The 56868-nt window shown below is 70.9% G+C and carries 51 protein-coding genes and 3 pseudogenes (1 of these 54 cut by a window edge); 16 read left to right on the plus strand and 38 right to left on the minus strand.

What is annotated here, in order from left to right; translation table 11 throughout:
• Both ACFWP7_RS21385 and ACFWP7_RS21390 read right to left on the minus strand, forming a co-directional pair.
• Positions 1-893 carry the 5' portion of an acyl-CoA dehydrogenase family protein gene (locus tag ACFWP7_RS21385; protein WP_384383129.1) on the minus strand. Its footprint begins 298 nt before the window's first position, so the window shows 893 of its 1191 coding nt (coding positions 1-893); it begins with the start codon at positions 891-893; the stop codon falls past the left edge of the window.
• 255 nt (positions 894-1148) lie between these two features.
• Positions 1149-2741 (minus strand): MFS transporter, encoded by a 1593-nt coding sequence (locus ACFWP7_RS21390; RefSeq protein ID WP_384383130.1) that lies wholly within the window; start codon positions 2739-2741, stop codon positions 1149-1151.
• A gap of 518 nt (positions 2742-3259) precedes the next feature.
• On the opposite strand from ACFWP7_RS21390, the gene ACFWP7_RS21395 reads away from it, so the two are divergent.
• Entirely contained in the window at positions 3260-4297 is a 1038-nt protein-coding gene (locus ACFWP7_RS21395) for a phosphatase PAP2 family protein (protein ID WP_384383131.1), read from the plus strand.
• Between the two features lie 107 nt (positions 4298-4404).
• Here the strand turns inward: ACFWP7_RS21395 and ACFWP7_RS21400 are convergent, their stop codons facing one another.
• Both ACFWP7_RS21400 and ACFWP7_RS21405 read right to left on the minus strand, forming a co-directional pair.
• Positions 4405-4620 (minus strand): I78 family peptidase inhibitor, encoded by a 216-nt coding sequence (locus tag ACFWP7_RS21400; RefSeq protein WP_384383132.1) that lies wholly within the window; start codon positions 4618-4620, stop codon positions 4405-4407.
• Between the two features lie 365 nt (positions 4621-4985).
• Positions 4986-5111, minus strand: coding sequence for a hypothetical protein (locus ACFWP7_RS21405; protein ID WP_384383201.1), 126 nt, complete (start codon positions 5109-5111; stop codon positions 4986-4988).
• Here ACFWP7_RS21405 and ACFWP7_RS21410 point away from each other — a divergent pair.
• A pseudogene (locus tag ACFWP7_RS21410) lies at positions 5073-5335 on the plus strand (cytochrome ubiquinol oxidase subunit I); the annotation flags it as partial. The gene ACFWP7_RS21405 and the pseudogene ACFWP7_RS21410 overlap by 39 nt on opposite strands.
• Here the strand turns inward: ACFWP7_RS21410 and ACFWP7_RS21415 are convergent.
• The 3 genes from ACFWP7_RS21415 to ACFWP7_RS21425 all read right to left on the minus strand — a co-directional run bounded on the left by ACFWP7_RS21415 (position 5268) and on the right by ACFWP7_RS21425 (position 8317).
• Entirely contained in the window at positions 5268-6320 is a 1053-nt protein-coding gene (locus tag ACFWP7_RS21415) for a helix-turn-helix transcriptional regulator (protein WP_384383133.1), read from the minus strand. The pseudogene ACFWP7_RS21410 and the gene ACFWP7_RS21415 sit on opposite strands and share 68 nt — an antisense overlap.
• A 199-nt stretch (positions 6321-6519) precedes the next feature.
• The gene (locus ACFWP7_RS21420; RefSeq protein ID WP_384383134.1) at positions 6520-7806 is read right to left on the minus strand and encodes an ABC transporter substrate-binding protein; all 1287 of its coding nucleotides are present in this window, start codon (positions 7804-7806) and stop codon (positions 6520-6522) included.
• A complete protein-coding gene (locus ACFWP7_RS21425; protein WP_384383135.1) occupies positions 7781-8317 on the minus strand; it encodes a hypothetical protein in 537 nt (178 codons plus the stop codon). Before ACFWP7_RS21425 ends, ACFWP7_RS21420 begins: the two co-directional genes overlap by 26 nt.
• A 136-nt stretch (positions 8318-8453) precedes the next feature.
• Between ACFWP7_RS21425 and ACFWP7_RS21430 the strand changes: the two genes are divergently transcribed.
• The 3 genes from ACFWP7_RS21430 to ACFWP7_RS21440 are packed head-to-tail and all read left to right on the plus strand — an operon-like array spanning position 8454 to position 12915.
• Positions 8454-8936, plus strand: coding sequence for a hypothetical protein (locus tag ACFWP7_RS21430; protein ID WP_384383136.1), 483 nt, complete (start codon positions 8454-8456; stop codon positions 8934-8936).
• A complete protein-coding gene (locus ACFWP7_RS21435; RefSeq protein ID WP_384383137.1) occupies positions 8936-12172 on the plus strand; it encodes an ATP-binding cassette domain-containing protein in 3237 nt (1078 codons plus the stop codon). Before ACFWP7_RS21430 ends, ACFWP7_RS21435 begins: the two co-directional genes overlap by 1 nt.
• Positions 12169-12915 carry an ATP-binding cassette domain-containing protein gene (locus ACFWP7_RS21440; protein WP_384383138.1) on the plus strand — a complete coding sequence of 249 codons (747 nt, stop codon included), beginning with the start codon at positions 12169-12171 and terminating at the stop codon, positions 12913-12915. Before ACFWP7_RS21435 ends, ACFWP7_RS21440 begins: the two co-directional genes overlap by 4 nt.
• 52 nt (positions 12916-12967) lie before the next feature.
• Here the strand turns inward: ACFWP7_RS21440 and ACFWP7_RS21445 are convergent.
• Positions 12968-13474, minus strand: a pseudogene (locus tag ACFWP7_RS21445) (transglycosylase family protein); the annotation flags it as partial.
• 152 nt (positions 13475-13626) lie between these two features.
• A complete protein-coding gene (locus tag ACFWP7_RS21450) occupies positions 13627-14304 on the minus strand; it encodes a transglycosylase family protein (protein WP_384383139.1) in 678 nt (225 codons plus the stop codon).
• Positions 14305-14838: 534 nt separating this feature from the next.
• Here ACFWP7_RS21450 and ACFWP7_RS21455 point away from each other — a divergent pair.
• Both ACFWP7_RS21455 and ACFWP7_RS21460 read left to right on the plus strand, forming a co-directional pair.
• Positions 14839-15612, plus strand: a complete 774-nt coding sequence (locus ACFWP7_RS21455; protein ID WP_384383140.1) for a hypothetical protein — start codon at positions 14839-14841, stop codon at positions 15610-15612.
• Positions 15613-15913: 301 nt separating this feature from the next.
• Positions 15914-16282, plus strand: a complete 369-nt coding sequence (locus ACFWP7_RS21460) for a hypothetical protein (RefSeq protein WP_384383141.1) — start codon at positions 15914-15916, stop codon at positions 16280-16282.
• Positions 16283-16351: 69 nt separating this feature from the next.
• Here the strand turns inward: ACFWP7_RS21460 and der are convergent, their stop codons facing one another.
• The 6 genes from der to ACFWP7_RS21490 all read right to left on the minus strand — a co-directional run bounded on the left by der (position 16352) and on the right by ACFWP7_RS21490 (position 21435).
• Positions 16352-17836 (minus strand): ribosome biogenesis GTPase Der, encoded by a 1485-nt coding sequence (der, locus tag ACFWP7_RS21465; RefSeq protein ID WP_384383142.1) that lies wholly within the window; start codon positions 17834-17836, stop codon positions 16352-16354.
• Between the two features lie 76 nt (positions 17837-17912).
• Positions 17913-18590, minus strand: coding sequence for a lysophospholipid acyltransferase family protein (locus ACFWP7_RS21470; protein WP_384383143.1), 678 nt, complete (start codon positions 18588-18590; stop codon positions 17913-17915).
• On the minus strand, positions 18587-19282 hold the full coding sequence (cmk, locus tag ACFWP7_RS21475) for a (d)CMP kinase (protein ID WP_384383144.1): 696 nt from the start codon (positions 19280-19282) through the stop codon (positions 18587-18589). Before cmk ends, ACFWP7_RS21470 begins: the two co-directional genes overlap by 4 nt.
• A gap of 149 nt (positions 19283-19431) precedes the next feature.
• Positions 19432-20517 (minus strand): prephenate dehydrogenase, encoded by a 1086-nt coding sequence (locus ACFWP7_RS21480; protein ID WP_384383145.1) that lies wholly within the window; start codon positions 20515-20517, stop codon positions 19432-19434.
• Positions 20514-20876 (minus strand): chorismate mutase, encoded by a 363-nt coding sequence (gene aroH / locus ACFWP7_RS21485; RefSeq protein ID WP_384383146.1) that lies wholly within the window; start codon positions 20874-20876, stop codon positions 20514-20516. The genes ACFWP7_RS21480 and aroH overlap by 4 nt, the downstream gene beginning before the upstream one ends.
• A 118-nt stretch (positions 20877-20994) precedes the next feature.
• On the minus strand, positions 20995-21435 hold the full coding sequence (locus tag ACFWP7_RS21490; RefSeq protein ID WP_384383147.1) for a YidB family protein: 441 nt from the start codon (positions 21433-21435) through the stop codon (positions 20995-20997).
• Positions 21436-21621: 186 nt separating this feature from the next.
• On the opposite strand from ACFWP7_RS21490, the gene ACFWP7_RS21495 reads away from it, so the two are divergent.
• The 4 genes from ACFWP7_RS21495 to ACFWP7_RS21510 are packed head-to-tail and all read left to right on the plus strand — an operon-like array spanning position 21622 to position 24118.
• Positions 21622-22296 carry a hypothetical protein gene (locus ACFWP7_RS21495; RefSeq protein ID WP_384383193.1) on the plus strand — a complete coding sequence of 225 codons (675 nt, stop codon included), beginning with the start codon at positions 21622-21624 and terminating at the stop codon, positions 22294-22296.
• Between the two features lie 49 nt (positions 22297-22345).
• Positions 22346-22930 carry a DUF6529 family protein gene (locus ACFWP7_RS21500; protein ID WP_384383148.1) on the plus strand — a complete coding sequence of 195 codons (585 nt, stop codon included), beginning with the start codon at positions 22346-22348 and terminating at the stop codon, positions 22928-22930.
• Positions 22927-23331: a Rieske (2Fe-2S) protein gene (locus tag ACFWP7_RS21505; protein ID WP_384383149.1), complete on the plus strand. Its 405-nt coding sequence runs from the start codon at positions 22927-22929 to the stop codon at positions 23329-23331. The genes ACFWP7_RS21500 and ACFWP7_RS21505 overlap by 4 nt, the downstream gene beginning before the upstream one ends.
• 22 nt (positions 23332-23353) lie before the next feature.
• A complete protein-coding gene (locus ACFWP7_RS21510) occupies positions 23354-24118 on the plus strand; it encodes a DNA polymerase beta superfamily protein (RefSeq protein WP_384383150.1) in 765 nt (254 codons plus the stop codon).
• Here the strand turns inward: ACFWP7_RS21510 and ACFWP7_RS21515 are convergent.
• The 13 genes and pseudogenes from ACFWP7_RS21515 to ACFWP7_RS21575 form a co-directional block, all read right to left on the minus strand.
• Positions 24023-24817, minus strand: a pseudogene (locus ACFWP7_RS21515) (DNA polymerase beta superfamily protein). The gene ACFWP7_RS21510 and the pseudogene ACFWP7_RS21515 sit on opposite strands and share 96 nt — an antisense overlap.
• Positions 24818-24820: 3 nt before the next feature.
• Positions 24821-25843, minus strand: coding sequence for an ADP-ribosylglycohydrolase family protein (locus ACFWP7_RS21520; protein ID WP_384383151.1), 1023 nt, complete (start codon positions 25841-25843; stop codon positions 24821-24823).
• Positions 25840-26598: an NUDIX domain-containing protein gene (locus tag ACFWP7_RS21525; RefSeq protein WP_384383152.1), complete on the minus strand. Its 759-nt coding sequence runs from the start codon at positions 26596-26598 to the stop codon at positions 25840-25842. The genes ACFWP7_RS21520 and ACFWP7_RS21525 overlap by 4 nt, the downstream gene beginning before the upstream one ends.
• A 182-nt stretch (positions 26599-26780) precedes the next feature.
• Complete coding sequence (locus tag ACFWP7_RS21530) at positions 26781-27389, minus strand: TIGR03086 family metal-binding protein (RefSeq protein WP_384383153.1); 609 nt, start codon at positions 27387-27389, stop codon at positions 26781-26783.
• Between the two features lie 325 nt (positions 27390-27714).
• A complete protein-coding gene (locus ACFWP7_RS21535; protein WP_384383154.1) occupies positions 27715-28992 on the minus strand; it encodes a pseudouridine synthase in 1278 nt (425 codons plus the stop codon).
• Positions 28992-29648, minus strand: a complete 657-nt coding sequence (scpB, locus tag ACFWP7_RS21540; RefSeq protein WP_384383155.1) for an SMC-Scp complex subunit ScpB — start codon at positions 29646-29648, stop codon at positions 28992-28994. The genes ACFWP7_RS21535 and scpB overlap by 1 nt, the downstream gene beginning before the upstream one ends.
• Positions 29645-30757, minus strand: a complete 1113-nt coding sequence (locus ACFWP7_RS21545; protein WP_384383156.1) for a segregation/condensation protein A — start codon at positions 30755-30757, stop codon at positions 29645-29647. The genes scpB and ACFWP7_RS21545 overlap by 4 nt, the downstream gene beginning before the upstream one ends.
• A gap of 19 nt (positions 30758-30776) precedes the next feature.
• Complete coding sequence (locus tag ACFWP7_RS21550; RefSeq protein WP_384383157.1) at positions 30777-31337, minus strand: hypothetical protein; 561 nt, start codon at positions 31335-31337, stop codon at positions 30777-30779.
• Positions 31322-32449, minus strand: a complete 1128-nt coding sequence (locus tag ACFWP7_RS21555) for a ParA family protein (protein ID WP_384383158.1) — start codon at positions 32447-32449, stop codon at positions 31322-31324. The genes ACFWP7_RS21550 and ACFWP7_RS21555 overlap by 16 nt, the downstream gene beginning before the upstream one ends.
• A 389-nt stretch (positions 32450-32838) precedes the next feature.
• On the minus strand, positions 32839-33954 hold the full coding sequence (gene ald, locus ACFWP7_RS21560; RefSeq protein WP_384383195.1) for an alanine dehydrogenase: 1116 nt from the start codon (positions 33952-33954) through the stop codon (positions 32839-32841).
• A gap of 172 nt (positions 33955-34126) precedes the next feature.
• Complete coding sequence (locus tag ACFWP7_RS21565; protein ID WP_384383160.1) at positions 34127-36178, minus strand: tetratricopeptide repeat protein; 2052 nt, start codon at positions 36176-36178, stop codon at positions 34127-34129.
• Between the two features lie 390 nt (positions 36179-36568).
• The gene (locus ACFWP7_RS21570; protein WP_384383162.1) at positions 36569-37195 is read right to left on the minus strand and encodes an NUDIX domain-containing protein; all 627 of its coding nucleotides are present in this window, start codon (positions 37193-37195) and stop codon (positions 36569-36571) included.
• Between the two features lie 126 nt (positions 37196-37321).
• Positions 37322-38998 carry a CTP synthase gene (locus ACFWP7_RS21575; protein ID WP_384383197.1) on the minus strand — a complete coding sequence of 559 codons (1677 nt, stop codon included), beginning with the start codon at positions 38996-38998 and terminating at the stop codon, positions 37322-37324.
• Between the two features lie 464 nt (positions 38999-39462).
• Here ACFWP7_RS21575 and ACFWP7_RS21580 point away from each other — a divergent pair, with 464 nt between their 5' ends.
• The 3 genes from ACFWP7_RS21580 (at position 39463) to ACFWP7_RS21590 (ending at position 44497) form a co-directional block, all read left to right on the plus strand.
• Positions 39463-41265: a glycoside hydrolase family 15 protein gene (locus ACFWP7_RS21580; protein WP_384383164.1), complete on the plus strand. Its 1803-nt coding sequence runs from the start codon at positions 39463-39465 to the stop codon at positions 41263-41265.
• A gap of 140 nt (positions 41266-41405) precedes the next feature.
• A complete protein-coding gene (locus ACFWP7_RS21585) occupies positions 41406-42794 on the plus strand; it encodes an FAD-binding oxidoreductase (protein ID WP_384383166.1) in 1389 nt (462 codons plus the stop codon).
• A gap of 74 nt (positions 42795-42868) precedes the next feature.
• Entirely contained in the window at positions 42869-44497 is a 1629-nt protein-coding gene (locus ACFWP7_RS21590; RefSeq protein WP_384383168.1) for a PucR family transcriptional regulator, read from the plus strand.
• A gap of 13 nt (positions 44498-44510) precedes the next feature.
• On the opposite strand, the gene ACFWP7_RS21595 is transcribed toward ACFWP7_RS21590, so the two are convergent.
• The 5 genes from ACFWP7_RS21595 to ACFWP7_RS21615 form a co-directional block, all read right to left on the minus strand.
• A complete protein-coding gene (locus tag ACFWP7_RS21595; protein WP_384383170.1) occupies positions 44511-45647 on the minus strand; it encodes a glycosyltransferase family 4 protein in 1137 nt (378 codons plus the stop codon).
• 359 nt (positions 45648-46006) lie between these two features.
• Positions 46007-47737, minus strand: a complete 1731-nt coding sequence (gene recN, locus ACFWP7_RS21600; RefSeq protein ID WP_384383172.1) for a DNA repair protein RecN — start codon at positions 47735-47737, stop codon at positions 46007-46009.
• Positions 47738-47902: 165 nt separating this feature from the next.
• Positions 47903-48808 (minus strand): NAD kinase, encoded by a 906-nt coding sequence (locus tag ACFWP7_RS21605; protein ID WP_384383174.1) that lies wholly within the window; start codon positions 48806-48808, stop codon positions 47903-47905.
• On the minus strand, positions 48805-49620 hold the full coding sequence (locus ACFWP7_RS21610; RefSeq protein ID WP_384383175.1) for a TlyA family RNA methyltransferase: 816 nt from the start codon (positions 49618-49620) through the stop codon (positions 48805-48807). Before ACFWP7_RS21610 ends, ACFWP7_RS21605 begins: the two co-directional genes overlap by 4 nt.
• A gap of 7 nt (positions 49621-49627) precedes the next feature.
• Positions 49628-49933 (minus strand): hypothetical protein, encoded by a 306-nt coding sequence (locus ACFWP7_RS21615; protein WP_384383177.1) that lies wholly within the window; start codon positions 49931-49933, stop codon positions 49628-49630.
• A 42-nt stretch (positions 49934-49975) separates the two neighbouring features.
• Between ACFWP7_RS21615 and ACFWP7_RS21620 the strand changes: the two genes are divergently transcribed.
• Entirely contained in the window at positions 49976-50323 is a 348-nt protein-coding gene (locus ACFWP7_RS21620; protein WP_384383179.1) for an SCP2 sterol-binding domain-containing protein, read from the plus strand.
• On the opposite strand, the gene ACFWP7_RS21625 is transcribed toward ACFWP7_RS21620, so the two are convergent.
• From ACFWP7_RS21625 to ACFWP7_RS21640, 4 genes are all read right to left on the minus strand, one after another.
• The gene (locus ACFWP7_RS21625) at positions 50307-51191 is read right to left on the minus strand and encodes an ABC transporter ATP-binding protein (protein WP_384383180.1); all 885 of its coding nucleotides are present in this window, start codon (positions 51189-51191) and stop codon (positions 50307-50309) included. The two genes, ACFWP7_RS21620 and ACFWP7_RS21625, sit on opposite strands and share 17 nt — an antisense overlap.
• Positions 51188-52264, minus strand: coding sequence for a FecCD family ABC transporter permease (locus tag ACFWP7_RS21630; protein WP_384383182.1), 1077 nt, complete (start codon positions 52262-52264; stop codon positions 51188-51190). The genes ACFWP7_RS21625 and ACFWP7_RS21630 overlap by 4 nt, the downstream gene beginning before the upstream one ends.
• A gap of 62 nt (positions 52265-52326) precedes the next feature.
• The gene (locus ACFWP7_RS21635; RefSeq protein WP_384383184.1) at positions 52327-53370 is read right to left on the minus strand and encodes a FecCD family ABC transporter permease; all 1044 of its coding nucleotides are present in this window, start codon (positions 53368-53370) and stop codon (positions 52327-52329) included.
• 157 nt (positions 53371-53527) lie between these two features.
• A complete protein-coding gene (locus ACFWP7_RS21640; protein ID WP_384383186.1) occupies positions 53528-54556 on the minus strand; it encodes an HAD hydrolase-like protein in 1029 nt (342 codons plus the stop codon).
• A gap of 72 nt (positions 54557-54628) precedes the next feature.
• Here ACFWP7_RS21640 and ACFWP7_RS21645 point away from each other — a divergent pair, with 72 nt between their 5' ends.
• Positions 54629-55918 (plus strand): DUF1015 domain-containing protein, encoded by a 1290-nt coding sequence (locus ACFWP7_RS21645; protein WP_384383188.1) that lies wholly within the window; start codon positions 54629-54631, stop codon positions 55916-55918.
• Between the two features lie 94 nt (positions 55919-56012).
• Here ACFWP7_RS21645 and ACFWP7_RS21650 read toward each other — a convergent pair whose 3' ends face one another.
• Positions 56013-56825 carry a hypothetical protein gene (locus ACFWP7_RS21650; RefSeq protein ID WP_384383199.1) on the minus strand — a complete coding sequence of 271 codons (813 nt, stop codon included), beginning with the start codon at positions 56823-56825 and terminating at the stop codon, positions 56013-56015.
• Positions 56826-56868: the final 43 nt, after the last annotated feature.

Below are 56868 nucleotides of genomic sequence, written 5' to 3' on the forward strand. Positions count from 1 at the left end.
GCGAGCTTGGCCTGGGTGAGCTGGAAGCCGCCGATGGGCCGCCCGAACTGCTCGCGCGTCTTCGCGTATTCGACGGCCGCCTCGAAACTGGCCCGCGCTGCGCCCATCGCCCCCCACACGATCCCGTACCGCGCGTGTGACAGACAGCCCAGCGGCCCCTTCAACCCGGTGACCTCCGGCAGCACGGCATCGGCGGGCAGTCGTACGTCGTCCAGGATCAGCTCACTGGTGACGGAGGCCCGCAACGACCACTTGTGCTTGATCTCGGGAGCGGAGAACCCGGCCGCGTCGGTGGGCACGAGGAAGCCGCGGATCCCTTCATCGGTCTGCGCCCACACCACGGCGACCCCGGCGACGGACCCGTTGGTGATCCACATCTTCCGCCCGCCCAGGACCCAGTCCCCGCCGTCGCGCTTGGCGTACGTCCGCATGGAGCCCGGGTCGGACCCGTGGTCGGGCTCGGTGAGCCCGAAGCATCCGATGACCTCGCCGGAGGCCATGGACGGCAGCCACCGCTGCTTCTGCTCCTCGGACCCGAACCGATGGATGGCGTACATCGCGAGCGACCCCTGCACCGACACGAGCGACCGGATCCCGGAGTCCGCGGCCTCCAGCTCCAGACAGGCGAGCCCGTACTGCACCGCGCTCGCCCCCGCGCACCCGTACCCCTGGAGCGACATCCCGAGCGCCCCGATCCCGCCCAACTCCCGCGCCAGCTCCCGGATCCCGGGCAGCTCCCCCTTCTCGTACCACTCGGCGACATACGGCAGCACCCGCTCCGCGGCCCACGCCCGCACGGTGTCGCGGATCGCCAGGTCCTCCGCGTCCAGAAGGTCGTCCACACCCAGGGGATCGGCGGGATCGAAGGGGGGCAACTTCGAGGACGCGGACATGACACAGCCTCCGAAACTCTGAAACTAGCGCCGCTAGTTACGGATACGACCCCGACGCTACGACGCAGTGTCCCGCACGTCCAGTGGTACGGGGAGGGCGACCCCGTGCGGGTGGCCTACGTCCGGTGACCCGGGCTGGGGACGGCGGCCCGGGGAGGGTGACGCGCGGGACGGTGGCCCGGGGAACGGTGGCCCGGGAAGGGTGACCCGCGGAACCGTGGCCAGGGAAGGGTGACCAGTGCGCGGGCGGGAGAACTACACAGACACGCGGGACTCCGCGACCTGCCTGGGCGCAGGGATCTCCGCCGACGGCGCCTCGCACTCCATGACCCGCGGCAACCGCAACGCCATGGCGGCCCCGAGCAGCAGCAACCCCGCACTGACCAGCAAGGTCACATGCAGCCCGTGCACAAAGGAGTCCCGAGCCGCGTGGCGCAGAGCCGCACCAGGATGCCCGCCAAGCCGCGCAGCAACCTCGTACGCCTCCCCCAGAGAGTGCCCCGCCGCCTTGGAATCGGACGCAGGAACCCCCGGAACCGAGGACAGCCGTGGCGTGTACGCCGCGTTCATCACACTCCCCAGGAGCGCGATCCCGATCCCGGCGCCCAGCTGGTACGAGGTCTCGCCGATCGCCGCGGCCCCGCCGGCCTGCGCCGGAGGAGCCTCGCTCAGCATCGACTCGTACGCGCCGAAGAGTGTCATCTCCAGCCCGAAGCCGAGCAACATGAACCCGCTGAGCAGCAACCCTGTGTTGTCGTGCCCGCCCATCGGCGTGAGCATGATGACCGCGGCGGCGGTGATGCAGAACCCGGAGCAGACCATCGTGCGCGGCCCGAACCGCCGCAGGATCTTCGCTCCGCCGAGCCCGGCCGCCATCGCGGCGACGGTGAGCGGCAGCAGCCGCAGCCCGGTCTCCAGCGGCGAAAGACCGAGCACGAGTTGCAGATACTGGGCGGCGATCAGCTCAAGGCCGACCAGGGCGAGCATGGCGAGCACGATGCAGCAGATGGACGTGGTGAACGCGGGCCGCGAGAACATCCGCAGATCGACCAGCGGATGCTCACGCCGCCGCTGCCGTCGTACGAAGGCGACCATCAGCGCCCCGCCCGCCAGCAGCGTCACCAGCGTGAACGCGCTGAACTCACCCCCGCCGAGCTGCTTGACACCGAGGACGAGCCCGAAGAGCGCGGCGGCACCCATGAGCGCGCCGACGACATCCCAGGGCCCCTTGCCGTCACCCTTCGACTCGGGCAGCAGCAGTCGCCCGATGGGCAGGCTGACCAGCATCAGCGGGATGTTGACGAGGAAGACCGACCCCCACCAGAAGTGCTCCAGCAGAAATCCGCCGAGGAGCGGCCCGATCGCGGCCCCGACGGCCGCGACGGCGCTCCAGATGCCGATCGCGAGTGCCCGCTCCCGCCGGTCGGGAAAGACCTGCCGCAGGATGGACAGCGTCGCGGGCATGATCATCGCACCGCCGACACCGAGCAGGGCGCGCGCACCGATGAGCACCTGCGCGCTGTCGGCGAGGGCCGCGAGTCCGGAGGCGACGCCGAAGAGCGCGTACCCGAGGAGGAGGATCCGGCGGCGGCCGACGCGGTCGCCCAGCGTGCCGAAGAGGATGAGGAGCGAGGCACAGACGAGCGGGTAGACGTCGACGATCCAGAGGAGCTCTATCCCGCCGGGCTTGAGGTCCTCGGTGACGGCGGGCACCGCGACATGCAGCACGGTGGCGTCGAGGGCGACAAGAAGCAGGCTCACACAGAGGACGACCAGGACGACCCAGCGGTTGGCACCGGGCCCGGCCTCCCGACGGCATCGCACAGCGGCCGTAGTCGTCCCGGACATGTACTACCTCCCAGATGTTCCCTCGCGTTCGGCGGGACCGCGGGGTGGGGACTCCCTGCGGTTGCGGCCTGGGAGAGCGGAATCCCGGCCCACGCAACAAAGGCGAGTGAGCCGTCAGCGTACGCGAGTTCTCACCGATGACGCGTGGTGGACCTCTCACGTTCCTGCCACCCGGGTGTGGCGTACGCCACGCTCCCCGGCATCCAGGCACGCGCTCGCGTTCGTGACATTGCTCCACATACCGGACCTACGGGCAGCTGAGCGGCACCGGCCGCCATGATCAACACGGTGACGCCGGGTGAGCAGGCGGGTAATTTCATCCAATCTTCAGGTGAACGGAAATGCAAGGGCAGTAAATCGAACTCACACCTGATCAATGGAATTGAAGGGTTCGACCATGACGGATTAGCGATTCATTGGAAATTGACATCATCCTGAGAGGAATCCCACATCACATCGTCATCACAAAGCGAGTGATTCGACCTGGAACAAGCCTCACTCGCTGTAACGTCGATTGAGTGCGTACCAAACGATTGCTGACTCGTCTTGACCGGGTCTTCGCCCGGCTGGACCGTGAGCCGGAACGACCGGCCCACATCGATGTGCCGGTCATGAACCGGCACAGGGTCGTGCTCTTCACCGCGACCCTGGTCTTCTACGGGGCCATCGTGTGGGCCGTCGTGATCACCTCATGGCTGGTCCGGCTCGACTGGCAGGTCATGTTCTTCCGCCCCTATCAGCAATGGCCGGAGATCCATGCGTTCCTCGACTACTACGTAGTACTCGGCCAGCGCGGCCCCACAGCGGTGATGGTCACCGCCTGGCTGGGCTGGCGCTCCTGGCGGCAGCACACCCTGCGCCCCCTGCTCACGCTGGGCGCCTCACTGCTGCTGCTGAACATCACGGTCGGCGCCGCCAAGATCGGCATGGGCCGCCTCGGTCCGCACTACGCGACCACGATCGGCTCGAACGAGATGGGTCTCGGCGGCGATATATTTCCGTCGGGTCACACCGCGAACGCCGTCGTGACCTGGGGAATCCTGGCCTATCTGGCCTCGACCCCGCAGGCCAGACGGTGGCTGTCCGCGGTCTCCGCCGTGGTCTCCCTGGGCGTCGGTCTGACCACCGTCTATCTGGGCACGCACTGGCTGAGCGATGTGGTCCTGGGCTGGGCGGCGGGTCTGCTGATCCTGCTGGCACTGCCCTGGTTCGAGCCGCTGATCGCCCGCGCGGAGGTCTGGATCTTCGCCCTGCGCGACAGCTGGCGCACCCGTCGCGCCCGTACCGCGCCCGTTCCCGCGGACACTCCCGCCCCCACTCCGGTGGGCGCACCCGTCATGGTCACGCAGCCCATCAGCGCGGAAGGGGACATGCCGGCCCACGAGACGGCCGGCGCCCGAGCGCCGCGGACACCGGTCACCCTGGCACCCGGCCCGCACACGACACGCTCCGAGCGCACCCCGGTCACCCCGGTCGGCAGCCGCCGCCCGCCACAGCCGGACCGGGTGCCACGCACGCCCACGAACCCCTCGGCCCGCCCCGCGACGGGGCCCTGAGCACACAGAACCCGCGGGGCCGGTACGCACAAGCCTCTCCCCGCACCGCGAAGGCCCCCGGCTCCTGACGAGCCGGGGGCCTTCGCACATACCGCCGACGGCGCCCGTCAGCCTTTCCAGCAGCGGGTCACCCTGCCGTGGCTGACCTCGAAGTTGAGCCGCCCCGCGCGGTACTCCATGGTGATGATCGTGCCGGGCGGCAGCGAGCGCACCGTGGACCAGCCGTGCTCCCGGGCACGACGCTCGGCGCTTCTCGCCTCCAGCCCGACATAGGGTTCCGTGCTGTCCTGGGGCTCTGCGGGAGGGGTGGGGATGGGTGCCATGAACGCCACGTTAGGCGGCCCTCCGGCACCGGGGAAGCCCGGCACCGCACCATGCCGCGCTTATCCCTCTCCGGTCACACTTCTGTCACAGGATCACGGCACGCGTTTCGGCCGAACTCCGTCACACGGACGAGGGGTTCGGTACGCGTTTCGCGCACCTTCGAACTCAATTCGGGGCTCCCCCGACGCCGCCCCGAATAACCCAGTGGAATGTACGGATCCAGCCGTGCCCCGACGCCTTTCCATTCCGATTCCGCGGAGTGCTCAGGGAGCTGACACCGCATAGGAAATACACGGTTCCAGCACACAATCCCCGCACTCCCGCTGTCGGATCAAGGTGCGGCACGGGCATCACGGCGTGAGCTTCAGCAGACCCGGAACGCGACCGCGAAGGGGCGAGCGACGGGGACGGACACCGCGCAGGCGGCCTGATCGTCCTCGGCTCGCTCCTGATGCCCGACGGCCCCGCCGCCTTCGGCTGGTTCGCCCACGCGCCGCTCAACGCCCTCTCGACGAACGGCGCCTTCCTGCCGAGCCTCTTCTACGGCGTCTGGAAGACCGCCAAGTACGGCGCCAACATCGACGTCCCCCTGGGCTTCGGCCGCTCCCTGGAGTGGGCCACCTCGTGTCCGCCCCGAGTCACACCTTCACGACGCCGCCCCGGATCCGCTTCGAGGCCCCGCCGTTCGACCCGCACCATCCCGAGTACCCGGCGGATTCCCGGGCCCCTCGGACCGCTCAAGAGCCCGGGACAGCCGGTCCCGCGCCGTCCTGATCGCCCCCGTGAGCTCCGCGGGTTCGAGCACCTCGAAATCGAAGCCCGTCATCATCACGTGAAGCACCATCACATCGAGGCTCGCGGCCCCGGACCGCAGGATGCAGCTGTTCTTCCCTTCGGCCTCCAGCATCCCGGCGGAGAGCGAGATCCGCTCGGCGGCCTCCTCCATGGACACCAGCAGCCTGACGACGGCATGCGAGGCGTACACGCGCGTGGAAACGCCTTTGGAGACGTACGCCGCCAGATCCTCGGCCGGTGGCGTACGAGGTGTGAAGCGCGGTCCGTGCGGCGGCGTGGGCGTGATGCGGTCCACCCGGAAGGTACGCCAGTCGTCGCGGTCGACGTCCCAGGCGACCAGGTACCAGCGGTGCTCGGTGCACACCAGACGGTGCGGTTCGACGGTACGGCGGCTGGAGGCACCCTCATGACTGCGGTACTCGAAGCGCAGCCGCTCGGCGTCCCGGCAGAGGTTGGCCAACTCCGTGAGCACGCCAGGGTCGATGGCAACGGCAGACGGCTGCGGGCCGCGCAGCATCGGTACGGTGAACGCGTTCAGGGCGCTCACCCGGCGGCGCAGCCGGTGCGGCAGCACCTGCTCCAGTTTCGCGAGCGCGCGTACGGAGGTCTCCCCGATGCCCTCGATGCCCTGCCCCGCGGCCGTCCGCAGGCCCACCGCCACAGCCACCGCCTCCTCGTCGTCGAGGAGCAGCGGCGGCAGTTCCGCCCCCGCGCCGAGCTGATAGCCGCCGCCCGTGCCGGGGCTGGCGTTGACGGGATAGCCCAGCTCCCGCAGCCGGTCCACGTCGCGGCGCACGGTACGAGGCGTGACACCGAGCCGGTCCGCCAGGTCCGCCCCGGACCATTCCCGATGAGCCTGAAGCAACGAGAGCAGACGCAGCAGCCGTGCCGAGGTCTCCAACATGGGGTGAGTCTGACAGCCCTTGCGGACAGCCGTTGTCCGCAAGGACTGTTCCCTCGGCCCCGTTTCAGCCCGTCCGGCGTTTGAGGACGAGGCCGTCCAGGCCTGAGCGGGGGCTTGGGGCGGCAGCCCCCAGATACGGGACGGGCAGGGGCGGAGGGGGCGAAAACCCACCACCCGCGACCGCCACCCCGCCACCCCCTCAAGGTCGATAAGCCAACTGCCGCACCTCAAAACAGTTGCTGTCCATCTCCCCCTGGGAGACCCACCCCCGTGCGTCCTCCCAACGCGCCACCGACACACAAGTCCTCCGCGTCTCGGGCGGCACGGCCAGCCGTTCGTAGACGACCGGAACCAGCAGCCCGTCGGCGCTGTACGGCTCCCCCCGGTTCATGAACCGGTCGACACACGCCCGCGTGACCCCCGAGGACGCACAGAACTCCGCCGCATCCGAGAACCACATCGCAGCAGCCCACCCCTCCAACTGCCACTGGGAGTGAACCTCCAGCCCCTCCGTAGCGTCGCGAAACTCCCGTACAGCCGCCTGTCCGGTGTCCTCGTAGTTACGGCTGGCCCCCGTCACCCACAGCGCGTTGCGACACCGCGGGGAGTCCTTGTAGTCGGAGGCGACGGCGGAAGTCCAGTTCTGCACGTTGGTGACCTTGGCGACGACCGAGGCCCCGACGGCGTCCATGGCCTCGCACAGCTGCGCGTTGCCATGCGTGTCGAGGGCGTCGAAGACGAGATCGGCGCCCTGTTCCTTCAGATCGGCCGCGGCGGCCCGGAAGTTGGGAAGCGCGAAGTCGACCTGTTCGGTGACGACCTTGTAGCCCTCGGCCGTCAGCCCCGCGGTGACAAGCCCGGCGTAGGAGGCCGACGCGGACTGGTTGTAGGAGACGACGGCGGCAGTGCGGGCACCTTGCTCACGCTTGAAGTAGCGGTAGACCTCGGTCCCGCCGTACAACTCGCCGTCCCAGCCGGGTGTGCCGTCACGGGGCGCGAGGCTCCCGTAGATCCCGTAGAGGTACGGATAGGTGTCGTAGGCCGGCCCGATGGGCTGCCCCCCGATGTCGGGCACGTGCGCGTGGGACACCCGAGGGGCACCCGCGTAGTCGAGGACGGTGGTGGCGACGAGGGCGACGACCTTGTCCTCGTCGACGAGTTGGTGCACGCACTCGTTGTTGCCGACCCCGCTGCCCCCGTCGTCGCACAGCCGCACCTCGACAGGGCGCCCGCCGATGCCGCCGCGCGCGTTGAGCCGGTCGAAGTAGGCCTTCGCCCCGTCGCGCGGTCCGGTGAAGGCGGAGCCGCCGACGGGACTGGTGGCGCTGGTGATGATGCCGACACGGATCGGTGCGGTGCCTCCTTGCGGGGCGGGCGTGGACCGGTTCTCGAAGTCGCTCTCCGGGAGGCGGCTGCCGCAGGCCGCGCTCAGTAGTAGCAGCAGGCCCGCGGCGAATGCCTCAGCAGCCCGGGCCCGGCGACTCATTGCCGCTCAGTTGCACCAGCGCGCAGAGCGTCTTCACGGACACCTTCCAGGTGCCGTCCTGCTCGACCGCTGTTCCGGCGGCGCCCGGCAGCGCGGTCGCGCCCTTCAGGGTCAGCGAGTACGTCACGTTCGCGTCGGCCGGCGAGGTGAACTCGACCTTCTCGACGACGGCCTCCACCTGCTGGCCGCGCTGATCTCCGCTGAAGCCCTCCAGGACCTGGGTCATCTGGTCGCCGTTCTCCAGAACGGCCGTCTTGTCCTTCTGGGCGACGGCCGGGTTGAAGAACTTCTCCCAGTTCTCCTTCACCTCCTGCTCGGCCGCCGCGGCGTCCGCCGGAGCCGTGGGGCTGGGCTCCGCGCCGGTGGACCGCTCCACTGAGGGGGTGGGCGGGTCGGTGTCACCGCCGCCGCTCTCGTCGCTGCACGCCGTCAGGGCCGCGGCGAGGAACAGGACCGCCGCTGCCGCCACCCCCCGGCCGTTCCCCCGCCTGAGGTCGCTCCCGAGAACCATCTGGCTCACCACCGGGTGTCGGACCGGGCCAGGTGCGCCCGGTGCTTTCAGGGTCAGCTTGCAGAAGGCATAGTGCAAGCCATTGGCTGACATGGACAGTCAACGGACCAAAACACACGACGTGTTGGAGCCCCGGATGCGGACAGCTCGACTGCGGACTGTGCACCCCGTCCTGTGGGCGGGGTGGGCCGCGCTCGCCGCGGGAGCGGTGTTGTGCGTGATCGGCTGGTACGGCATCTCGGGCGAGCGGTACGCGGAGCGGCAACTACCGTTTCTGGCGTCGTGCACGGTGCCCGGCGCCGCGCTGATCATCGCGGGCGCGGTGCTCCTCACCCACGGCAGGAACGCGCTGGCGGCGGCGCGCGTCGAGGAGTTGTACAGCCTCCTGGTCGCGGCGGAGCCCACCGACATGGACGAGTCCGGGCAGCCGGCCGTCGTTCCCGTCGCCACCAGCGGTGAGCTCCTGACGGTGCCGGGCGGCACGCTGTGGCACCGCGCGGACTGCCCGCTGGTCGCCGGGAAGGCACAGGCCGTACCGGTGGACTCGCTGCTTCTGGCGAGCGGAGAACTGGGGCCGTGCCCGATCTGCGAGCCGTCCGCCGCCGATCCGGACGACTGATGGCGTCACTGACGTACGACCTCACCCTCGCCGGTCTCTCGGTCGGCAGCGCCGCCGCCCTGACCGGGATCGGACTGATCGTCACCCACCGGGCGACCGGTGTCCTCAACTTCGCGCACGGTGCCATCGCGATGGTGTGCGCCTATCTGCTGCGCCAGTTCACGGTCGAGTGGGGCTGGCCGCTCGCGCTCGCCTCCGCGGTGACGCTGCTGGTGGTGGCCCCGGCGATCGGCGTGGCCCTGGAACGTTTCGTCTTCCGCCCACTGTCCGTCCTGGGCGGCGACCCGGCGCAGACGCTGGTCGCGTCCATCGGCGTCTTCGTGCTGCTCGTCGGCGGGGCGGCCCTGGTGTGGGGCACGGGGGCACGCGCGGACGCACCGACGCCGGTGTCGGCGGATCCGTGGGGGCAGTTGGCGGTGGCGGTCGCGCTGTCCCTGGGCGTCGGAGCCGTCACGCGCTGGACGCGTATCGGCACGGAGCTGCGCGCCGTCGTCGACGACCGCTCCCTCGCCGTGCTCGGCGGCATCGACGCGGACCGGGTGGCCGCGGCGGGTTGGGCGTTCGGCTCGTTCACGGCCGGCCTGACCGGCGTACTCCTCGCCCCGTATGTGCGCCTCGACCCGTACGGCATGCCCCTGCTCGTCATGGAGGTGCTCGCGGTCGCCGTGGTCGCCCGGATGCGCAGCCTTCCGGTGGCGGTCGGGGTGGCACTCGGCGTCGGCGTCGCGCAGAGCCAGCTGACCCGCCTGCACCCGTCCGGCTGGGAGGAACCCCTGCTCCAGGCGGTCGGCGCGAACCTGTTCGTGGTCGCGCTGCTGATCGCGGCCCTCGTCCTCCCCGGCATCGGCACCCGCGACGCGCTCCCGCGCACGGCGACGGCCCGCGTCGCGACCCCGCCGGGGGCGTGGATCGTGGCGGTCGTCCTCTTCCTCCTGCCCCTGGGCTTCGCGGGCTCGGACCTGCATACGTCGGTGCAGGTCCCGGCGCTGGGCGTGGTGCTGCTGTCGTTGGTCGTCGTCACGGGCCGCGGCGGCCAGATCTCGCTCGGGCAGGCGGCGTACGCGGGTCTCGGCGCCCTCTTCACGGCCCTGCTCGCGGCGGGCCGCTTCCCCGGCCTGCCCCAGCTGCCGGAACTGGCCGCGCTGGCGGTCGCGGTCATCCTGGTCGCCCCCCTCGGCCTCCTCACCGGCTGGCCCGCCATCAGCCGCCACGGCCTGGCCCTCGCCCTGGCCACCTTCGCGGTGGGCGTCGGCGTCAGCCGCTTCGTCTTCGCCCAGCCGTACTCCACCTCGGGCCTGTCCCTCGGCCGCCCGGCGGGCTTCGACGGCGACCGCGCGTACTACCTGCTCGAACTGGCCCTGCTGGGCTGCGCGTTGGTGGCGGCCGGCGCGCTGCGCCGGGGCTGCACGGGCCGGGCTCTGGCAGCGATGCGCGACCACGAGTCGGGCGCGTCGGCGGCGGGTGTCCGCGTCCCCGCCCTGAAACTGACCGCCTTCGTGGCGGGCGCCGCCCTGGCCGCCCTCGGCGGCGGCATGCTCGGAATGGGCCTGCGCGCCTTCGACGCGACGGCGTACGACCCCGTCCGCGGCCTGCTCTGGTTCGCGGCGGTCGTCGTCCTCGGCGCCGACAGCGTGCTCGGCGCCCTCGCCGCCGCGGCCCTGCTCGTGGGACTCGACGCCGGGGCGCGCGGCGGGGTGGCGGCAGCCCTGATCGGCGTACTGGCCGTCCTCGTCGGCCGCTTCCCCGGCGGCCCGTACGAGGCCCTGCACACCGCCGCTTCCCGGCTGCACCTGCGCCGCCGGGCGACACTCACACCCTTGGGCACCCGGGTACGACGCCAACTGCGGCCGGTGCGGCCGAGGATGACCAGGGAGCCACTACCGGCCGGGGCCGCCGCCATGGCGGCGGGGGGACCTGGCCGACGGCTCCCGGCAGTACCCACGGTGGGCGAGCGCCGCCGCAGCAGCCCGACCGACTCCGACCGCCCCCTCACCACCGGACCGAGACACACAGAGCACCGACTCCCGGAAACCCCCGACCAACACGGCAGACAAAACACCCTGCCGGAGCCCGGCCACCCGCCCGACACACCCCCGGGACATGCCGCCACACCCCTTGCCGGAACTACGCCACCCAGCACCGCCGAACGACATGCCGCCGACGAGAAGGCACCCAACGCCGAGCACCCGCGAAGCCCGGCTCACCCACCCCGACACGGCCCGGCCAACCCCGGCCATCCGCCCCGCACGACGCCGACGCCTACCGCCGCACCCCCCGTCGAACCGCCCCCCGTCAGCACGACGACACCCGACGCCGAACACCAGGGAAGCACCGCCCGGCCGCGGGGCGCCGCCTCCGTCTCGGAGCCGGAGGAACGCCGGAGCCGACCGGTCTACGGCACACCATCGCGGAGCCATGCCTCCGCCCAGGATCCAGGCAGGCCCAGGAGCCGACTGGGCTCGGGAAGGGCTGCGGCATCGCGCGGCGCAGACCTCGGCGCAGACCGAGCCGTGCCCCGCCGTTCGCGCCTCCCGCTGGAGCCCACGGCCACTCAAGCCCTCCGCGCCCGCCGACTGCACGTCACGTATGGGGGTTTCACCGCCCTCGACGGAGTGGACCTCGATGTCCGGCCCGGCCGGGTCACCGCGGTGGTGGGCCCCAACGGCGCGGGGAAGAGCACCCTCTTCCACTGTCTGGCCGGGACGTTGCGCCCCGCGGGCGGGCAGGTGCTGCTCGGGGAGCGGGACATCACCCGGCTGGCTGCGCACGCCCGCACCCGGCTCGGGATCGCGCGGACCTTTCAGCAGCTGGCAATTTTCCCCTCGTTGACCGTGGCCGAAAACGTTCGGGTGGGCGCCGAGCAGGGGCGGAGCGCCGATCCAGGTTCCGTGGAGCGGGCGTTGCGACTGTTCGGGCTCGAAGGGCCGGTGCGGGCGCTGCCCGCGGCGGGGCTGCCGACCGGCACCCTGAGGCGTGTCGAACTGGCGCGGGCGCTCGCGGGCGGCCCGCGGGTGCTGCTGCTCGACGAGCCGGCCGCCGGGCTCGACAGCGGTGAAGTGACCGCCCTCGCGCGCGTGTTGCGGGCCCTCGCTGCGGACGGCATGGCCCTGCTCGTCGTGGAGCACGACCTCGATCTGGTCGCCGACCTGGCCCACACGGTCCATGTCATGGCGGCGGGGCGGATCGTCACCTCCGGTGCGGCCGGCCGCGTACTCGAAACGGGGAACGGCGGATGAGCATCGCCCTGCACCACGCACGCGTGCGCTACGGCCCTCTGGAGGCCCTGCACGGCGTGACCCTCGTCGCCCCAGGACCCGGCCTCACCGTGCTGCTCGGCCGCAACGGCTCCGGCCGCACGACCGCGCTGCGCGGCCTCGCAGGGGCCGTACCCCTGTCCGGCGGCACAGTCGTCTGGGACGGCGCGGACGTCACCCGGCTGCCGGCCTACGAACGCGCCCGCCGCGGGCTGTGCTTCGTCCCCGAGCGCCGTGCCGTCTTCGGCTCGCTCTCGGTCCGCGAGAACCTCGAACTGGCCGCCCGCAAGGACGGTATCGCGCCCGCCCTGGACGCCTACCCCCAACTCCTCCCCCTCCTCCCCCGTCGCGCAGGCACCCTCTCCGGCGGCGAACAGCGCATGCTCGCCCTCTCCCGCGCCCTGCTGGCACGCGCGCGCGTGGTGCTCGTCGACGAGCCCGCGCAGGGCATGTCACCGACGGTCGCGGCACGCACGTACGAACTCCTGGGCGGCCTCGACGCGTGCGTGGTGGTCGCGGAACAGCGGCTGCCGCCCGGCCTGCGCGAAAGGCCGGGCAGGACGACGTACGTCCATGAACTGCGCCGCGGCGCGGTCGTGTTCAGCGGAGAGGCGGCCGAGGCGAGACGGGAGCGAGAGAGGCAGCCAAGGACAGGGCCGCCGACGGCGGGCCGAACAGGGCACGGTCCGAGGTCCGGGCGCCGCCGCCCGAACCCTTCGGGATGACGAGAAGGGTGCCCACGTTCAGCCGGTCCGGATAGAGCCCGATCATCTGCTTGTTGGCCTTATAGAGCGCCTGCCAGCCGCCCTTGACCAGATACCTGCGGGCGATCGACGAGAGCGTGTCGCCGCGCTTCACCGCATGCATACGGCCCTGGAGTGCGTACCTCTTGGAACAGACGGGCCAGGCCTCCCACCCCTGGGTGGCCAACACGCCCTCGGCGACCGCGATCTGCTCCGCGCGGGTGGCCAGGTCGGCGCGCGAGGCGTACTTCAGGCCGCCGAACTCCTCCCAGGTCGACGGCCAGAACTGCAGCCCTCCGTAGAAGCCGTTCCCGGTGTTCGCGTCCCAGCGGCCGCTGCTCTCGCACTCGGCGAGACAGCCCCAGGGCCACTGGTCCTTGGCACAGTCGTAGGACATTCGTGCCGCCTGGGGGCCGGGAAGCGGGGGCGGCGGGGCGGCGGCCGCCCTGGAGGGTGCCAGGACGGCCAACGCGGCGGCGACCACGACCGCGTAGCGAACGGACTTGCCCGGCATGGTCGATGAGTGCCACTGGGGGTGCATCGGCCCACGCTAAGCAGCCCGGCCGGGCCGCCCCTCCAGCCGCGCCCGACCAGGCCGGGGCCCCACCCGGTCGGAGGACCGGCCGGACAGGGCCCCACGCCCAAGAGCTCGTGCCCAGGACCCCGCGCTCACGAGAGAGCGTCGGGAGGGGCTCAGAGGTCGAGCCGCTGCCCGGGCAGGATCAGATCGGGATCGCCGCCGATGACGGCCTTGTTGGCGGCGTAGATCTTCCGCCAGGTGGTCCCGTGCGACGCCGCGATGGCGCCCAGCGTGTCACCGCTGCGGACCGTGTAGTCGCCGCGGGACGAACTCCGGTTCGCGTGATCGCCCGACGGACGCTCGGGCGCCTTCGACGGGGCCGCCTTGGGTGCGGCCTTGGGTGCCGACTTGGGTGCTGACTTCGTGGTCGCCGATCCTCCGGACGACCCGGCGCCCGAGGACGCGGGCGCGCTGCCGGACGCTCCGGCCCGCGCCGAACAGGTGGGCCACGCGCCCCACCCCTGCGCACGCTGGACCTTGGTCGCGACGGCTATCTGGGCGCCCTTGGACGCCTTGTCGGCGGTCGACGCGTAGGCGCCACCGCCATACGCCTGCCAGGTACTCGCGGAGAACTGCAGCCCTCCGTAGTAGCCGTTTCCGGTGTTGATGTGCCAGTTTCCGCCGCTCTCGCACTGGGCGATGCGGTCCCACACTCCGCTGTCGGCCGCCGCGGCGCTGCCACTTGTGGCGAGCAGTCCGAGCGGGGCGAGCAGGGCCGCCCCTGCGAGGACCGCCGTCGTACGCGTCGTACGAACCTTATGAGTGCTGTTGTTCTCGGCACATGCGGACATACAAATCCCTCTCCACGGACCCGGGGTCCCCCAGGACAGGGCGCGACTCCCCGCGCGTATGACGCCGGTTGTCGCGCTCCACCCCGTCCGCCGGAGGCTGTACTGCGAGCCGGCTGGTTCGACCGGCGGACGTACCCGAGCGGTGCTCGTTGCACACGGCGGAGGAATCTATGGAGCCGACCGACCGATATCAACCAACTCCTTGTCATTCGAGGCCAGTTCACCGTTACCGACGGTATCGGCGAAATTCGGCCACCCACTTCATAGGGTGATTTCCTGATATGTCGACCTGTCGGCCCGGTGATCTGTGACCCAGTTCACCGGCTCAACTTCCCTAGTACCCCGAGAAGTTGGCTCGGAGTGACGGATTCCGCGGGCGACCTCACGCTGCGCTTCGGATGGTTCGATTCCGTTCGCTCCCGGGCGTGACTCCGGCCACAGATCGCCCGTTGTCATCTTCATGAGCCGGGGACCCCCGGATTCAGGTGCCGGGGCCACCCGGCATCGCCACGCACCGCATCCCGAGGAGCCAGCGTGCCGCGCATGCTCGACGTCAGCGACGACGTACGCGCCGAGATCGGCGACGAAGAAGCCGACCGGCTGCTCGCCGGAGAGAACGCCCCGGGCAGTTACGACTGCACGTCCTGCCGCACCCAGGGCGATTCGCAACAGGAGCGCACCAGCACCGTCCTGTTCATCGGCGACGAGACCGCCGTCCTTGCCTTCGCCCACGCGACCTGCCTGCCCTCGCAGGTCGTCCAGGTCACCGAGGAACAACTCCAGGGCGCCGTCCGCTCGATCGCCGCCGAGGGCGGGCCGGTGGGCGCCGGGCCCGAGCAGGCCGTGCTCGGTGTCACCAGCGGACTCCTCCTGATCGACGGTGACTTGCATCCGGCGCTGGTCGTCGAACCGACCGGGCCCATCGTTCGCCCCGGCTCGACCGACATCGGCGACGACTTCCTGCCCCTCCTCATCGAGCAGGGCTTCATGCCGGTGACCGGGCTGAACTCGGTGCCGCCCGTGCTGCACGGCTGGTCCGTGCTGCTCGCCGCCGGCCAGTTGCACGCCGTGCTCCAGCCGGGCACCGGCGGGGGCTCGCCAGTCGCCTGGTGGCAGGCACACCAGGCGCTCCAGGTCGCCGACAGCTGGCGCGCGGCCGCCAACAAGCACCAGCAGGTACTCCTGTTCGCGGCCCCGGTCGGCTCGATCGGCCGCCAGCCCCGCGAGGACCTGCTGCGCGACGCCCTGGACAAGGCCGCCGCCAACGGCAAGCTCGTCGCCAGCGCGCTGCCGCTCGCCGGGACCTGAGCGCTCCGCCGGGTTGAGCCGGGAGACTGCGGCGCCCAACAGGGGCGCGCGGGGCCGCGACACCTACGCGGCTCCGTCGCACGGGCACGACCAGCCACGGGCGCCGCACCGTCCCGGTGAGGTGACCTGGACAGGCGCCGCACCCTCCCGGCGACCCTGGACAGGCGCCGCACCCTCCCAGCGACCGGGACCGACGCTGCGCCCCTCCATGTGCCCTGGACAGTCGCCGCGCCCTCCAGGTGACCTGCGAAAGCCACGCGTTGGCCGCATCCGTAGCGGGGCCGGGGTCGTTGGCACGTACGTGCACACCTACGACGTCCCCCGCCGCCAGCCCTACCAGCCGGTCCCCGTCGCGCGGCCGGCCCAGGACCCCCCGGGCGGCCCATCGGCCACGCCGATCTACGACGCGCTCTACGCCGAGTGGGTCAGATCCTTCAGGGCCCTGCCCGGCGACCGCCACGGCGAGGAGGAGCTGGGCTTCGCGGCCTTCGGGAACCTCCCGCAGAGCACGAACTCGTTCAGCTCGTTCAGTTCGTACGGCTCCTACAGCTCGTACAGCGCGGGGGCGTACTCCGCGCGGCAGCACACGAGCGGACGGCAGCAACAGCACAGCACCGCAATGCACCACGTCCCGGCCGCGCTGCCGCCCGCGCCGCGCAGGGGGATCTGAGAACACGGGGCTCTGAGAACACAGCGAAAAGGGCGACTCCTCAAAGAGAGGAGCCGCCCTTTTCCATGACTACTTCTTCTTGGCGCCGCGCTTCTCGCGCACCCGCACCGAGATGTGGATCGGCGTCCCCTCGAAGCTGAACTCCTCGCGCAGCCGGCGCTCGATGAAGCGCCGGTAGCCGTGCTCGATGAAGCCGGAGGCGAAGAGCACGAACCGCGGGGGCTTGGTGCCCGCCTGCGTGCCGAAGAGGATGCGCGGCTGCTTGCCACCGCGGACCGGGTGCGGATGGGCGGCGACCAGCTCACCGAGGAAGGCGTTCAGACGGCCGGTCGGCACGCGGGTCTCCCAGCCCTCCAGGGCCGCCTCGATCGCCGGGACGAGCTTCTCCATGTGCCGCCCGGTGCGCGCGGAGACATTCACCCGCGGCGCCCACGCGACCTGGAGGAGCTCGGTCTCGATCTCGCGCTCCAGGTAGTAGCGGCGCTCCTCGTCGAGGGTGTCCCACTTGTTGAAGGCGAGGACGATCGCCCGCCCGGCCTCGACGGCCATCGTGACGATGCGCTGGTCCTGGACGGAGATGGTCTCGGAGGCGTCGATCAGGATGACGGCGACTTCGGCCTTCTCCACCGCCGCGGCCGTCCGCAGCGAGGCGTAGTAGTCGGCGCCCTGCTGGAGGTGGACCCGCTTGCGGATGCCCGCCGTGTCGATGAACTTCCAGGTGATACCGCCGAGTTCGATGAGCTCGTCGACCGGGTCACGGGTGGTGCCGGCCACCTCGTTGACGACCACGCGGTCCTCGTTGGCCACCTTGTTCAGCAGCGAGGACTTGCCGACGTTCGGGCGGCCGATGAGAGCGATACGGCGGGGGCCGCCGACCGCGACGCCGAAGGTCTGCGCCGGGGCGTCGGGCAGCGCCTCCAGGACGGCGTCCAGCATGTCGCCGGTGCCGCGGCCGTGCAGGGCGGAGACGGGGTGCGGCTCGCCGAGGCCCAGGGCCCAGAGGTACGAGGCATCGGCCTCGCCGCTCAGTCCGTCGACCTTGTTGGCGCACAGGACCACGGGCTTGCCGGCCTTGCGCAGCAGTCGTACGACGGCTTCGTCGGTGTCCGTGGCGCCGACCTTGGCGTCGACGACGAAGACGACCGCGTCGGCCGCGTCGATCGCGTACTCGGCCTGCGCGGCCACGGAGGCGTCGATGCCGAGGACGTCCTGCTCCCAGCCGCCGGTGTCGACGAGCTTGAAGCGGCGGCCCGCCCACTCGGCCTCGTAGGTGACGCGGTCGCGGGTGACGCCGGGCTTGTCCTCGACGACCGCCTCACGGCGGCCGATGATCCGGTTCACCAGAGTCGACTTGCCGACATTGGGACGGCCGACGACGGCGAGCACCGGCAGCGGACCGTGGCCCGCCTCCCCGAGCGCGCCCTCGACGTCCTCGACATCGAAGCCCTCTTCCGCGGCGAGCTCCATGAACTCCGCGTACTCGGCATCGCCAAGCGCCCCGTGCTCGTGCTCGGCAGAGCCTGCCGAGCCGTCGGGCTGGATGTGGTCGTTCATGAAGTCCGTACCTCGTAGTTCATCGTGGTGATCGGTGGCCCCCCGTATATCGGGAGATCCACTACTCAAGTGTCGCCTAGTGCCCGATGGGGCGCCCGGCGTTTTCCCGGCGCCCGGTGAGGCGCCTGGCGTTCTCCAGGTGCGCGGTCAGCTGCTTCTGGATGCGTACGGTCGCCTCGTCGAGGGCCTTGCGCGTACGCCGTCCGCTGCCGTCGCCCGCTTCGAAGGGGTCGCCGAAGACGACGTCGACCCTGCTGCGCAGCGGGGGCAACCCCTTGGTCAACCGGCCGCTCCGCTCGGAACTTCCCAGTACCGCCACCGGGACGATGGGCGCCCCGCCGCGTACGGCGAAGTACGCGAGCCCGGCCCGCAGCGAGGCGAAGTCGCCCTCGCCCCTGCTGCCCTCCGGGAAGATTCCGAGGACCCCTCCGTTGTCGAGGACGCCGAGCGCCTGGGTGATCGCCGTGCGATCGGCGACCGAGCGGTCCACCTTCAGCTGGCCGATGGCGAGCAGGAAGGGGTCGAGCGGCCCGATGAACGCTTCCTTCTTGATCAGGAAGTGGGTGGGCCTGGGCGCCACGCCCATGACCATCGGTCCGTCGATGTTGTGCGCGTGGTTCACGGCCAGGATCACCGGGCCGCTCGCGGGTACCTTCCAGGCGCCGAGAACCCGCGGCTTCCACAGGCCGTACATCAGTCCGACGCCGATACGGCGCCCGACCTCGGCACCCCGTACCGATGGTGCTTCGGTCACTTCGCGGCCCGCTTCTCCTCGACGAGGGTGACGACGCACTCGATGACCTGCTGGAGTGTGAGGTCGGAGGTGTCCACCTCGACCGCGTCGTCGGCCTTGGCGAGCGGGGACGTCTTACGGCTGGAGTCGGCCGCGTCCCGCCTGACCAGAGCCTCCCGGGTGGCGTTGATGTCGGCGCCCTTCAGCTCACCGCTGCGCCGGGCGGCACGCGCCTCCGCGGACGCGGTGAGGAAGATCTTCAGGTCGGCGTCGGGCAGCACGGTCGTCCCGATGTCACGCCCCTCGACGACCATCCCGCCCTCCGCGCCTGCCGCGATCGAACGCTGCAGCTCGGTGATCCGCGCGCGCACCTCGGGCACCGCGCTGACGGCGCTCACCTTGGAGGTGACCTCGTCCGTGCGGATCGGGCCCGCGACATCGGTCCCGTCGACGGTGATGGCCGGAGCGGCCGGGTCGGTGCCGGAGATGATCTCCGGCTTGCCCGCGGCGGCCGCGATCGCGCTCGGGTCGGTGACGTCGATCCCGTTGCTCACCATCCACCAGGTGATCGCCCGGTACTGGGCGCCCGTGTCCAGGTAGCTCAGCCCGAGCTGCGAGGCCACCGCCTTCGAGGTGCTCGACTTGCCCGTGCCGGAGGGGCCGTCAATCGCGACAATCACAGCCGGTACGGTCCGGGCGGCGCCGTTTTCCACGGTGGGAACACCTTCCTGGTGCGGGGCGGAGGTCTGTGCGGGACGCGATCGCGCCCCGCACAAGGTTACTGGCTCCACGGACCCCGTATTACTGGCCCTTCCTGGGCCGGCGCAGGAGAGCCCGCACACCGCGCCCTCGCGGCGAACCGCTAATGCCGCAGCGCCCAGCCCCGCTCCCGCAGCGCGGCACTCAGCACCGGCGCCGCCTTCGGCTCCACCATCAGCTGCACCAGGCCGGCCTGCTGCCCGGTCGCATGTTCGATGCGTACGTCCTCGACGTTGACCCCCGCCATCCCGGCATCGGCGAAGATGCGGGCGAGCTGTCCTGGCTGGTCGTCGATGAGGACGGCCACGACCTCGTAGGCACGCGGCGCCGAGCCGTGCTTGCCGGGAACACGGACCTGGCCGGCGTTCCCGCGCCGCAGGACGTCCGCGATCCCGTCGGCGCCCTCGCGGCGCTTCTCCTCGTCGGAGGACTGGAGGGCGCGCAGGGCCTGGACCGTCTCGTCGAGGTCGGCGGAGACGTCCGCGAGGAGGTCGGCGACCGGGCCCGGGTTGGCGGACAGGATGTCGATCCACATCGCCGGGTCGGAGGCGGCGATCCGCGTCACGTCACGGATGCCCTGGCCACAGAGGCGTACGGCCGTCTCCTCGGCGTGCTCCAGGCGCGCGGCGACCATGCTGGACACCAGATGCGGCATGTGCGAGACGAGCGCGACGGCCCGGTCGTGCGCGTCCGCGTCCATGACGACGGGTACGGCACGGCAGTACGACACGAGTTCGAGGGCGAGGTTGAGCACCTCGGTGTCCGTGTCCCGGGTGGGCGTCAATACCCACGGGCGCCCTTCGAAGAGGTCCCCGGTGGCGGCCAGCGGCCCCGACTTCTCGCGGCCCGACATGGGGTGCGAGCCGATGTACGACGAGAGGTCGAGGCCGAGCGCCTCCAGCTCCCGGCGCGGGCCGCCCTTGACGCTCGCCACGTCGAGGTAGCCGCGGGCCACCCCGCGCCGCATGGCGTCCGCGAGGGTCACGGCCACATGTGCGGGCGGCGCGGCCACGATCGCGAGGTCGACGCGACCGTCCGGCGCCTCGTCGGTACCTGCGCCGAGCGCGGCCGCCGTACGAGCCTGCTCCGGGTCGTGGTCGGCGAGGTGGACCACGACGCCGCGAGCCACGAGGGCCAGGGCGGCCGACGTACCGATCAGTCCGGTGCCGATGACGAGGGCGGTTCTCACTGGGCGATGTCCTTGCGGAGTGCGCCCGCGGCGCCGAGGTAGACGTGCGCGATGTCGGCGCGGGGCTTGTCGGACTCGATGTGCGCGAGGACTCGTACGACTCGGGGCATTGCGCCTTCGATCTCCAGTTCCTGCGCGCAGATCAGCGGCACGTCGACGATGCCGAGCCCCCGCGCGGCGGCCGCCGGGAAGTCGCTGTGCAGATCGGGCGTCGCGGTGAACCAGATGCTGATCAGGTCATCGGTGGTGAGGCCGTTCCGCTCCAGGACGGCGGTGAGCAGCTCGCTGACCTGCTCGTCCATGTGGCCGGCCTCGTCCCGCTCCAGTTGGACGGCGCCCCGGACCGCTCGTACCGCCACGGTGATGCTCCTTGCTGATGTACGTATACGTCTTGTCACACCAGCGTAGTCAGCCCGCAACGCGCGGGTGCGCGGCGCCCGGCTGACGAGACGGGGGCCGCGCACGCACCGCGAGGTGTCAGACCTGCTGCGCCTTGATGAGGTCCTCCAGGGAGGCGGCCGGCAGCACGCCGTTCGGGCTCAGCTTGTCGACCGCCCGGGGCAGGGTCTGGGCGATCGCCCCCGCGGCCTGGTCCGAGGTGACCCCGGCCTGTTCGGCGACCTGCTTGAGCGTCTCGTCGGGCAGCGCCTGCTGGATCTGCGCGCCGGTCACGGGCTGGTTCTCGCCGGTGCCGACCCAGGAGTCCTTCTGCGCGGTGAGCCCGGACCTGGTGAGCATCTCCAGAAGTCCGCCCAGCGGGTTGCCGCCGCCCGAACCGCTGCTCGAACCGGTGCCCGAACCGCCGGCCAGGGACTGGAGCAGCGCCCCCAGGATGCCCGCGCCGGAACCACCGGACGTACTGCCCTGGCCTCCGCCGAGGAGACCGCCGAGCAGGCTGCCGAGATCGTTACCCGCCATGGTCACGCCTTTCAGGAGTGCGGCCGGGTGCAGGTCACCGCCCGGCCTCGAACTCTGCCAATGTCACTCGAATTGCCCTATTCCGCCACTTGTAGTGAGAACGCACCTGTGCGCCTCTGGACGCCGGGGCGCGGATCCGCTCTCATGGCCGGGAGACTCGCCTCGGGGGAGGCCCGCATGGCCCGAATGAAGCGTCCAGGACCCCTTGTCACCCTGCTCGCGGGACTGGTGCTCGGCTTGTTCCTGCTGTCGCTCAACGCGACGACGGGGACGAAGAGCGCGTCGTCCTATCAGGAGGAGGTGCCCGCCGCGACCGCCTCGCCGAGCGCGACACCCAGCCCGGCACCCAGCGCGAGCAAGCCGTCCCCGTCGCCGACACCGTCGAGGACCGCGCAGCCCAACGCCGACTACGCGGGCCGTACCGACGACGACTCCTCGGCGATCGCGGTCTCCGTGCGCGACGGCAAGGCGATCGCGTACTTCTGCGACGGCCACGACAAGGAGTCGTGGCTGAAGGGCGCCGTCAAGGACGACGGCACCATGAAGCTGACCGGCAAGCAGGGCGCCGAACTGAACGGCACGCTCCAGGACGGCAGGCGGATCCGCGGCACGGTCGACCTGAACGGGCAGCGCTACGGTTTCACCGCCGACAAGGCGGTCAAGCCGTCCGGGCTCTACCGGGCGACGGCCACCGTGCGTGGCGCCAAGGTCGACGGCGGCTGGATCGTGCTTCCCGGCGGCGATCAGGTCGGCATCCTCAAGCGCGACGACAAGCCCTCACCGGCGCCCGAGATCGACCCGTCGACCGGCGTCGTGACGATCGACGGCGAGCAGCTCACCGCCCGGCCCGTCATCCCCTGACCCCCGCTCGTCCCCATCATCCGACCCCCGCTGCCGCAGGGAGCCGTTCATGACCGTGGATCCGAACGCCGCCACCCGGGGCTTCCCGACTCCCCCGCCCGCCCACGGCCGTCCACACCCGGCCCGCTATCTCGTCCCGGCCCTGGTCGCCGCGGCGGTGGCGGTCGGTCTCGGCGTGTACGGCAAGGTCCACGACCCCGCGGGCACCGCCTTCAACCTCGCCGGCTTCAGCAGCACGGGCGCCGTGAAGTCCTGGCTCGCGACGGTGGCGTTCACCTTCGCGCTCGTCCAGGTCGTCTCGGCGTTCATGGTGTACGGGAAGCTGCCGGGGCCGGGTTGGTCGGCGGCGCTGCACCGCTGGTCGGGGCGGATCGCGTTCCTCGTGGCGGTGCCGGTCGCGGTGCACTGCCTGTACGCGCTCGGCTACCAGACGTACGAATCGCGCGTTTTGTGGCACTCTCTCCTGGGCTGCTTCTTCTTCGGTGCCTTCAGTGCCAAGATGCTGCTGCTCCGTTCGGAGCGACTGCCCGGCTGGCTGCTGCCGATCATCGGCGGACTCGTGTTCACCGTCCTCACCGTCATCTGGCTGACGTCCGCCCTCTGGTTCTTCCGCACCTTCGGAGTGACAACATGACCCATCGACCGACGCGGCGCACGGTTCTCCTCACGAGCGGCGCGGCAGCTCTCGTCGCGGGCTGCAGCGAGTACGGCGGCAGCAGCGACTCGGCGTCCGCCGGCGCCTCCGCCGGACAGGAACTGGCGAAGACGACCGACATCCCGGTCGGCGGCGGCAAGATCTTCAAGGACGCGCAGGTCGTGGTGACCCAGCCGGAGAAGGACCAGTTCAAGGCCTTCTCCAACATCTGCACCCACCAGCTGTGCCCGGTGGCAAATGTCTCGGACGGCACCATCAACTGCACCTGCCACGGCAGCAAGTTCAGCATCCAGGACGGCTCGGTGGCCCACTCCCCGGCGACACAGCCGCTGCCCGAGAAGCAGATCAAGGTCGAGGGAAATTCGATCACCCTGGCGTGAGGCCGGCACGTACGCTCCGGACATGGACTCCGAGGCCCTGGTGCGCGACCACACGATCTACTCCTGCGTGATGGGTTCGCGCGCCTTCGGCCTGGCCACGGACACGAGCGACACGGACCGCCGGGGCGTGTTCCTCGCCCCGACCCCGCTCTTCTGGCGCTTCGAGAAGCCGCCGACCCATGTCGAGGGCCCGGCGGAGGAGCAGTTCAGCTGGGAGCTGGAGCGCTTCTGCGAGCTGGCCCTGCGCGCGAACCCGAACATCCTGGAGTGCCTGCACTCCCCTGTCGTGGAGCACGTCGACGACACGGGCCGCGAACTCCTCGCCCTGCGCGAGGCGTTCCTGTCCCGGCGGGCTCACGAGACGTTCACCCGCTACGCGCTCGGCCAGCGCAAGAAGCTGGAGGCGGACGTACGCCGGCACGGCGCCCCGCGCTGGAAGCACGCCATGCACCTCCTCCGCCTGCTGATGAGCTCCCGTGACCTGCTGCGCACCGGCGAGCTCACGATCGACGTCGGCGACCAACGCGAGCCGCTGCTCACGGTGAAGCGGGGCGAGGTCCCCTGGCCGCGGTTCGAGACCTGGATGACCCGGCTGGGGACGGAGGCCGACGAGGCGGCCGGCCGCAGCCCGCTCCCCGCCGAGCCGGACCAGGCACGCGTCGAGGACTTCCTGGTCCGCACCCGCCGCGCCTCAGCCTTCGCCGTGCCCCCGAAAGCCCTCCAGCCGGACCCGCACGACGAACGCGTGCAGGGCGTCGTACACGGACGGAGCGTCCGGCAGCGCTGACACGCCCTGCGCCTCGTCCAGCAGACCCTGCAGCCGCTCGACATCGGCCTCCACGCGCGCGCGGCGTACGTCCGCGGTCCCGTGCTCCCGCTCCGCCTTCGCGGCGATCAGGTCCGGCAGGTAGGCGGGGGCCTCGGTCTCCCCGATGAGCGTGCGCAGATCGGCCTGCACCTCACCACTGCGCATCAGGTGGATACCGGTGAGCAGCACACGGAACGTGTAGAGCAGCGGCTTGAGTTCGCCGGTCTTCTCGAAGAGCCGCCACTGCGTGGTCGCACGTTGACATCAGCCGCTCCGCGGCGGGCCCGGTAGTGGTGGGCGTGATGGCTGGTGAGGACGCCGGGGGCGAGGGCGGCCAGTTCCCGGTGGGCGTCCGTGGTGTGCACGACCAGCGGCGAGAGCAGCTGCTCCAGGACATAGCCGTTGCGGCGCAGCATCAGTCGTACGAACTTGCGGAGGTCGTGGGTGACCAGGTCCATCTCGATCCCGTTCTGCTCCCACATCCGGGACCGGGTCTCGTCCGGGTCGCGCAGCCCGACCAGTTCGGCCGTCGGCAGGAGGTGCACGCCCCGCAGATCGACGTCCGAGTCACGCGACGGGAAATCCGTAGAGGTGCGCTCCGGAGACGGTGGCGAACAGCAGCGGGTCGGGCTGTTCGGACACCACTGCCTTCAGGTCGATGTCGAGAAGATCGGTCATCCCTCAAGCGTCCCAGAGCGCTCCCAGCGACATGAGGTCGCCCTGGTACTCGATACGGTCGGCCCACGAGGTCGGCCACGCGTCCGAACCGTGGTACGCCCCCGCGAAGGCGCCGGTCAGGCACGCGATGGAGTCGGAGTCGCCGGAGGTGCAGGCGGCCCGGCGCAGGGCGGTGAGGGGTTCGTCCACGAACATCAGGAAGCACAACAGGCCGGTGGCGAGCGCCTCTTCGGCGACCCAGCCCCCGCCGGTGGCGAGGCACGGGTCGGCCTCGGGCGAGACCGTGCGCAGTGCGTGCCTGAGGTGGTCAAGGGTCTCCAGGCACTCGTCCCAGCCGCGCCCGATGAAGTGCTCCGCCGTGGGGTCCTGGCCTCGGGTCCACAGGTCGCCGAGCCAGCGGGAGTGGTAGTTGTGGCGGTTCTCGTACGCGTACGAGCGCAGCCGGCCGACCAGCCCCACCGGCTCGGTTCCGTTGGCGAGGAGCCAGATCGCGTGCGCGGTGAGGTCGGCGGCGGCGAGCGCCGTGGGGTGCCCGTGGGTGAGGGCGGCCTGCAACTGGGCGGCGCCCGCGCGCTGTTCCTCGCTCAGCCCGCGCACCAGCCCGACGGGCGCCACCCGCATGTTGGCGCCGCACCCCTTGGAGCCGATCTGGCTGGCCTCCCGCCAGGGGCGCTTCTCGTTCTTCAGGAGGTTGCAGGCGACGAGGCAGGTGCGGCCGGGGGCGCGGTTGTTGTCGGGCGACTGGTACCAGTCCACGAACTCCTCGCGCACCGGCCGTTCCATCCGCAGCGGGCCGAGCAGGCCGCGGTCCATCGCCGTCCGCAGGCCGCGCGCCAGTGCCAGCGTCATCTGGGTGTCGTCCGTGACGATCGCGGGCCTGGGCAGCTCCATCTCGCGCCAGGGACCGCACTTGGCGAGAATCGCCGGCACGGAGTTGAACTCGGTCGGGAACCCCATCGCGTCGCCGAGGGCGAGACCGAGCAGGGATCCGGTGGCGGCACGTTTCGCGAGCGTCGTGGTGGTCATGTGGGTCGTCCTTCCTGGGTGGGACGCAGCAGGGGCGGGTGCAGAGTGGTGGCGCCGCCCGCGCGGTAGAGCGCGGCGGGTTTGCCGCGGCCCCCGGTGAGGCGCGCGGCACCCGGGACCTGGTCGACGAAGCCCGGCGTGGCAAGCACCTTGCGCCGGAAGTTGGGCCGGTCGAGCGCCGTTCCCCACACGGTCTCGTACACCTGCCGCAGCTCTCCGAGGGTGAACTCGGGCGGGCAGAAGGACGTGGCGAGACAGCTGTACTCGAGCTTGGCGCCGACGCGTTCGTGGGCGTCGGCGAGGATCCGGTCGTGATCGAAGGCGAGCGGATCGAGCGCGTTGTACCGCAGCCACTGGGCCTGCGCCGCGTCACCGCCGCCGTGCGGCTCGGGAGGGTCCGCGAGCAGCGCGGCGAAGGCGACGGAGACGACGCGCATCCTGGGGTCGCGGCGGGGCTCGCTGTACGTCCGCAGCTGTTCGAGGTGGAGCCCGGAGATGTCCGACAGGCCGGTCTCCTCGGCGAGTTCGCGCCGCGCCGCCGTCTCCGCCGACTCGTGCGGCAGCACGAAACCGCCGGGCAGCGCCCAGCGGCCCAGGTAGGGCTCCTGCCCGCGCTCGACGAGCAGCACCTGGAGGGCGCCCGCACGGACCGTCAGGACGGCCAGGTCGACGGTGACGGCGAAGGGCTCGAACGCGTACTTGTCGTAGCCCTCGGGTGCGTTGCCGCCAGGCGCTCGACCTTCCCGTGCGAGCACGTCCGCCCACCCCCTGTTTATGGTCAGGACGACTAATAGTCATCACGACTATAAGTGAGGTGAGCGAGCTCACACAACCCTTCAAGTGGGCTGATTCGAGCGTCTGTCGGCGGGTCGGGACAGTGGCGACACCGCCACCGGCGCTCCCGCCACAAGGGCCCCACGCCCTTGCTCCGGTGAGGTCAAGGAAGGCAGGCGAGACCCGGCCCGGCAAGGAATCGCGGCGGGCTCGGGCGCCGCCCCAGGAAGGCCAGCAGCCGGTCCTCGGGCCGGGACCAGGACGACGGCACGCCCACCGCTTCGGCGAAACGCCCACCCCGGTCCGCGTCCGCCACGAAGCACCGCGCCACAGGAAGCAGTTCGGTCGCGAGCGCCGGCGGAATCGGCCGCGGCCGCCCGCACGCCTGCGCGACGTCCCATCCGTGTACGGCGATCTCGACGGCGCCGACGGACGCCAGAAGCCCGAGATCCAGCAACCGGTCCCCCACTCCCACCGAAGGCTCGGCCGACGGCACCTCGTCGGACATCACCGCCCAGGCGCCGAGCAGCGCGCACGCCCGCCTCCGGAAGGCACACACGGGATCGGCGGCCCACGGCGAGGGGCACAGGCCGACGCGCCCTGCGGCGACCCCTTCGTAGAGCGCGTCCACCGAGTCGTCGAGGTGCCCGAGCAACTCCCCCAGGTCCCACCGGGCGCACGGCGTGGGCCGCCCCAGACTCCCCGGCGCCACGACGGCGACGCTGCCCAGCGCGTACGCGAGCGACCGTTCCAGCAGCTCCGCGGAGTTCACGTCGACACATCCGTCCCAGAGGCCCTCAGAGGCTCCTCGGGCGCGTTTCCCGGCCCACCGGGCCCGGAGTGCGGCGGACGGCGCACACGGCCCTCCAGGGCCGTCAGGCACGTACGTGTGACACTCAAGTGCAAGCAGCCCCGCCCGGCGTACCCCTCGTACGACCGCCGGGCCGGCGGACACGTCTCCCTCGTGGCGCCCATCGCGCGCCCCCTTCCCTCACCGGTACAGACCCCCGGCGAGCGGAAAACGCATCGGCCGGTCCCGGGGCAATCCCGGAACCGGCCGAAACGACGGGCACCCCTACGGGCGCCCCAGGGCACTCCTAGAGGTCGACCTCCTGCATGAGCATGCCGACCTCGGTGTTCGAAAGGCGGCGCAGCCAGCCGGACTTCTGGTCGCCGAGGGCGATCGGGCCGAAGGAGACGCGCACCAGCTTGTCGACCGGGAAGCCGGCCTCCGCGAGCATGCGGCGCACGATGTGCTTGCGGCCCTCGTGCAGGGTCACCTCGACCATGTAGTTCTTGCCGGTCTGCTCGACGACACGGAAGTGGTCCGCCTTCGCGTACCCGTCCTCCAGCTGGATGCCGTTCTTGAGCTGCTTGCCCAGGTCGCGCGGGATCGGACCCACGATGTGCGCGAGGTAGACCTTCTTCACGCCGTACTTGGGGTGGGTCAGGCGGTGCGCCAGTTCACCGTGATTGGTGAGCAGGATGACGCCCTCGGTCTCGGTGTCGAGCCGCCCTACGTGGAAGAGCCGCGTCTCGCGGTTCGTCACGTAGTCGCCGAGGCACTGACGGCCCTCGGTGTCCTCCATGGTCGAGACGACACCGGAGGGCTTGTTCAGCGAGAAGAACTGGTACGACTGCGTGGCCACGGTCAGCCCGTCGACCTTGATCTCGTCCTTCTCCGGGTCGACGCGCATGCCCTGCTCGACGACGATCTCGCCGTTGACCTCGACCCGGGAATGCTCGACCAGCTCCTCACAGGCACGCCGCGAGCCATAGCCCGCGCGCGCGAGCACCTTCTGCAGGCGCTCGCCCTCCTCCTCCGCCCCGGGGTGCGTCTTGGGCGTCTTGATCTCCGGCTTGCCCGCGTACCGGTCCCGGTTGCGCTCCTCGGCCCGCGTCTCGAACTCGCGGGAACGCGCGGGCTCCGTACGGCCGCCGCGCTGCTGGCCCTGCTTGGGACCGCCCTTGGCGCCGCCGCGGGCCGCGTTGCCGCGACCGGACTTCGGTCCCTCGTGGGACGCGGCGGGTCCTACGTCGTAGCGGCGCTCCTCGGGACGGGGCTTGCCGGCGCGCTTCGGCTGCTCGTCGCGCCCTCCCGCGCTCCTCGGCTGGGAGCCGCCCGCACCGGTACCCCGGGCGCTGCCACTCCCACCGGTCCCGCGAGAGTTACCCGCACCGGTCCCGCGAGAGCTGCCGCCCCCACCGGCTCCGCGGGGACTGCCGCCCCCACTGGCCCCGCGAGAGCTGCCACCCCCACCGGTCCCGCGGGAGCTGCCGCCTCCACCGGACCCGCGCGGGTTACCGCCCCCGCCGGTCCCGCGGGGGGTGCCGCGCCCGCTGTTCCTGCCACTACCGCTGCCACTGCTTCGCATCAAAGTTCCGTCGTCGTCGTGTCGTCTGCATCTGCATCCGGTGCGTCCGGATCGAACGACGGGACCCCTTCCAGCGTCTCTGCTTCGATCGCGTCCGCCTCTGGGAGGAAGGGCGCGAGCTCCGGGAGCTCGTCCAGGCCGCGCAGGCCCATTCGCTCCAGGAAGTAGTTCGTCGTCCTGTACAGGATCGCACCTGTTTCGGGTTCCGTGCCCGCCTCCTCGACCAGACCGCGCTGCAGGAGGGTGCGCATCACGCCGTCACAGTTCACTCCGCGGACCGCCGAGACCCTGGATCGGCTGACCGGCTGGCGGTACGCGACGACCGCCAGGGTCTCCAGGGCGGCCTGGGTGAGCCGGGCCTGCTGCCCGTCCAGGACGAAGCGTTCGACGGCCGTCGCGTACTCGGGCCGGGTGTAGAACCGCCATCCGCCCGCGATGAGCCGCAGCTCGAAGCCGCGTCCCTGGACGGTGTACTCGTCGGCCAGCTCACGCAGCGCGTCCGCGATCCGCCGCTTCGGCCGCTCCAGGATCTTCGAGAGGTGCTCCACGGTCGCGGGTTCGTCCACGACCATGAGTACGGCCTCCAGGGCGGGCTTGAGATCGAGGTCGGCGACGGTGCGCGGCCCGGCCGGGATCTCGGTGGTGTCCTCGCTCACGCCTTCTTCTCCTCCTTGGGCACCTCGGGCGGCCGGTCGAACTCGTCCGTCACCTTCGGCTGCTCGTCACTGTCCCCACCGGTCCAGCGCACGACCAGCTCCTCGAGGGCCTCGTCCTGGTCCAGCGACACGGCCTTCTCGCGGTACAGCTCCAGCAAGGCGAGAAAGCGGGCCACGACGGTCAGGGTGTCGTCGGTGTCGTCGACCAGGTCACGGAAACTGGCCGCCCCCAGCTCCTTCAGCCGCGCCACTATGATCCCCGCCTGCTCCTGCACACTGACCAGCGGCGCGTGGATGTGGTCGACGTACACCTGCGGCTTGGGTCTGGGCTGCATCGCCTTCACGGCGAGCTTCGCGAACCCCTCCGCCCCGATGCTGATGACCACCTCGGGCAGCAGCTCGGCGTGATGGTCCTCCAGCCCGACGGTACGGGGATAGCGGCGAGCCTCCTCCACCAGACGGGCGTTGAAGATGTCAGCGATCTGCTTGTACGCGCGGTACTGCAGGAGCCGCGCGAAGAGCAGGTCCCGGGCTTCCAGGAGCGCCAGATCCCCCTCGTCCTCGACCTCGGCCGACGGCAGCAGCCGCGCCGCCTTGAGATCGAGCAGGGTGGCCGCGACGACGAGGAACTCGGTCATCTGGTCGAGATCCCAGTCCGGCCCCATCGCCCGGATGTGCGCCATGAACTCGTCGGTGACACGCGACAACGCCACTTCCGTGACGTCCATCTTGTGCTTCGAGATCAGCTGAAGCAGGAGGTCGAAGGGCCCCTCGAAGTTCGCGAGCCGCACCTTGAACACACCGTCATCGGGCTCGGCGACGGCCTCGGGCGCAGATGCGGCAAGGATCTCAAGCCCGGCGGAAGTCTCGGGCTCGGGCTCGACAAAAACTTCGGGCTCAGGCTCGACGAAGACTTGGGGCTCAGGCTCGGCATGAGCCTCGGATACGGCGGGAACCGCGGCCTCTACGGGAGCCTCGGGCTCGACCTCCGCCGCCGGCACCCCCGGCTCCTCGCCCGGAGGCGGAGCCGCACCAGGCCCCCGCCCCAGAACACGCCGACGGCCGGCGCCGGGGCCGGAGGCGGGAACGGAAGCGTCATACGAGGGCATAGCGCTCGCAGGCTACCTCCTAGCGCCCACGAAGCCGTCGTACGAGAATGCTCGCGTCCCCACGGGATTCGAGATCGGCGAGCACGACGGCGACCGCCTCGCGGACGATCCGCCCGCGGTCGACGGCGAGACCGTGCTCACCGCGGAGCACGAGGCGGGCGTGCTCAAGATCGATGAGTTCCTCGGCGGACACGTACACGGTGATCTTCTCGTCGTGCCGCTCCCGCCCGCTGGGCCGGCGCCCCTGCCCCTGGCCCCGGCGCTTGCGCGACTGCCCGGCGGCAGAACCTTCCTGCGCCGCCTGACCTGGCCCGGAGCGCTCCGGACCGGCACCCCGGCTGCGGGAGCCCCCCGCGCCGGAATCAGCGGCGACGTGTTCGTCGCCCTCGCCGTCGCCGCCCTGGACGGGAACCGACTGTGGCGCGTCGTCCCCGGCGGCAGCCGAGTCGCTCTCGCCCGCAGGACCCGGCACCCGGGCCTCGCCGTTCGTCCGGCGTGACGGCGAGGACGACTGGAGCGCCATCCCCCCGGTGGTACGGAACAGTTCGTCGGCCCCCGGCAGACTCACTCGGCGTGACACCGGGCGAGCACCTCCCTGGCGAGCTGACGATAAGCGGCGGCACCGACGGAGTTGGAGGCGTACGTGGTGATCGGCTCACCGGCGACGGTGGTCTCCGGGAAGCGCACCGTGCGCCCGATGACCGTGTGGTAGACGTGATCGTCGAACGCCTCGACCACCCGCGCGAGCACCTCACGGCTGTGCACCGTGCGGGAGTCGTACATCGTGGCGAGGATGCCGTCGAGCTCCAGCTCGGGGTTGAGCCGCTCCTGGACCTTCTCGATGGTCTCGGTGAGCAGCGCGACACCGCGCAGTGCGAAGAACTCGCACTCCAGGGGCACGATCACCTTGTGGGCCGCCGTCAGGGCGTTGACGGTGAGCAGTCCGAGCGAGGGCTGACAGTCGATCAAGATGTAGTCGTAGTCAGCCATCAGCGGCTTCAGTGCGCGCTGGAGCGAGGACTCACGTGCGACCTCGCTCACCAGCTGCACCTCGGCGGCGGACAGGTCGATGTTGCTGGGCAGCAGGTCCATGTTCGGGACCGCTGTCTTCAGGAGTACGTCGTCGGCCGCCATGCCCCGCTCCATGAGCAGGTTGTAGACGGTGAGGTCGAGCTCCATCGGGTTGACGCCGAGACCGACCGAGAGCGCGCCCTGCGGGTCGAAGTCGACGAGCAGGACCCGGCGTCCGTACTCCGCGAGCGCGGCACCCAGGTTGATGGTCGACGTGGTCTTGCCGACGCCGCCCTTCTGGTTGCACATCGCGACGATGGTCGCGGGGCCGTGATCGGTCAGCGGGCCCGGGATCGGGAAGTACGGCAGCGGACGTCCGGTCGGACCCACGCGCTCACGGCGCTGACGGGCCGCGTCGGGCGCGAGCGTGGCCGCGTACTCGGGATCGGGCTCGTACTCGGCGTCGGGGTCGTAGAAGTGCCCCTCGGGCAGTTCGTCGAAGTCGGCGAAGTGGGTGCGGTTCTCGCCACTTCCGTTGCCGGCCATGGCGTTCACGTGATGGCCATCCATGCTCGGGTGTGCTGTCTGAGTCATCCGGGGACTCTTCTGGGCTGCGAAGGTGCGGACAGCGACGGAGCCGACAGCCTCGAGCCCCGTGGGGCCCTGGCCCCGCGTCGGCATTCCTGGTTGACCACCCCCGGGAGTAAATGTCGACTCATTCACAAGTCGTCTTACCTCCTTGGTGACCAGGAAACTTCTCGATAGGTCAGCGTGGCACCATGCCGACGGTTGGCGACTCTATGGCGTGTCACCGGTCCGCAGCAACACAATCCGCCGGACCCGACCCGATGTGTCGGCAACCGAACACCCCTCTGTCAAGGGCGTAAGGCCGTCGCACAGTAGGTTTCACCGGTGTACGAATCGGCTAAAGAGTTACCTTCGCGGCGAGTTGAACGAGTGTCACAAAGTGACCCGACACACACCGGGCCGGACCTTGTCGGGCAAGGTCCGGCCCGGTGTGCGGTGTTGACGAGCCGTGTTGACGTATCGCCTTTTTACCCGTTGATGACTTAGCCGAGCAAGGACTCAAGCTCGACGTGCTCAAGGCCGTGCGCCTCGGCGACCTCGCGGTAAACCACCTTGCCGTCATGAGTGTTGAGACCCTTGGCGAGGGCGGCGTCACGGCGCAGCGCCTCGACCCAGCCGCGGTTCGCGAGCTCCACGATGTACGGAAGCGTGGCGTTGGTGAGCGCGTACGTCGACGTGTTCGGCACGGCGCCCGGCATGTTGGCGACGCAGTAGAAGACCGAGCTGTGGACCGGGAAGGTCGGCTCGGCGTGGGTGGTCGGACGCGAGTCCTCGAAGCAGCCACCCTGATCGATCGCGATGTCGACAAGAACACTTCCCGGCTTCATCCGCGAAACAAGTTCGTTGGTGACGAGCTTCGGCGCCTTGGCGCCCGGGACGAGGACGGCACCGATGACGAGATCGGCGTCCAGGACGGCCTTCTCCAGCTCGAACGAGTTGGACATGATCGCCCGGACCTTGGTGCCGAAGACCTTGTCCGCCTCGCGCAGCTTGTTGATGTCGCGGTCGAGCAGGGTGACGTGGAAGCCCATGCCGACGGCGATCTGCGTGGCGTTCCAGCCGGAGACACCGCCGCCGATGACGACGGCCCGCGCGGGCTGCGTGCCGGGGACGCCACCGGGGAGCACACCACGACCGCCGACCGAGCGCATCAGGTGGTAGGCGCCGACCTGCGGAGCCAGCCGGCCCGCGACCTCCGACATCGGGGCGAGCAGCGGCAGCGCGCGACCGGGCAGCTCGACGGTCTCGTACGCGATCGCCGTGGTACCGGACTCGACGAGCGCGTCCGTGCACGCCTTGGAGGCGGCCAGGTGCAGGTAGGTGAAGAGCGTCTGGTCCTTGCGGAGGCGGTGGTACTCCTCCGCGATGGGCTCCTTGACCTTGAGCAGCAGGTCGGCGGCGGCCCAGACCTCGTCGGCGGTGGCGAGGATCCGCGCACCGGCGGCGACGAACTCGTCGTCCGTGATCGAGGAGCCGAGACCGGCGTTCTGCTCGATGAGGACCTGGTGGCCGTGGCGCACCAGCTCGTGCACGCCGGCGGGGGTGATGGCCACCCGGAACTCGTTGTTCTTGACCTCGCGGGGGATGCCGACCAACACGTCGATCACGGTCCTTGGCTCAGAGGGTTCTGGGGCTGTGCATGCCGAGGCGGTGCGAGCCGGGGCATTGCATGTCATACCCGACGTACGCGAGCACACCGGGAGACACCACGAAAGGACGCGGCGGAGCCAGTCTAATGAAGGGATTCCCTCTGTCTAGCCTTTCAATGCATCAATCTTCTTCGGATGTACTACGGATTTCGCAGGCGTTAGCGTCTTGTTCCCTGGTTGATGCGCTCTCCGGGAGCTCGTCACCCAGCATTCGCTCGGCCGCACCCCGGTGCAGCCGGGCGGCCGCCGGGTCGCCGAGCCGGTCCAGGGTGTCGGCCAGCCGGAGCTGCAACGCGGCCTGCAGTCGTACGTCGTCCGCGCGGCGCGCCCACTCGGCCGCCTCCTGGCAGGTGCGCAGCGACTCCTCGGGCCGCCCGGCGTACTCCTGGACACGTGCCAGCTCGCTCAACGCCCTTGCCTGGGCGGCCACATCGCCGTTCTTGCGGTGTCCGGTGACGGCTGCCCGCCAGTTGCGCAGCGCCTCGCCGTAGCGGCCCGCGTAGGTGTGCGCGGTGGCGATACGGCCGTACAGCCGGGCGGCGTCCACGCGCTCGTCGCGCGCGAGCCGCTCGGCGAGCGCCCGCCCGTACCAGTCCGCGGCCCGGTCATAGTCCCCGAGCTCCTGGTGGGCGCCGCCTACGGATTCCATCGCGCGACCGGTCGCATACGGGTCGTTCGCCTCGCGTCCGGCGTTGAGCGCGGCCCGGTAGCGGGCCAGCGCCTCGGGCGTACGGCCGGTCTGCGCGTCCAGATCCGCGAGGTTCAGCAGGGCCGCGGCCATCTCGCGCGGCAGTTTCCGGCGCTCGGCGACATCCAGGACGAGCCGGTGGATGCCGTACAACTCGGGAGCGGCGGCCTGCGTACCGATGTGCGCGACCATCGCCCGTACCAGCGCGGCCATCAGGCGGCGGGCCAGGGTGTCCAGCTCGCCGTCGGCGACCGCGAGCCGGGCCGAGGCGAGCAGCGCGGGCTGCCGGATGCGCAGCCAGTCGGCGGCGGCCCGCGGGTTCGGGAAGCGCAGGGCGCGGGGCATTCCGGCGAGCTTCTCGCGGGCGGGCGAGCTGTCGGTCTCGGTGATGGCGCGGCAGGACGCCAGCAGCCGTACGGTCCGCTCCAGCATCCGGGCGCGGGCCAGCTGGAGCTCGGCGGGGCGGTCGTGGGTCTCGGTGAGGGCGCTCAGCAGCGGTTGCAGGCAGCCGGGCACCTCGTACTGCGGCAGCGGCGACCGGACGGACCGCAGGAGGCCGAGGCGGGTGAAGTCGTCCAGGGTGGTGCGCGCGGCGTTCACCGAGCAGCCGGCGAGCGCGGACGCGGTGTGCGGGTCGACCAGACCGGCCGGGGCGAGTGAGAGCAGCCGCAGTATCCGCGCGGCGGCGCTGGGCAGCGAGGCGTAGGTGAGCCGGAACATGCGGGACAGCGGCGAGCCCTCGTCACCCTCGGTACGCAGGTGTTTGGCGAGGTCGGCGACGGCCGACTGGGGACGGGACGCGAGCCAGCCGCCGGCGAGCACCAGGGCGGCGGGCTGGCCGGCGCACAGCTCGACCAGGTTTTCGGCGGAGAACGGGTCGACGGTGATGCGCACCGCGCCGGTGAAGCGGCCGAGCAGTTCGAGTGCGGACGTGGTGTCCAGGCCGCCCAGGGTGCAGGGGCGGACATCCGCGATGCCGGTCAGCGGTCCGCCGGACACGGCGACGACCAGGCAGTCCGGCGTGTCCGGCAGCAGGGCGTCGACCTGTTCGGCGTCGGCCGCGTCGTCCAGCACGAGCAGGACGCGGCGGACGGCGAGTGCCTCGCGCAGCGCCTCGCCGAGGTCGTCGGCGTCCGCGCCGGGCGGTGTGGGCCGCTCCAGGGCGGTGAGCAGCTCCCGTGCGGTGCGCTCGGTGGGCACCGGGGTGCCGTCGGGTTCGGTGAGCCGGGCGCGCAGCACGCCGTCGGGGTAACTCTCGGCGACCTGCTCCGCGAGCTCCTCGGCGAGCGCGGTGCGCCCCGAGCCGGGCTTGCCGGCGATGAGCAGCACGCGCGCGCGTGGCGCCTTGCGGCCCGAGAGGGTGTCAAGGCCTGCGCGCTCGATGTCGGCCCGGAGTTCCTTCAACTCCCGGGTGCGGCCTAGGAATTGGTCGCCGGGCTCCGCCTCCGCCGCCTGCTCGTCCGATGCGACCGCCTGCTCCGCCACCGTCACACTCCCTTCCCGCCGAGGGCGGGTTGTCGCAAGAGCACCACACGAACCCGCTGTAATCCGTATGCTGGCTGGGCACACACCCGAGTCCTGCAGGCACAATTCCGGCTGCGGCCGGTGGACCCGGTTTTTCGGGACGTCGACGGCGTGATGACCGCCGGGCTGAGATGCCCGAGCTGCGGGGCGCAGCCCATCGCCTCTGCACCCCTCGCAGGTGCTGGACGCGGTCTGGACATCGAGGCCATCGGTGCTCCCGAACTGCAAGCCTGTCGCTTCGGCTACGGGCAGTGGGCAGCCTAGTTCACGCAATGCGACGAACCGGGCAGAGCACAACCGAAAGGTCCCCCGATCGGATCATCCGACCGGGGGACCTTCGCTGTACGGCGTCTACACCTCGAAGGGGCGCGCCGGCCACGGCGCCTCCGCCGGGCGCAGTGTGTCGAGGCCGTCGCCGTGCTGCGCGGCGACCAGCGAAAGCACGCCGACGGCGAGGCAGTTGTTGTGCAGTTCTCCGGCGAGCACGCCCCGTACGAGCTCCTGGACGGGGATCCGGGCCAGCTCCATGTCGGCCTCTTCGTCCTCGACCTCGAAGCGGTCTCCCTCGGCCTCGGAGAGGTCGCGGGCCAGGAAGATGCGGACGGCCTCGTCGCAGCCACCGGGCGTGGGGTAGACGTCGGTGAGGACACGCCAGTTCTCGGCCTTGATGTGCGCCTCTTCGTAGAGCTCGCGCTGGGCCGCGTCCAGGGGGTTCTCGCCGGGGATGTCGAGAAGTCCGGCCGGGACCTCCCAGAGCTTGTGGCGCACGGGGTGGCGGTACTGGCGCAGCACCAGGACGCGGCCCTGTTCGTCGAGAGCGAGGATCGCCACGGAGCCGGGATGGACCTGGTAGTCACGGCGGACGACCGATCCGTCGGGCATGACCACGTCGTCCGTACGGACCGAGGTCTTGTTGCCGACGAAGGGGATCTCGCTCGCCCTGATCTCCCACTCCTCGGCGGTGTCCTTGATGGTCATGCCCTGTCCTCCCACACGTGCAAAAAGAAACCGGCCCCGCACAGGAAACCGTTACCGGTACCCGCAACGGAAAACGGGGTGCACCCCTCGAAAGGCACACACCCCGGCCACCGTACAACCCTTGTGTTACTTGGCTGTCTTGCCTGTCTTACGTCCCACCGCGGCCTTGATCAGACCCGCGAAGAGCGGATGCGGGCGGGTCGGGCGGGAGCGCAGCTCGGGGTGCGCCTGGGTCGCGACCAGGTACGGGTGGATGTCGCGCGGGTACTCGACGTACTCGACGAGCTTGCCGTCCGGCGAGGTTCCGGAGAACTGCAGACCGGCCTTCTTCTCCAGTTCGGCGCGGTAGGCGTTGTTCACCTCGTAGCGGTGACGGTGGCGCTCCTCGACGTACTCCTTGCCGTCGTACACCTCGCGCGCGATCGAACCCTCGGCGAGCTTGGCCGGGTACATGCCCAGCCGCATGGTGCCGCCCATGTCGCCCTCGCCCGCCACGATGTCGAGCTGCTCGGCCATGGTCGAGATGACGGGGTGAGCGGTGCCGGAGTCGAACTCGGTGGAGTTGGCGTCGGCGATGTCGGCCAGGTTGCGCGCGGCCTCGATCACGATGCACTGCAGGCCGAGACAGAGGCCGAGCAGCGGGATCTTGTTCTCCCGGGCGTACTGGATGGCGCCGACCTTGCCGGACACACCGCGGTCGCCGAAGCCACCGGGGATACAGATCGCGTCGACGTCGCCGAGTTGCTTGGCCGCGCCGGCCGGGGTCTTGCAGTCGTCCGAGGTGACCCACTTGATCGTCACGCGGGCCTTGTTCGCGAAACCGCCGGCGCGCAGCGCCTCGGTGACCGAGAGGTAGGCGTCGGGGAGGTCGATGTACTTGCCGACCAGCCCGAGCTTGATCTCGTGGAGCGGGCTGTGGACGCGGTCGAGCAGGTCGTCCCAGGCCGTCCAGTCCACGTCGCGGAACGCCAGGTCCAGCTTGCGGACGACATACGCGTCCAGGCCCTCCGTGTGCAGGACCTTCGGGATGTCGTAGATCGACTTGGCGTCGATGCACGCGACCACGGCTGCCTCGTCGACGTCGCACATCAGCGAGATCTTGCGCTTGATGGCGGTGGGCACCTCGCGGTCGGCGCGCAGCACGATCGCGTCCGGCTGGATACCGATGTTGCGCAGTGCCGCAACCGAGTGCTGGGTCGGCTTCGTCTTCAGCTCCCCGGAGGGGCCGATGTACGGGAGGAGCGAGATGTGGACGACGAACACATTGTCGCGGCCGACCTCGTGGCGGACCTGACGGACCGTCTCCAGGAAGGGCAGCGACTCGATGTCGCCGACCGTGCCGCCGACCTCCGTGATGACCACGTCGACGTCGTCGGTGGCCATCCGGCGGATGCGGTGCTTGATCTCGTTGGTGATGTGCGGGATGACCTGCACGGTGTCGCCCAGGTACTCGCCGCGCCGTTCCTTGGCGATGACCGTGGAGTACACCTGGCCGGTGGTGACGTTGGCCGAGCCGTCCAGGTCCACGTCGAGGAAACGCTCGTAGTGGCCGATGTCCAGGTCGGTCTCGGCGCCGTCGTTGGTGACGAACACCTCACCGTGCTGGAACGGGTTCATGGTGCCCGGGTCGACATTCAGGTACGGGTCGAGCTTCTGCATCGTGACCCGCAGTCCCCGCGCCTTGAGCAACATACCCAGACTGGAGGCCGTGAGGCCCTTGCCGAGGGAGGAGGCGACACCCCCGGTGACGAAGATGTGCTTTGTCGTCGTGGCTGCGTTGTTTCGAAAAGCAGCGGGCGTCATGGCCAAGAGGGGGCTCCCGTGGTCGCGGTCTGGGGTGCGTACCGGCGTGGTGTCCGGGGATCTCCGGAGGTGCCGTCGCTGCGGTTCGGGGGTTTTTCTCCCACCGGTCCACGGGCTACCAGGGTATCAGCGACGCGGAGAGGCCGCTTCCGGCCACGCTCCGCACACACGTCGCCACGCGCCCCACACGTCACTCACTCGATCGGCCCAGCCGGGTTACCGGGAGCGGCACGCGGATCTTCCAGGTGCGTCGTATCCTGCTCGGACACTCGCTGCTGAGCCCGGCCGACACACGGCACCATCCCTGTCCGTATCCCGGAACACGAGAGCTCGTCAGTTCGTTCCGCAACGACAATCGCACCGAACTCATTGACGTTTCGCAGCGACGCATCACCAACGTTCCCTTGACCGCAAAGAGCGACCGCCCCGCTGGGGGCGAGGTAGCCGTTCGACTGGAGTTGCACGTGGCCGGGCGCATCGAGGACTACGCACTCATCGGAGACATGCAGACAGCCGCGCTGGTCTGCAGGGACGGCACAGTCGACTGGCTGTGCCTGCCCCGCTTCGACTCCCACGCCGTCTTCGCAGGACTGCTCGGCACGGAGGAACACGGATTCTGGCGGCTCGGCCCGGCGCACGCGGCCGACGCCAAACCGCCGATGGCGGCGCGGCGCACCTACCGCGGCGACTCGCTGATCCTGGAATCCGAGTGGGATACCCCACGCGGCACGGTCCGAGTGACCGATTTCATGCCCCCGCGCGACGGCGCGCCGCAGCTGATCCGGATCGTGGAGGGCATCACGGGTCGGGTCCCGATGCGCTCCGCGCTGCGGATGCGTTTCAGTTACGGCCGTGTCGTGCCCTGGGTGCACAAGCACGAGGGACGGACGGTGGCCGTCGCCGGTCCCGACTCCGTGTGGTTCGACACCGCCTGCGAGACCTACGGCAAGGCGCTGACCACGTACGCCGACTTCACGGTGGCGCCCGGTGACCGGATCGCGTTCACCATCTCGTGGGAGCCCTCGCACAAGGCGCCCCCCGCGCTGCCCGAGCCGGAGGAGTCCCTTGAGGCCACCGAGGAGTTCTGGCGCGACTGGGTCGACCAGTGCACGTACCACGGCCCCTACCGCGAGGCCGTCGTCCGCTCCCTGATCACGCTCAAGGCCCTGACGTACGGGCCCACGGGCGGCATCGTCGCCGCGCCCACGACCTCGCTCCCGGAGGAGATCGGCGGCGTACGCAACTGGGACTACCGCTACACGTGGCTGCGTGACGCGGCCATCACCCTGTCCTCGCTGCTGCGCACCGGCTACCGCGAAGAGGCCCGTGCCTGGCGCGAATGGCTGCTGCGCGCGGTCGCGGGCGACCCCGAGAACCTGCAGATCATGTACGGCATCGCGGGCGAACGGGAGTTGGGCGAGGCGGAGCTCCACTGGCTTCCCGGGTACGAGAATTCGGGGCCCGTCCGCGTCGGCAACGGCGCCGCGGGTCAGCTCCAGCTCGACGTGTACGGCGAGGTCACCGAAGCCCTGCACCTCGCCCATATGACGGGCCTGTCCCGCAACGACTACGCCTCGCTCCTCCAGCTCAAGCTGATCCGCTACCTGGAGGACCACTGGGACCAGCCGGACGAGGGCATCTGGGAAGTCCGCGGCCCGCGCCGCCACTTCGTGCACTCCAAGGTGATGGCCTGGGTCGCGGTCGACCGCACGATCAAGCTCATCGAGTCCGGTGACGCGGACGGCCCGCTGGAGAAGTGGCGCGAGCTGCGCGACGACATCCACCGGGACGTCTGCGAGAAGGGCTACGACAAGGAGCGCAACACGTTCACGCAGTCGTACGGCTCCAAGGAGCTGGACGCCTCGCTGCTCCTCATCCCGCAGATGGGCTTCCTGCCGCCGGACGACAAGCGGGTGATCGGCACCATCGAGGCCATCCAGCGTGAGCTGTCGACCTCGGACGGTTTCATCCTGCGCTATCCGACCAGCGGTGAGGACGCGGGAGTGGACGGCCTGGAGGGCGACGAAGGTGCCTTCCTGGCCTGCTCGTTCTGGATGGCGGACGACCTCGCGATGATCGGGCGGGTCGACGAGGCCCGCAAGCTCTTCGAGAGGCTGCTCGCGCTCCGCAACGACCTGGGCCTGCTGGCCGAGGAGTGGGACCCCCGGCTCAAGCGCCAGGTCGGGAACTTCCCGCAGGCGTTCAGTCACGTTCCGCTGATCGACACGGCACTCAGGCTGACCGCTTCGGGAGCGTACGGCGGCTGAACGCGATCAACGCTCGCTGGAAACGCCTGAATACGTCCGAATACCTCCGAATACATCGGAATACATCTGAACGCGCCCGATCCGCCGTGCCCGCCTAGGCTGAGAGGCAGTCCTGTCCCCTGCTGAAAGGGGCGGCTGCCATGGCTCCCCTCTCCAAGGCGGGCGCGGCTCTCGCCGCGTTCCGCGCGGATCTGGCCGGTGAGGTACTGGCCCCGGACGACCCGGGTTACGACGAGGCCCGGTCGCTCCACAACGGGATGATCGACCGGCGCCCGGCGGTGATCGCGCAGTGCGCGAGCGAAGCCGATGTCGTCCGTTCCGTGCGCTTCGGGCGGGAGCTTGACCTGCCGATCGCGGTGCGCGGCGGCGGCCACAGCGTGTCCGGCATGGCCCTGAACGACGGTGGTCTGGTCGTCGACCTGCGCCCGATGCACGACGTGACGGTCCATCCGGGTTCCCAGGCGGTACGGGTCCAGGGCGGCGCCTTCATGAGCCATCTCGACCGTGCCACCCAGCCGTACGGCCTGGCGACCACCGGCGGCCGGGTCTCGACGACGGGTGTCGGCGGCTTCGTGCTGGGCGGTGGAAGTGGCTGGCTGGACCGGCGGTTCGGCCTGGCGATCGACAATCTGCTCGGCGTCGAGCTGGTGACCGCGGACGGCAGCACGGTCCGGGCCGGCGCCGAGGAGAACCCGGAGCTGTTCTGGGCCCTGCACGGCGGCGGCGGGAACTTCGGTATCGCCACCGCGCTGACCCTCAAGCTGCACGAGCTGCCCGAGTTCTCCGTCGCCATGCTCTTCTACCTGCCGGAGAGCGGCCCCGAGGTGGTCCGCCTCTATCGCGAGATCATCGCGACGGGACCGCCAGAGGCGAGCGGGGGCATCATCTACCTGACCGGCCCGCCAGAGGAATTCATCCCCGAGCACCTGGTCGGCAGGCGGCTCTGCTGCGCGCTCCTGACGTACGCGGGCGGCGAGGAGGGCCTGCGCAAACTCGCCCAGCCGCTCCTCGCCCTGCCGCACGAGGCCGAGATCGTCACCGCCCTCCCTTACGCCGACTTCCAGTGCATGCTCGACGACCCGCCCAGCATGCGGAACCACTGGTCCGCCGAGTACCTGACGGGCCTGCCCGACGAACTCGTGGACGTCTTCTGCGCCCTCGGGAACACCATGCCCGTACCCACGGGCACCCAGCACGTCCTGTTCCCGCTGGGCGGCGCGATCGCCACGGGCCCCGCCGAGTTCCCTGTGCCCTACCGGGACGCGCCATGGGCCGTACACCCCTTCGGCGTCTGGGAGGATCCGGCCGACGACGAGAACTGCGTCCGCTGGGTCAAGAGCGTCCGCGCCGAGGTCCAGCCGTGGAGCACCGGAGCGGTCTACCTCAACTTCATCGGCGACGAGGGCGACGACCGGGTGGTGGCCGGCCTCGGCGCCGAGAACACCCGCCGCCTGGCCGCGGTGAAGGCGCAGTACGACCCCGACAACGTCTTCCGCTTCAACCACAACATCGCCCCCGTGCCCGGCTGAGCGCGGCGGTCACTCCCACTCGCGCAACGGGCCGGAGATGTTCCGGAACGTGCCGACGGGTAGCGTCCGGGACCATGGACAGCCGTTACGACACCCAGGGCGCCGGAATCACCGTGCAGCGGGCGCTGGAGCTGCCCGGGCTGCGCGGTGGGCTCCCGGAGATCCTCGCCGGGGCCGACCGGCTGCAGCGCACCGTGCGCTGGGTGCACGCGGGCGAGGTCCCGAACATCGCCTCGCTCCTCAAGGGCGGCGAACTACTCCTGACCACGGGGTACGGCCTCGGCACCCGCCCCGCCGACCAGCGCGCCTTCGTCCGCACACTGGCCGAGCGCGGCATCGCGGCCCTCGTGGTGGAGCTCGGCCCGCGCTTCACCCGGCTGCCCGCGGCCCTCGTGGAGACGGCTCGATCCACCGGTCTCCCGCTCGTCCAGCTGCACCGCGAGGTGCCCTTCGTGGCCGTCACGGAGGAGATCCACACCGAGATCGTCAACGGCCACTACGCCCTGCTCCAGCGAGCCGAGGAGGTGCACCGACGATGCACCGAGGCGCTGCTCGGCGGGGGCGGCGTACCCCAGGTCCTCGGGATCCTCGCGGACTTCAGCGGCAATCCGGTGTTCCTGGAAACGCCGGAGGGACAGCTCCTGTACGCCGCCGGGTCGGGCGGCGCGGGCACCGATCCGCTCCAGGTGTGGGAGGGGATGCGCGGCCACCACAAGGAGGAACCGCCCGCCGGAACGACCCTCGTGGACGTCCCCGGGGGCGGTCCAGGCACCGGCTCGGTACGGGCCCGGCTGGTCATGCTGCCGATCAGCACCCCGATCGCCCCGGTGCACCGGCTCGCGGCGGAGCGGGCCGCCGGCATCCTCGCCGTCGTCTTCATGCAGGCACGCCAGGAGGAGGAGCTCGCGGCGCGCGGCCGCGGCGACTTCCTCACCGACCTCGCCGAGGGCCGTATCGAGGCGCAGGACGCGCCGGCACAGGCCCGGGTGCTCGGATTCAAGCCCGGCACCAGCCCGCTCCTGCCGGTCGTGATGCGGCTCACCGACGGCCTCTCCCCCGGCGGCGGCTGGGCGGTCCTGGCCCGCGCGGTCGCGGAGGAGCTGGCCTCGGTCGGAGTGCCCGTCCTGCTCGGCGTACGACCTGTCGAGGGCCGTGTCCCGCTCCTGCTGGGCCTGCGCTCGGAGTCCGAACGCCCGGCCGTCGCCGACCGGGTCGCGGCGGCGCTCAGGGCGGGCGTGGAGCGCGCGGGCATGCAGCGACCCGGCGCGCAGCCGCCGGTGGTGGTCGTCGGCGTGGCGGGCGGCTGGGCGGCGGCCTCGGCGGGACTGCGGCACGCGGCGGAGACGGCGACGGCCGCGCAGGGCCTGAGCGACCGCCCCTGGTACGACGCCCGCCGCCTGGACATCGACCTGCTCCTGTGGCGCCTGCGCGGCCACCCGGACCTGGCGGCCTTCGTGGACCGCGCCATCGGCCCCCTCCACGACCACGACAACCGCTCCAAGCCGCCGCTTCTCCCGACCCTGGAGACGTACCTCGCCCACGCGGGCCGCAAGGCGGAGACGGCCCGCAAGCTGCACCTCAACCGCCAGACGCTCTACAACCGCCTCGCCCGGATCGGGGAGTTGCTCGGCACCGACCTGGACGACCCGCAGAGCGTACTGGCGTTGAGCCTGGCGCTGCGGGCCCGGAGGCATGTGTCCTGACCGGGCAGCCGCCTCAGCCAAGAGGTCTCGGCTGGGTCAACTCGTCGTAGACACTGAGCACCTGGGCGACCGTCTCGTCCTCGGTCGGCCAGGTCGCCGCCTGCAGAACGCCCTTCTCCTTCAGGAACTCCCGGCGGGCGGGATCCTGAAGAAGGCGTACGACGGCTTCGGCGAGCGCCTCCACATCCCCGTACGGGACGAGTTCGGCCGCGTCGCCGACCAGATCGGGGATGCCGCCGACGGCGGTCGTGACGAGCGGCACGCGCGCGTGGAGAGCCTCCTGCGCGAGCACGGACCGGGATTCCCAACTGCTCGGCAGCAGCGCGAGATCGGCCGCTGCAAGGAGCTCCGTGATGTCGTCGCGCCGTCCGACCAGGCGGACGGGCAGCCCTTCGTCCTCGATTCGGCGCTGCAACACCGTCCGGAGCGGCCCCTCCCCCGCGATCACGAGCAGCGGCAGGGGATCGAGATCGCGCCACGCGCGGGCGGCGTCCAGCAGAATGTCGTACCCGCGGTGCCGGTCGAGGGAACCGACGGCCATGAGCAACGGGCGGTCGGTGGCGCCCAGTTCGGCCCGCGCCTTGTGCCGCAACCGGTCGGGGTCCCCGCTCTCGACGGCACCGCGCGGCACCGGGGACGCGACGGCGGCCAGCCGCGCGTCACGAGCGCCCCTGCTGCGGGCCCGGTCCACCAGATCGGAGGACGTGCCGAGAACGACCGCGGCCGCCCTGGCGACCCGCCGCTCGAGCATGTGCAGCAGATGCGCTCGCGCACCCTCGGCGTGCGGACGGGTGTGCCAGGTGACGACGAGCGGGACACTCCTCCCACTCAGCGCCAACATCGCCCTCAGCGCGGCGTGCAGCCCGTGCGCGTGCACCAGATCGGCGTCCGCGCAGGCCGTCCGCAGCGCAGCCACCGAGGCGGGGTCGTGGCTGCGCGGCACGGGAACATGCCGCGCGCCCACACCGGTGAACCCGTAGGCGCGATCCGCATCTGTGGGGGCGCACACGGTGACCCGCACGCCCCGGGCGACGAGACCCGAGGTCAGCGACCGCACATGCGCACTACTGCGCGCACTCCCACCGCCGAGCACCTGCACGGTGCGCAGCGGCGACTGGCCGTGCGGTGAGTGGCTGCTCACGTGGCTCACGTGGCCGGGGCTCCTGGTTCGGCGTCGGACGGTCACGAAGAAACGTACAGAAGAATCGTGCGGAGAAACGTACAGCGGGGGTGTACCGCACGTCGCGCTCCGCACACAACGCCAAGGATGCCAGGCCGCCCGAGCGTTCAGACACCACCGCCGGAACCGGATCACGACGCCCCCGCCCAACTTGGGGACTTGAGTCACTCACATGAGTGAGGGCCGCGGAGCGGTCCGGATACGGGGGCCGCGGAGCGGTCGAAGGGGCGGGCCGGCGGGGAAACCGCCGCGGAGCGGCGGAGATCGGCCCGCGGAGCGGGCCAAAGCCACACCGCGGAGCGGCGGAGAGACGCCCCGCCCGCCTGCGGCTACCCGTCCGCTCGGGCGGTCGCCAGGAGCTCCTCCGCATGTGCTCGGGCGGTCTCCGAGTGCTCCTGCCCGGCGAGCATCCGGGACAGCTCACGGATGCGGTCCTCGCCCTCCAGGACCTTGACCCCGGACCGGGTCACGGACCCGTCGTTGGTCTTCTCGACGAGCAACTGCCGGTCGGCGAACGCGGCGACCTGCGGAAGATGCGTCACGACCACGACCTGCGCGGTCTTCGCCAGGCGGGCGAGCCGCCGCCCGATCTCGACCGCGGCCTTGCCGCCGACACCGGCGTCGACCTCGTCGAACAGATACGTCGGCACCGGATCCGTACCCGCGAAGACGACCTCCACCGCGAGCATCACGCGCGAGAGCTCACCGCCGGATGCGCCCTTGGCGATGGGCCGGGGCGGCGCGCCCGGATGCGGGGCGAGCAGCAGCTCGACCTCGTCGACACCCGCGGGCCCGTACGCGACCGTACGGCCGCCGAGTTCGACGCCTTCGGGGTCGTCGGTCTGCCGGATCTCGAACGACACGCGCGCGTGCGGCATGGCGAGCGACGCCAGCTCGGCGGTCACCGCGGCGGCGAACCGCTCGGCGGCCTCCGTACGGGCCTCCGTCAACCCCTGGGCAAGTCCGCCCAGTTCGGCGCGCAACGTGTCCCGCTCGGCGGTCAGCTCGTCGATCCGCTCGTCGTCGCCGTCGAGTTCGAGGAGCCGCGCGGCGCCCTGTTCGGCCCAGGAGAGTACGGCGTTGATGTCCTCGCCGTACTTCCGGGTGAGTTGGGTCAGTGCGGCCCGGCGCTCCTCGACCGCCGCGAGCCGCAGCGGATCGGCGTCGAGATCGTCGGCGTAGCCAGCCAGTTCCCCGGCCACATCCCGCAGCAGGATGTTGACCTCCCCGATCCGCCCGGACAGCGCACCGAGCGAGGAGTCGTGCGAACGTACGGCCTCAAGGGCCCGATGCGCCCCCGCGACGAGCGTCGCCGCGTCGATGCCCTCGGGGTCCTCGGGATTGCCCGCGAGCGCCGCGTGCGCGACCGTGGCGGCCGACGCCAGCGCCTCCGCGTGGCCGAGCCGCTCGGCCTCGGCGGCCAGCTCCACGTCCTCGCCCTCCCGCGGCTCGACCCCCGCGATCTCGTCGAGTCCGAAGCGCAGCAGGTCGGCTTCGTGGGCCCGCTCACGCGCACGCGTGGTGATCTCGTCCAGCTCGGCCGAGATCGCGCGCAGCCGACGGTAGGCACCGGCGTACTTGGCGAGCGGCACGGCGACCGCGTCCCCCGCGTACCGGTCGAGCGCCTGCCGCTGCCGGGACAGCTTGAGCAGCCCCTGCTGGTCGGTCTGGCCGTGCACGGCGACGAGCTCGTCGGCGAGCTCGGCGAGCACCCCCACGGGCACGGAACGCCCGCCCAGGTGAGCCCGCGAGCGCCCCTCGGCGGAAACGGTACGGCTGATCAGCAGCGCCCCGTCGTCGAGTTCGGCTCCGGCCTCCTCGGCCCGCAGGACCGCGGTCCCGCCCGGGGGCACGGTGATCCGCCCCTCCACGACCGCGTTCTTGGCGCCGATCCGTACCAGGGCCGGGTCGGCACGCCCACCCAGCAGCAGCCCGAGGCTGGTGACCACCATCGTCTTGCCCGCACCGGTCTCACCGGTCACGGCGGTGAAGCCTGGCGACAGCTCGACCACCGCGTCGTCGATGACTCCGAGCGACCGTATCCGCATCTCCTCCAACACGCCCCCGACCTTACGAGGTCAGGGACCGGATGTGCGACGGCCCCCACCCCTCAGGTGCGAAGGCGCAGGTGACAAGGACCCACAAAGGGTCCGTTGTCACCCGCCGGAGTGGGTCACCGTACAAAAGCAGTACAGGCCGTGCAGGCCATCCGAGCAGTCGTACGACTAGTGCGGCGCCCCGCGCCACCCGGAAACCGGCAGAGCGAACTTCGCCACCAGCCGGTCCGTGAACGACGCGTGATGAAGCCGGGCCAGCCGCACCGGCACAGCCCCTCGCCGGACCTCCACCCGCGCCCCCGGCGGCAACTCCAGCTTCCGCCGCCCGTCGCACCACAGCACTCCCGGCGGAATGTGCGGCAGCACCTCCACCGCGAGCACCGAGTCCGGCGAGGTCACCAGCGGCTTCGCGAACAGCGCATGCGCACTGATGGGCACCATCAGCAGTGCCTCGACCTCCGGCCACACCACGGGCCCGCCCGCGGAGAACGCGTACGCCGTGGAGCCGGTGGGCGTGGCGCAGACGATCCCGTCGCAGCCGAAGCCGGTCACGGGCCGCCCGTCGATCTCCAGCACGACCTCAAGGAGCTTCTCGGCGGACACCTTCTGCACGGCGGCCTCGTTCAGCGCCCAGTCGGTGTGCACGATGTCGCCGTTCTGGTGCACGACGACGTCGACGGTCATCCGCTCCTCGACTTCGTACGCCTTGGTCACCACCCGGTCGACGACCTTGTCGAGGTCGTCCCGCTCGGCCTCCGCGAGGAAGCCGACGCGGCCGAGGTTGACGCCGAGCATCGGCACCCCGGACGCCCGGGCGAACTCGGCGCCGCGCAGCAGCGTCCCGTCACCGCCGAGCACGATCAGCAGTTCGCACCCGTCGAGGCACTGCGGTGTGGCCTCCTTCACCAGCTCCACGGCCGACGGCAGCGGCAGGTCGGCCGCCTCCGCCTCCAGCACCCGTACGCCGATCCCGGAGCGCAACAGCCCCTGGACGACGAGTTCGGCGCTGCGGATCGCAGCGGGCCGCCCGGTGTGGGCAAGCAGGAAAACAGTACGAGCTCGGGTCTGTGTCAACGCGGCCCCTCCGCCACTGCACGGTCAACGTCGGCCGGTTCGAGTTCGGGTGCCCCGGCACGCAGCCACAGAAAGTACTCGACATTGCCCGAAGGGCCGGGCAACGGACTGGCCGTGACCCCCTGCACTCCGAGCCCCAGCCCCCAGGCACGCACGGCCACACCGCGTACTGCCTCGGCCCTCAGTTCCGGGCTGCGCACGACACCGCCGCTGCCCAGACGTTCCTTCCCCACTTCGAACTGTGGTTTGACCATCATCACCAGATCGGCGTCCGGCGCCGTGCACCGCGCGAGGGCGGGCAGCACCAGGCCGAGCGGGATGAAGGACAGATCCCCGACAACAAGATCCACGGGCTCCCCATCGATCGCGTCCAACGTCAACTCGCGTACGTTCGTACGGTCCTTGACGGTGACGCGTTCATCGCTCTGCAGAGACCAAGCAAGTTGACCGTAGCCGACGTCGACGGCGACCACATGGGCGGCTCCCGCGCGCAGCAGTACGTCGGTGAAGCCGCCGGTGGACGCGCCGGCGTCCAGCGCCCGCCGTCCCTCGACCTCGAGCCCCTGCGGTACGAAGGCTTCCAGCGCGCCGGCGAGCTTGTGTCCGCCGCGCGAGACGTAGTCGGGGTCGCTGTCGTCCTGGGTCACCACGATCGCGGCCGCCGTCTCCACCTGGGTGGCGGCCTTGACCGCGAGGGTCTTACCGACAGTGACCCTCCCCGCGGCGATCAGCTGTCCGGCGTGCTCGCGCGAGCGGGCGAGCTTGCGGCGGACCAGTTCGGCGTCGAGGCGGCGGCGTGCCACTCCTGCCACGTTCGGTTCAGCTCCTGCGGTCGTACGGCGTCGGGGGCGCCGGGGGTCCCGGGCGGGCGTCGAGCGCGGTGAGCGCGTCGCGCAGCCCCCGGTGTACATCCTCGTACACCTCGACGTGTCCGTCGGTGGCGAGGTGGTCGGCGTCGGCCAGCCGGTCGAGCCGGTCGTCGATGTCCGCGTTGCCGGTGGGGGTGCGGGGCACGTTCAGCGGGGCCGGGGCGGCAAGGTCGTACGCGGGGACGGCATCGACCGGAACCTCCGGCTCCGGGACCTCGCCCTGCGGAGACGGGGTCTGGGGCACTGAGTCGCTCATGCCCCGACGCTACCCCGAAGCGCTGCGGTACCGTCGATCACGATGGCGACGATCGAGGAGTGCCGCAGCGCGCTCGAGAAGCTTGCGGACAACATGGCGGGCGCCGACGGGGACGTACGCGAGGCGGCCGCCCTGGACCGCTCGCTGAGCTGCCGTATCACCGACCTGGACGTGACCTTCGTCGGCCGTCTCAAGGGCGGCCGGATCGAGGTGCTGGACACACTTCAGGGCCCGCCCGCCGAGAAGGCCCAGATCCGGCTCACGATGAGCGGCGGCGATCTGGTCGCGATGGTGAACGGCGAGCTGAACTTCGCGAAGGCCTGGGGCTCGGGCCGGGTGAAACTGGAGGCGGGCCTGCGCGATCTGTTCCGGCTCAGGACCCTTCTGTAACCGATGCCGAGGCCGAGGCCGAAGCCGAAGCGGCCGTACGTGCCTTGCGCGCCGCCGGCACCACCAGTGGCGTCCCCGTCTCCGGGTCCTCGATGACCTGGCAGCGCAGCCCGAAGACCTCCTCGACCAGGTCGGCCGTGACGATGTCGCTGGGCGCTCCCTCGGCGATGACCTCGCCCTCGCGCAGCGCAATGAGATGGGTGGCGTACCGGGCCGCGTGGTTGAGGTCGTGGAGCACGGCGACCAGGGTGCGGCCCTGTTCCTCGTGGAGTTCGGCGCACAGGTCGAGGACGTCGATCTGGTGCTGGATGTCGAGGTAGGTGGTGGGCTCGTCGAGGAGCAGCAGCGGTGTCTGCTGTGCGAGGGCCATCGCGATCCAGACGCGCTGTCGCTGACCGCCCGACAGCTCGTCGACATAGCGATCGGCGAGCTCGGCGACGCCGGTCGAGGCCATCGACTCCTGGACGACCCGCTCGTCCTCCGTGGACCACTGCCGCAGCAGCCCCTGGTGCGGGTAGCGGCCCCGGCCGACCAGGTCGCCGACCGTGATCCCGTCCGGCGCGATCGAGGACTGCGGCAGCAGGCCCAGGGTCCTGGCCACCTTCTTCGCGGGCATGGACTGGATGACCTGCCCGTCGAGCAGTACCCGCCCCTGGGAGGGCTTGAGCATCCGGGAAAGGGCGCGCAGCAGTGTCGACTTGCCGCAGGCGTTCGGGCCGACGATCACGGTGAAGGAGTTGTCGGGTATCTCCACCGACAGCTTCTCCGTGATGACGCGCTGGTCGTAGGCGAGGGTGACGTTCTCGGCGGACAGGCGGTTCACGGTGCTGGTGCTCCTCTTGGTGTTCTCGTTGGCTGTGGCGCTCATATCCGGCCCGCCTTCCTCTCGGTGACCAGGAGCCACAGCAGATAGACACCGCCGAGGACGCCGGTCACCACGCCCACGGGCAGTTGATCGGCGCCGAAGGCCCGCTGCGAGGCCCAGTCCGCGACGATCAGCAGGGCCGCGCCCATACACATGGAGGGCACCAGGTTCGGACCCGGCGAGCGGGTCAGCCGCCGGGCGAGCTGCGGCGAGGTGAGCGCCACGAAACCGACCGGGCCCGCGGCGGCGGTGGCGCCCGCGGTGAGCAGCACGGCGGCCAGCATCAGCAGCAGCCGCGTCCGCTCGACCCGCACTCCGAGCGCGTACGAGACGTCGTCGCCCATCTCCATCATGCGCAGCCCGCGCGCGTTGCCGAGGACCAGAGGTACGAGGACGGCGCACATGACGAGCAGCGGCCATACCTGGGTCCAGTCACGGCCGTTGAGCGAGCCGGTCATCCAGACCACGGCGCGGGCCGCGTCGACGATGTCGGCCTTGGTGAGCAGATAGCCGTTGATCCCCGTGACGATCGCGGAGACACCGATACCGACCAGGACCAGTCGATAGCCGTGCACTCCTCGTTTCCATGCGAGCAGATAGATGGCGAGCCCGGTCACGAGGCCGCCGACGAGCGCCCCGAGGGCGACCTGGTTTGCGCTCCCGGAGAACAGCACGATCATGATGAGCGCGCCGGCCGTGGCGCCCTGTCCGAGGCCGAGTACGTCCGGACTGCCCAGCGGATTGCGGGAGATGGACTGGAAGATCGCCCCGCCGAGCCCGAGCGAGGCCCCCACCAGCAGACCGACGATGACCCGCGGCAGCCGCAGGTCGTTGACGATGTACTCCTGAATCGTGGTCCCGTCGCCGAACAGCGTCTTGAGGACGTCCGGGGCCGAGATCGGGAAGTCGCCGGTGCCGATCAGCACGACGCTCGCGGTGAGCGCGGCGGCCAGCAGCAGCACGACAACGGTGAACGCCCGGACATCGATCCGGACCGACAGCCCGCGGCCCGTCCGAACGGCTCGGGTGCCCCGGACGCGGAGGGCCGGGGGGCGCGGAGCTGGATGGCGTGTCACCGGATCGTGTGTGGCCGGTTCGTGTGTGGCCGGTTCGTGTGTGGCCGGTTTGCGTGTGGTCGTCACAGCTGCGCCGTCCTCCGCCGTCGTACGAGATAGATGAAGACCGGGCCGCCGAGGACCGCGGTGACGATGCCGACCTGCAACTCAGCGGGCCGCACGATCATCCGGCCGATGACATCGGCGCCGAGCAACAGCACGGGCGACAGCACGGTCGCGTACGGCAGGATCCAGCGCAGGTCGGGCCCGGTGAAGGAGCGGACGACGTGCGGGACCATCAGACCGACGAACACGATCGGCCCGCAGGCGGCGGTAGCGGCGCCGCACAGCACGGTCGCGGCGGCCATGGACAGGGCGCGGGTGCGGTTCAGGTTGGCGCCGAGCGCGCGGGCGGTGTCGTCGCCCATGGTCACGGCGTTCAGGGGGCGGGCGAGGGCCAGCGCGAGGATCGTGCCGACCGCCAGGAACGGCAGCACCTGCTTGATGGTGGTGTCGGTGGCCGAGGCAATCGACCCGACCGTCCAGAACCGCATCTTGCCGAGCGCGGCGTCGTCCATGATCATCACGGCCTGCAGATAGCCGTAGAGCGCGGCACTGATCGCCGTACCCGCCAGCGCGAGTCGCACCGGAGTCGCCCCACGGCTACCGCCGAGGAACCAGACAAGGGCGCCCACCGCGGCCGCCCCGATGAAGGCGAACCAGACGTAGCCGCTCAGACTCGTGACACCGAAGAACGTGATGGCGGTGACGACCGCGGCGGACGCGCCCGCGTTGATCCCGAGCAGCCCGGGGTCGGCCAGCGGGTTACGGGTGAGCGCCTGGAGGACGGCGCCCGCCAGCCCCAACGCGGCGCCGACCAGCAGCCCGAGGACGGTACGCGAGAGCCGGTCACTGACCACGACATCCGCGTACGTCCCCGAATCATGGAACAGGCCGTGCCAGACCTGATCCAGCGGCAACGCCTTCGCGCCGATCGCGATACTCGCCAGCGCGACGAGCACCAGCAGCGCCACGGACGCGAGGAGCCCAAAGGTACGTATCGCCCGGCGGGTTGGGGGCGCGGGGGCGGTCTCCGCGCGCTCTTCGGGAGGACTGTCAACCAACACCCGGTTAGGTTAGCCTACCCTCCCATGTTGGCTCGATCCCGTGTCAGCGCAGATGAGCCGCTGTGACCTGTGCCCCCTTTGCCCCGCACCCTGTCCAGGGTCCTGTGCCCCTTGTGCCCCGCACCCTGTGGCGCCTGCCCCGCGCGCGTGGCCGCGCTCAGAGCCCCAGCCGCGCCAGCGCCTTCCCACCGTCCAGCTCGCAGGTCCCGTCCCCGGCCGCCGTCCACGCCGCCGCGCACAGCGCCCGCAGTCCGTCGAGGGCCTCGCCGTCACCTTCCAGTTCCAGCCGCTCGTGCCCGGCCGTGGCCGTCCAGCCACCGCAGCGGAAGCCGCCGTCCGCCTCGCCGACCTCCGGCTGCCCGGTGAGCAGACCACGCAGATCGGCATCGACATACGTCGGCCGGTGCTGCGGCGGGGCGGCGAGCAGCTGCGCGCCGTCCGTGACACCGGTCAGCACCAGCAGCGAGTTCACCTCTCCGTTGAACGCACCCTCGATGTCCGTGTCCAGCCGGTCACCGACGACCAACGGCCTCTTGGCGCCGGTCCGCAGAATCGTCTCCCGGTGCATCGGGGGCAGCGGCTTGCCCGCCACCTGCGGCTCGGCGCCCGTGGCGATCCGTACGACCTCCACCGCCGCGCCGTTCCCCGGGGCGATGCCGCGTGCGCTGGGGATCGTCAGATCGGTGTTGGACGCGAACCACGGCACCCCACGCGCGATGGCGTAGGAAGCCTCCGCGAAGCGCCCCCAGGGCAGATCAGGGCCGCCGAAGCCCTGTACGACCGCCGCAGGATCGTCGTCCGCCGACTCGACCGGTTCGAGCCCGCGCTCGCGCAGCGCGACCCGCAGCCCCTCTCCGCCGATGACCAGCACGCGCGCGCCGGCGGGCACCTGCTCGCTGATGAGCCGGGCCGCCGCCTGCGCCGAGGTGATGACGTCGGAGGCTCCGGTCGGTATCCCCAGCTCCGTGAGGTGCTCGGCCACCGCGTCCGGCGTACGCAACGCGTTGTTCGTGACGTACGCGAGACGCATCCCGCCCGAGTGGGCCGTGCCGAGGGACTCAACGGCGTGCGCGATGGCGTTCCCGCCCGCGTACACCACTCCGTCCAGATCGAGCAGAGCCGTGTCGTACGCCTCACTCAGGGCCTGTGCACTGCCCTCGGGCCGCGTCCTGACGGTCTGGCTCATTCCGCATCGCTCCTCATTCGATCCCTTTGCCCCGATCATCGCGCATGCCACTGACACACTTACGATGCCTGAATGAACTATGCAGGTCCCACGCACGTACCCGCACGCATGGGCCTTGATCTGAACCCCTTCCGGGGCCTGCGCTACGACCCCGACCGGGTCGGCAGTCTGGCCGCCGTGACCTCGCCGCCGTATGACGTCGTCGTACGGCCGGACGGTCTGCTCCACCTGGAATCCGCCGACCCGCACAACATCGTCCGGCTGATCCTCCCGCAGGACACCACCCCCACCGCGCGCAACGAGCAGGCGGCCGAAACCCTGCACCGCTGGCTGTCCGAGGGCGTCCTCACCACCGATACCGAGCCGGGCCTGTACGTCTATGAACAGCGCGACGGCGCCATGCTGCAACGCGGCATCATCGGCGCCCTGCGCCTGTCGGAGCCGTCGGACGGCGTCGTCCTCCCCCACGAGGACGTGATGCCGCATGTCGTCGCGGACCGCGCGGCCCTGATGCGCGCCACATCCGCCAACCTCGAACCCCTGCTGCTGACGTACCGCAGCAATGGTTCCCGGGTGGGCACGGCCGCCGTCATCGAACGCACCGCCCAGCACCCGCCGCTCCTGTCCACCACCACGGAGGACGGCTTCAGCCACCGCCTCTGGGCGGTCACCGATCCCGACGACCTGGCCGAGATCCGGACAGACCTCGGCCACCACCAGGCCCTCATCGCCGACGGCCACCACCGCTGGGCGACGTATCTGCGTCTACGCGCGGAGCACCCCTCCCCCAGCCCCTGGGACTACGGCCTGGTCCTGCTGGTCGACACCACGCGCTACCCGCTCCGCGTACGAGCGATCCACCGCCTCCTGCACCGCCTGCCGGTCGCCGAAGCACTGGCGCCTCTCACGGACTCCTTCCGCGTACGCCACCTCGACGTCGCCCTCCCCGAGGCCCTGGAAGCCCTGGCCACCGCGGCCGCGGACGGAAACGCCTTCCTCCTTGCCGGCGACGGCGCCTTCCACCTCGTCGACCGTCCGTCCCCGGACCTCCTCGCCCGTACCATCCCGGGTGACCACCCCGAGGCCTGGCGCACCCTGGACGCCACGGTCCTGCACGCCACGCTCCTCGAACACGTCTGGGGCATCCCGGAGGACTCGCCCGAGCACGTCGCGTACATCCACGACACGGCGGCCACGGTCACCAAGGCCGAACGTGACGGCGGCACGGCCGTCCTGATGCATCCGGTCCGCGAGGAGGTCGTACGCGACCTGGCCCGCCAGGGCGTCACGATGCCCCGCAAGTCGACGTCGTTCGGCCCGAAACCGGCTTCGGGCCTGGTACTGCGGGCACTCGCGGGCTGACGAACACGGACGGGCGGAACCCCTTCCGGAGTCCCGCCCGTCCGCTTCTACGCTGCCTGTTCCACGGCGCTCGTTCTACGCCGCTTGCATGGCGTCAGCTTTGGGCCGCGCCCTTAGAACCGTCCTCGTCGGACGTCTGCTCGCCGTCAGGAACCTCGACTTCGTCCTCGGCCTCAGGCGCCGCGTCGACCTCGACCTCGACCTCGACCTCAGCCGCCGCCTGCACTTCCGCCACAGTCTCCGTCTCCGTCTCCGTCCCCGCGTCCGCTTCCGTCTCGTCCTCATCCTCGACGAGCGCGTCGAGGAACTCGACGCCGTCCAGCTCGGCGAGCCGGTCGGAGGCGTCCGTGCTGCCGTCCTTGTCGGACTCGATGGCCTTCGCGAACCACTCGCGCGCCTCACCGTCCCGACCGGCGGCGAGCAGTGCGTCGGCGTAGGCGTAACGCAGTCGCGCGGTCCAGGACTGCACGGAGTTGGAGGCGAGTTCGGGGCCCTGGAGGGTCACGATGGCGGCATCGATCTGCCCGATGTCCCGCCGCGCACCGGCGGCCACGAGGCGCATCTCGACCTGTCCGGCCTTGTCCAGCTTCTGGACCTCAGGCGCACCGGCCATCTCCAACGCCTTCTCGGGTCGGCCAAGACCGCGCTCGCAGTCCGCCATGACAGGCCAGAGATCCACGCCGCCGGTCATACGGCGAGCGGCCCGGAACTCGGCAAGCGCCTCGCTGTACTTCTGGCTCGCGTACGCGGCGAAACCGGCCGCCTCCCGCACGGCGGCGACCCGCGACGCCAGACGCAGGGCGACCTTCGAGTAGCCGTACGCCCCCTCAGGGTCCTCGTCGATGAGCCGGGCGACCATCACCAGGTTCTTGGCGACATCCTCCGCAAGCCCCTTCGGGAGGCTCATCAGTTCCTGCCGTACGTCCTTGTCGATCTCGTCACCTGTGACG

Origin of the sequence: Streptomyces sp. NPDC058470 (assembly GCF_042721055.1) — a bacterium.
In the GTDB taxonomy this organism is placed as follows: domain Bacteria; phylum Actinomycetota; class Actinomycetes; order Streptomycetales; family Streptomycetaceae; genus Streptomyces.

Bases quoted from the DNA above. Each gene is read 5' to 3' on its own strand.
- ACFWP7_RS21390 (WP_384383130.1), bottom strand. From the start codon at position 2,741: ATGTCCGGGACGACTACGGCCGCTGTGCGATGCCGTCGGGAGGCCGGG.
- ACFWP7_RS21400 (WP_384383132.1), bottom strand. From the start codon at position 4,620: ATGGCACCCATCCCCACCCCTCCCGCAGAGCCCCAGGACAGCACGGAA.
- ACFWP7_RS21415 (WP_384383133.1), bottom strand. From the start codon at position 6,320: ATGTTGGAGACCTCGGCACGGCTGCTGCGTCTGCTCTCGTTGCTTCAG.
- ACFWP7_RS21420 (WP_384383134.1), bottom strand. From the start codon at position 7,806: ATGAGTCGCCGGGCCCGGGCTGCTGAGGCATTCGCCGCGGGCCTGCTG.
- ACFWP7_RS21425 (WP_384383135.1), bottom strand. From the start codon at position 8,317: ATGGTTCTCGGGAGCGACCTCAGGCGGGGGAACGGCCGGGGGGTGGCG.
- ACFWP7_RS21430 (WP_384383136.1), top strand. From the start codon at position 8,454: ATGCGGACAGCTCGACTGCGGACTGTGCACCCCGTCCTGTGGGCGGGG.
- ACFWP7_RS21435 (WP_384383137.1), top strand. From the start codon at position 8,936: ATGGCGTCACTGACGTACGACCTCACCCTCGCCGGTCTCTCGGTCGGC.
- ACFWP7_RS21440 (WP_384383138.1), top strand. From the start codon at position 12,169: ATGAGCATCGCCCTGCACCACGCACGCGTGCGCTACGGCCCTCTGGAG.
- ACFWP7_RS21450 (WP_384383139.1), bottom strand. From the start codon at position 14,304: ATGTCCGCATGTGCCGAGAACAACAGCACTCATAAGGTTCGTACGACG.
- der (WP_384383142.1), bottom strand. From the start codon at position 17,836: ATGAACGACCACATCCAGCCCGACGGCTCGGCAGGCTCTGCCGAGCAC.
- ACFWP7_RS21490 (WP_384383147.1), bottom strand. From the start codon at position 21,435: ATGGCGGGTAACGATCTCGGCAGCCTGCTCGGCGGTCTCCTCGGCGGA.
- ACFWP7_RS21495 (WP_384383193.1), top strand. From the start codon at position 21,622: ATGAAGCGTCCAGGACCCCTTGTCACCCTGCTCGCGGGACTGGTGCTC.
- ACFWP7_RS21500 (WP_384383148.1), top strand. From the start codon at position 22,346: ATGACCGTGGATCCGAACGCCGCCACCCGGGGCTTCCCGACTCCCCCG.
- ACFWP7_RS21505 (WP_384383149.1), top strand. From the start codon at position 22,927: ATGACCCATCGACCGACGCGGCGCACGGTTCTCCTCACGAGCGGCGCG.
- ACFWP7_RS21510 (WP_384383150.1), top strand. From the start codon at position 23,354: ATGGACTCCGAGGCCCTGGTGCGCGACCACACGATCTACTCCTGCGTG.
- ACFWP7_RS21520 (WP_384383151.1), bottom strand. From the start codon at position 25,843: ATGACCACCACGACGCTCGCGAAACGTGCCGCCACCGGATCCCTGCTC.
- ACFWP7_RS21535 (WP_384383154.1), bottom strand. From the start codon at position 28,992: ATGCGAAGCAGTGGCAGCGGTAGTGGCAGGAACAGCGGGCGCGGCACC.
- ACFWP7_RS21545 (WP_384383156.1), bottom strand. From the start codon at position 30,757: ATGCCCTCGTATGACGCTTCCGTTCCCGCCTCCGGCCCCGGCGCCGGC.
- ACFWP7_RS21555 (WP_384383158.1), bottom strand. From the start codon at position 32,449: ATGCCGACGCGGGGCCAGGGCCCCACGGGGCTCGAGGCTGTCGGCTCC.
- ACFWP7_RS21570 (WP_384383162.1), bottom strand. From the start codon at position 37,195: ATGACCATCAAGGACACCGCCGAGGAGTGGGAGATCAGGGCGAGCGAG.
- ACFWP7_RS21575 (WP_384383197.1), bottom strand. From the start codon at position 38,998: ATGACGCCCGCTGCTTTTCGAAACAACGCAGCCACGACGACAAAGCAC.
- ACFWP7_RS21585 (WP_384383166.1), top strand. From the start codon at position 41,406: ATGGCTCCCCTCTCCAAGGCGGGCGCGGCTCTCGCCGCGTTCCGCGCG.
- ACFWP7_RS21590 (WP_384383168.1), top strand. From the start codon at position 42,869: ATGGACAGCCGTTACGACACCCAGGGCGCCGGAATCACCGTGCAGCGG.
- ACFWP7_RS21615 (WP_384383177.1), bottom strand. From the start codon at position 49,933: ATGAGCGACTCAGTGCCCCAGACCCCGTCTCCGCAGGGCGAGGTCCCG.
- ACFWP7_RS21620 (WP_384383179.1), top strand. From the start codon at position 49,976: ATGGCGACGATCGAGGAGTGCCGCAGCGCGCTCGAGAAGCTTGCGGAC.
- ACFWP7_RS21625 (WP_384383180.1), bottom strand. From the start codon at position 51,191: ATGAGCGCCACAGCCAACGAGAACACCAAGAGGAGCACCAGCACCGTG.
- ACFWP7_RS21640 (WP_384383186.1), bottom strand. From the start codon at position 54,556: ATGAGCCAGACCGTCAGGACGCGGCCCGAGGGCAGTGCACAGGCCCTG.
- ACFWP7_RS21645 (WP_384383188.1), top strand. From the start codon at position 54,629: ATGAACTATGCAGGTCCCACGCACGTACCCGCACGCATGGGCCTTGAT.
- ACFWP7_RS21650 (WP_384383199.1), bottom strand. From the start codon at position 56,825: ATGAGCCTCCCGAAGGGGCTTGCGGAGGATGTCGCCAAGAACCTGGTG.